This window comes from Roseovarius nubinhibens ISM (assembly GCF_000152625.1).
Lineage (GTDB): Bacteria > Pseudomonadota > Alphaproteobacteria > Rhodobacterales > Rhodobacteraceae > Roseovarius > Roseovarius nubinhibens.
On record NZ_CH724156.1, the window covers coordinates 2196687 to 2254357 of the forward strand.

General features: G+C 63.5%; 46 protein-coding genes (1 of these 46 only partly in view). 24 read left to right on the forward strand and 22 right to left on the reverse strand.

Annotated elements, in window-relative coordinates; all coding sequences use genetic code 11:
• Positions 1–184 precede the first annotated feature (184 nt).
• Both rlmN and ISM_RS10525 read left to right on the forward strand, forming a co-directional pair.
• A complete protein-coding gene (gene rlmN / locus ISM_RS10520; RefSeq protein WP_009814142.1) occupies positions 185–1372 on the forward strand; it encodes a dual-specificity RNA methyltransferase RlmN in 1188 nt (395 codons plus the stop codon).
• A 179-nt stretch (positions 1373–1551) separates the two neighbouring features.
• Positions 1552–1752, forward strand: coding sequence for a hypothetical protein (locus ISM_RS10525; RefSeq protein ID WP_009814143.1), 201 nt, complete (start codon positions 1552–1554; stop codon positions 1750–1752).
• 39 nt (positions 1753–1791) lie between these two features.
• On the opposite strand, the gene ISM_RS10530 is transcribed toward ISM_RS10525, so the two are convergent.
• Positions 1792–2616: an LOG family protein gene (locus ISM_RS10530; RefSeq protein WP_009814144.1), complete on the reverse strand. Its 825-nt coding sequence runs from the start codon at positions 2614–2616 to the stop codon at positions 1792–1794.
• Between the two features lie 81 nt (positions 2617–2697).
• Here ISM_RS10530 and ISM_RS10535 point away from each other — a divergent pair, with 81 nt between their 5' ends.
• The 7 genes from ISM_RS10535 (at position 2698) to ISM_RS10565 (ending at position 12510) form a co-directional block, all read left to right on the forward strand.
• On the forward strand, positions 2698–3618 hold the full coding sequence (locus tag ISM_RS10535; protein ID WP_009814145.1) for a threonine/serine dehydratase: 921 nt from the start codon (positions 2698–2700) through the stop codon (positions 3616–3618).
• A 55-nt stretch (positions 3619–3673) separates the two neighbouring features.
• Positions 3674–4834 (forward strand): trans-sulfuration enzyme family protein, encoded by a 1161-nt coding sequence (locus tag ISM_RS10540; RefSeq protein WP_009814146.1) that lies wholly within the window; start codon positions 3674–3676, stop codon positions 4832–4834.
• A 179-nt stretch (positions 4835–5013) separates the two neighbouring features.
• On the forward strand, positions 5014–6789 hold the full coding sequence (gene xsc / locus ISM_RS10545; protein ID WP_040618467.1) for a sulfoacetaldehyde acetyltransferase: 1776 nt from the start codon (positions 5014–5016) through the stop codon (positions 6787–6789).
• 22 nt (positions 6790–6811) lie between these two features.
• Positions 6812–7819, forward strand: coding sequence for a phosphate acetyltransferase (gene pta / locus ISM_RS10550; RefSeq protein WP_040618016.1), 1008 nt, complete (start codon positions 6812–6814; stop codon positions 7817–7819).
• A 129-nt stretch (positions 7820–7948) separates the two neighbouring features.
• A complete protein-coding gene (locus ISM_RS10555) occupies positions 7949–10774 on the forward strand; it encodes a molybdopterin oxidoreductase family protein (protein ID WP_009814149.1) in 2826 nt (941 codons plus the stop codon).
• Between the two features lie 63 nt (positions 10775–10837).
• Positions 10838–11632, forward strand: a complete 795-nt coding sequence (locus ISM_RS10560; protein ID WP_009814150.1) for a 4Fe-4S dicluster domain-containing protein — start codon at positions 10838–10840, stop codon at positions 11630–11632.
• Complete coding sequence (locus tag ISM_RS10565) at positions 11632–12510, forward strand: dimethyl sulfoxide reductase anchor subunit family protein (protein WP_009814151.1); 879 nt, start codon at positions 11632–11634, stop codon at positions 12508–12510. The genes ISM_RS10560 and ISM_RS10565 overlap by 1 nt, the downstream gene beginning before the upstream one ends.
• Here ISM_RS10565 and ISM_RS10570 read toward each other — a convergent pair.
• From ISM_RS10570 to pdxR, 9 genes are all read right to left on the reverse strand, one after another.
• The gene (locus tag ISM_RS10570) at positions 12489–13025 is read right to left on the reverse strand and encodes a GNAT family N-acetyltransferase (RefSeq protein ID WP_009814152.1); all 537 of its coding nucleotides are present in this window, start codon (positions 13023–13025) and stop codon (positions 12489–12491) included. The genes ISM_RS10565 and ISM_RS10570 overlap by 22 nt on opposite strands.
• Positions 13026–13096: 71 nt before the next feature.
• Positions 13097–14488 carry an MBL fold metallo-hydrolase gene (locus ISM_RS10575; protein ID WP_009814153.1) on the reverse strand — a complete coding sequence of 464 codons (1392 nt, stop codon included), beginning with the start codon at positions 14486–14488 and terminating at the stop codon, positions 13097–13099.
• A gap of 136 nt (positions 14489–14624) precedes the next feature.
• Positions 14625–16307 (reverse strand): 30S ribosomal protein S1, encoded by a 1683-nt coding sequence (gene rpsA, locus ISM_RS10580; protein WP_198011664.1) that lies wholly within the window; start codon positions 16305–16307, stop codon positions 14625–14627.
• Positions 16308–16553: 246 nt separating this feature from the next.
• Positions 16554–17909 carry a KAP family P-loop NTPase fold protein gene (locus ISM_RS10585; protein WP_009814155.1) on the reverse strand — a complete coding sequence of 452 codons (1356 nt, stop codon included), beginning with the start codon at positions 17907–17909 and terminating at the stop codon, positions 16554–16556.
• Positions 17910–18050: 141 nt separating this feature from the next.
• Positions 18051–18680 carry a (d)CMP kinase gene (gene cmk, locus ISM_RS10590; protein WP_009814156.1) on the reverse strand — a complete coding sequence of 210 codons (630 nt, stop codon included), beginning with the start codon at positions 18678–18680 and terminating at the stop codon, positions 18051–18053.
• Between the two features lie 50 nt (positions 18681–18730).
• Positions 18731–19147, reverse strand: coding sequence for a hypothetical protein (locus ISM_RS10595; RefSeq protein WP_009814157.1), 417 nt, complete (start codon positions 19145–19147; stop codon positions 18731–18733).
• A gap of 89 nt (positions 19148–19236) precedes the next feature.
• Complete coding sequence (locus tag ISM_RS10600; protein WP_254655678.1) at positions 19237–20058, reverse strand: DUF481 domain-containing protein; 822 nt, start codon at positions 20056–20058, stop codon at positions 19237–19239.
• A 141-nt stretch (positions 20059–20199) separates the two neighbouring features.
• Complete coding sequence (locus ISM_RS10605) at positions 20200–21126, reverse strand: LysR family transcriptional regulator (RefSeq protein WP_009814159.1); 927 nt, start codon at positions 21124–21126, stop codon at positions 20200–20202.
• Positions 21127–21226: 100 nt separating this feature from the next.
• The gene (pdxR, locus tag ISM_RS10610; RefSeq protein ID WP_009814160.1) at positions 21227–22705 is read right to left on the reverse strand and encodes a MocR-like pyridoxine biosynthesis transcription factor PdxR; all 1479 of its coding nucleotides are present in this window, start codon (positions 22703–22705) and stop codon (positions 21227–21229) included.
• 187 nt (positions 22706–22892) lie between these two features.
• On the opposite strand from pdxR, the gene ISM_RS17735 reads away from it, so the two are divergent.
• Positions 22893–24416, forward strand: a complete 1524-nt coding sequence (locus ISM_RS17735) for a Hint domain-containing protein (protein WP_009814161.1) — start codon at positions 22893–22895, stop codon at positions 24414–24416.
• Here ISM_RS17735 and ISM_RS10620 read toward each other — a convergent pair.
• Positions 24386–25594, reverse strand: a complete 1209-nt coding sequence (locus ISM_RS10620) for an aminopeptidase P family protein (RefSeq protein WP_040618018.1) — start codon at positions 25592–25594, stop codon at positions 24386–24388. The genes ISM_RS17735 and ISM_RS10620 overlap by 31 nt on opposite strands.
• Positions 25595–25763: 169 nt before the next feature.
• Between ISM_RS10620 and ISM_RS10625 the strand changes: the two genes are divergently transcribed.
• From ISM_RS10625 to ISM_RS10635, 3 genes are all read left to right on the forward strand, one after another.
• Positions 25764–26744: a P1 family peptidase gene (locus ISM_RS10625; RefSeq protein ID WP_040618470.1), complete on the forward strand. Its 981-nt coding sequence runs from the start codon at positions 25764–25766 to the stop codon at positions 26742–26744.
• 114 nt (positions 26745–26858) lie between these two features.
• Positions 26859–28331 (forward strand): NAD-dependent succinate-semialdehyde dehydrogenase, encoded by a 1473-nt coding sequence (locus ISM_RS10630; protein ID WP_040618471.1) that lies wholly within the window; start codon positions 26859–26861, stop codon positions 28329–28331.
• 216 nt (positions 28332–28547) lie between these two features.
• Positions 28548–30101, forward strand: coding sequence for an ABC transporter substrate-binding protein (locus ISM_RS10635; RefSeq protein ID WP_009814166.1), 1554 nt, complete (start codon positions 28548–28550; stop codon positions 30099–30101).
• Positions 30102–30176: 75 nt separating this feature from the next.
• On the opposite strand, the gene ISM_RS10640 is transcribed toward ISM_RS10635, so the two are convergent.
• Positions 30177–31949 (reverse strand): SLC13 family permease, encoded by a 1773-nt coding sequence (locus tag ISM_RS10640; protein ID WP_009814167.1) that lies wholly within the window; start codon positions 31947–31949, stop codon positions 30177–30179.
• 124 nt (positions 31950–32073) lie between these two features.
• Here ISM_RS10640 and ISM_RS10645 point away from each other — a divergent pair, with 124 nt between their 5' ends.
• The 3 genes from ISM_RS10645 (at position 32074) to ISM_RS10655 (ending at position 35707) form a co-directional block, all read left to right on the forward strand.
• Entirely contained in the window at positions 32074–32814 is a 741-nt protein-coding gene (locus ISM_RS10645) for a YebC/PmpR family DNA-binding transcriptional regulator (protein ID WP_009814168.1), read from the forward strand.
• A 115-nt stretch (positions 32815–32929) separates the two neighbouring features.
• Positions 32930–33541 (forward strand): HNH endonuclease, encoded by a 612-nt coding sequence (locus ISM_RS10650; RefSeq protein WP_009814169.1) that lies wholly within the window; start codon positions 32930–32932, stop codon positions 33539–33541.
• Positions 33542–34207: 666 nt separating this feature from the next.
• Entirely contained in the window at positions 34208–35707 is a 1500-nt protein-coding gene (locus ISM_RS10655; protein WP_009814171.1) for an Hsp70 family protein, read from the forward strand.
• A 111-nt stretch (positions 35708–35818) separates the two neighbouring features.
• Here the strand turns inward: ISM_RS10655 and ISM_RS10660 are convergent, their stop codons facing one another.
• From ISM_RS10660 to ISM_RS10670, 3 genes are all read right to left on the reverse strand, one after another.
• On the reverse strand, positions 35819–36349 hold the full coding sequence (locus ISM_RS10660) for a bactofilin family protein (protein WP_009814172.1): 531 nt from the start codon (positions 36347–36349) through the stop codon (positions 35819–35821).
• On the reverse strand, positions 36339–37655 hold the full coding sequence (locus ISM_RS10665; RefSeq protein ID WP_040618019.1) for a M23 family metallopeptidase: 1317 nt from the start codon (positions 37653–37655) through the stop codon (positions 36339–36341). The genes ISM_RS10660 and ISM_RS10665 overlap by 11 nt, the downstream gene beginning before the upstream one ends.
• Before the next feature lie 257 nt (positions 37656–37912).
• Positions 37913–38386: a peroxiredoxin gene (locus tag ISM_RS10670; RefSeq protein ID WP_009814174.1), complete on the reverse strand. Its 474-nt coding sequence runs from the start codon at positions 38384–38386 to the stop codon at positions 37913–37915.
• An 81-nt stretch (positions 38387–38467) separates the two neighbouring features.
• Here ISM_RS10670 and ISM_RS10675 point away from each other — a divergent pair, with 81 nt between their 5' ends.
• The 8 genes from ISM_RS10675 to uvrA all read left to right on the forward strand — a co-directional run bounded on the left by ISM_RS10675 (position 38468) and on the right by uvrA (position 51080).
• Complete coding sequence (locus ISM_RS10675; RefSeq protein WP_009814175.1) at positions 38468–41812, forward strand: YhdP family protein; 3345 nt, start codon at positions 38468–38470, stop codon at positions 41810–41812.
• Positions 41813–41858: 46 nt separating this feature from the next.
• On the forward strand, positions 41859–42905 hold the full coding sequence (queA, locus tag ISM_RS10680; protein WP_009814176.1) for a tRNA preQ1(34) S-adenosylmethionine ribosyltransferase-isomerase QueA: 1047 nt from the start codon (positions 41859–41861) through the stop codon (positions 42903–42905).
• A 102-nt stretch (positions 42906–43007) separates the two neighbouring features.
• Entirely contained in the window at positions 43008–44312 is a 1305-nt protein-coding gene (locus ISM_RS10685) for an MFS transporter (protein WP_009814177.1), read from the forward strand.
• Between the two features lie 249 nt (positions 44313–44561).
• A complete protein-coding gene (locus tag ISM_RS10690; RefSeq protein ID WP_009814178.1) occupies positions 44562–45146 on the forward strand; it encodes a DUF924 family protein in 585 nt (194 codons plus the stop codon).
• A 142-nt stretch (positions 45147–45288) separates the two neighbouring features.
• Positions 45289–46683, forward strand: coding sequence for a dihydrolipoyl dehydrogenase (gene lpdA, locus ISM_RS10695; protein WP_009814179.1), 1395 nt, complete (start codon positions 45289–45291; stop codon positions 46681–46683).
• A gap of 289 nt (positions 46684–46972) precedes the next feature.
• The gene (locus tag ISM_RS10700) at positions 46973–47401 is read left to right on the forward strand and encodes a GNAT family N-acetyltransferase (protein ID WP_009814180.1); all 429 of its coding nucleotides are present in this window, start codon (positions 46973–46975) and stop codon (positions 47399–47401) included.
• A gap of 115 nt (positions 47402–47516) precedes the next feature.
• Positions 47517–48074, forward strand: a complete 558-nt coding sequence (locus ISM_RS10705) for a class I SAM-dependent methyltransferase (protein WP_009814181.1) — start codon at positions 47517–47519, stop codon at positions 48072–48074.
• 147 nt (positions 48075–48221) lie between these two features.
• Positions 48222–51080, forward strand: a complete 2859-nt coding sequence (uvrA, locus tag ISM_RS10710; RefSeq protein WP_040618474.1) for an excinuclease ABC subunit UvrA — start codon at positions 48222–48224, stop codon at positions 51078–51080.
• Between the two features lie 74 nt (positions 51081–51154).
• Here the strand turns inward: uvrA and ISM_RS10715 are convergent, their stop codons facing one another.
• The 7 genes from ISM_RS10715 to coaD all read right to left on the reverse strand — a co-directional run.
• Positions 51155–52492 carry a hypothetical protein gene (locus tag ISM_RS10715; protein WP_009814183.1) on the reverse strand — a complete coding sequence of 446 codons (1338 nt, stop codon included), beginning with the start codon at positions 52490–52492 and terminating at the stop codon, positions 51155–51157.
• Positions 52493–52608: 116 nt separating this feature from the next.
• Entirely contained in the window at positions 52609–53481 is an 873-nt protein-coding gene (gene mmsB / locus ISM_RS10725) for a 3-hydroxyisobutyrate dehydrogenase (protein ID WP_009814184.1), read from the reverse strand.
• Positions 53478–54530, reverse strand: coding sequence for an enoyl-CoA hydratase/isomerase family protein (locus ISM_RS10730; RefSeq protein ID WP_009814185.1), 1053 nt, complete (start codon positions 54528–54530; stop codon positions 53478–53480). Before ISM_RS10730 ends, mmsB begins: the two co-directional genes overlap by 4 nt.
• The gene (locus ISM_RS10735) at positions 54527–55669 is read right to left on the reverse strand and encodes an acyl-CoA dehydrogenase family protein (protein ID WP_009814186.1); all 1143 of its coding nucleotides are present in this window, start codon (positions 55667–55669) and stop codon (positions 54527–54529) included. Before ISM_RS10735 ends, ISM_RS10730 begins: the two co-directional genes overlap by 4 nt.
• Before the next feature lie 247 nt (positions 55670–55916).
• Entirely contained in the window at positions 55917–57050 is a 1134-nt protein-coding gene (locus ISM_RS10740) for a carboxylate-amine ligase (RefSeq protein WP_009814187.1), read from the reverse strand.
• Positions 57051–57118: 68 nt separating this feature from the next.
• Entirely contained in the window at positions 57119–57484 is a 366-nt protein-coding gene (locus ISM_RS10745; RefSeq protein ID WP_040618020.1) for a hypothetical protein, read from the reverse strand.
• Between the two features lie 138 nt (positions 57485–57622).
• Positions 57623–57671, reverse strand: the 3' portion of a protein-coding gene (coaD, locus tag ISM_RS10750; RefSeq protein ID WP_009814189.1) for a pantetheine-phosphate adenylyltransferase. The gene runs 443 nt beyond the window's last position; 49 of the gene's 492 nt are visible here — the last part of the coding sequence; the start codon falls outside the window, past its right edge — the gene reads right to left on this strand; the stop codon is at positions 57623–57625.

The following is a 57671-nucleotide window of genomic DNA, read 5'->3' on the forward strand; positions in this document are numbered from 1 at the left end:
CTGCCATCTGGCGCGGGGCGAGAGCCTGCCCATCTCCTGCGGCGCGGCCCGGCGCTATGTGCAGCGATGGTTGCAAGAGGCGCAAACCCGCTAAACGCGGCGCTTGACGGCGCTGCCACGGGTTTTCTTTCACCGCGATCTGCTATAGGTGGGGCAATCCTTTGTCTCAGCCCGAGGTATCGCCATGTCCACGGACGCGCCCATCACCCAGGATGTCATGACCATTCCGCGCAAGCTGCCGGAGGGGCCGGTCAACCTTGTGGGCCTCACCCGCGACAAGATGCGCGATGTGCTCATCGCCCATGGCACCCCGGAAAAACAGGCCAAGATGCGGGTCTCGCAAATCTGGCAATGGATCTACCAATGGGGCGTGCGCGATTTCGACGCGATGACCAACCTCGCCAAGGCCTACCGCGCCGAGCTGGCCGAGAAGTTTGTCATCGAGATCCCCGAGGTCGTGTCGAAACAGGTGAGCTCGGACGGCACCCGCAAATATCTGGTGCGAATCGCCGGCGGTCACGAGGTCGAGGTGGTCTATATCCCCGAGGAAGATCGCGGCACGCTTTGCGTGAGCTCGCAGGTCGGCTGTACCCTCACCTGTTCCTTCTGCCACACCGGCACCCAGAAACTGGTGCGCAACCTGACCGCAGGCGAAATCATCGGTCAGGTGATGATGGCGCGCGATGACCTTGGCGAATGGCCCGAACAGGGCGCGCCCAAGGATGAAACCCGCCTACTGTCGAACATCGTGCTGATGGGCATGGGCGAGCCGCTCTATAATTTCGACAATGTGCGCGACGCGATGAAGATCGCCATGGACGCCGAGGGTATTCAGCTCTCGCGCCGCCGCATCACCCTCTCGACCTCTGGCGTCGTGCCGGAGATTGCCCGCACCGCGCAGGAAATCGGCTGTCAGCTGGCGATCTCCTTCCACGCCACCACCGACGAGACCCGCAACAAGCTGGTGCCGATCAACAAGCGCTGGAATATCGAGGAATTGCTGCAGGCCCTGGCGAGCTATCCCAAGGTCTCGAACTCGGAACGGATCACCTTTGAATATGTGATGCTCGACGGGGTCAACGACACCGATGACGATGCCCGCCGCCTTATCCAGATGATCAAGGATCACGCCATTCCGGCCAAGATCAACCTGATCCCCTTCAACGAATGGCCCGGCGCGCCCTACAAACGCTCGTCCAACAACCGCATCCGCGCCTTTGCCGATATCATCTACAAGGCGGGCTATGCCTCGCCGATCCGCACCCCGCGCGGCGAAGATATCATGGCGGCCTGCGGTCAGCTCAAATCCGCCACCGAACGCGCCCGCAAATCGCGCCGCGAGATCGAGGCCGAAACGCGCGGCGCGCCCTAAGCGCCCCGCGCTTTCCTTACATGGCTGTCTCGGCCCCGGGTCAGGGGCGCGTGGCCCTTTGCCATTAAGGCAGAGGGGCCGCGAAATGATCCCTTTGCCGCCACAATCCGACTGAAATCTTGCCACGCACCGGGGATAATCCGGTGTCATTCAATGGGATTAAACAAGGGCAAGAAACAATGCTGACCCAGAACAACGAGCAGTCGAAAGTCATGGAAATCGTGATGCGCGAGCGTCGCATGGCGATCTCGGATCGTGAATGGCACCACCGCCTGCGCGGCTATGGCTATGCCATCCGCGACACCGATGAGGGCCGCATTGTCGCGTCGCTTCTCAAGGGGCAGGACATCTGCGGGCTCCCGGCACATCTGCTGCACTGAATGGCCGCAGCCTTGCGCCGGGACCGGGGCGTTTAGCCCCTAGCAGGTCTCGTCATTATACCAACCGTCGATGATGCCGACGGCCTCGTCCGCCGTCTCGACAAAGCGGAACAGCTCGAGATCCTCGGCCGAAATCGTGCCCGCCTCCGACAGCGCCTCCCAGTTGATGATGGAGCGCCAAAACTTCTCGCCAAAGAGCAGGAAGGGCACCGGTGTCATCCGCGCCGTCTGAATGAGGGTGAGCGCCTCGAACAGTTCGTCCAGCGTGCCAAAGCCGCCGGGAAACACACAGATCGCCTTGGCCCGCATCAGGAAATGCATCTTGCGGATGGCGAAATAGTGAAAGTTGAAACACAGGCCCGGCGTCACATATTCGTTCGGCGCCTGTTCAAAGGGCAACACGATGTTGAGCCCGATGGAATTGCCGCCCGCATCGGCCGCCCCACGGTTGCCGGCCTCCATCACACCCGGACCGCCCCCCGTCGCCACGACGAATTCCTGACCATAGCTCTGCATGGATTTTTCCGTCATCATCCGGGCGAATTTGCGCGCCTCGTCATAGTAATGCGACAGCTCGGCCAGCGTCTTGGTACGGGCGGTTTCCTTGTGCTCGGGATCGGGAATGCGCGCCCCACCAAACAGCACCACGGTGCTCTTGATGCCGCGCTCGTTCTGGATCATCTCGGGCTTGAGCAGCTCCAGCTGAAGCCGCACCGGGCGCAGCTCGTCCCGGCACATGAAATCGGGATCGTTGAAGGCCAGCCGATAGGCTGGGGCGCGGGTTTGCGGCGTGTCGGGCACCTGTTCGGCGGTGCTCCGGTCGGAATGGGCATCGCGAAACTGGCTGTTGCGCTCGTCTTTCATCTACTCGCATCCTTCACTAGGAGTTTGGGTCCAGACCTATAGGTTTCCCGAGGACTTGGGAAGATAAAGCGAGGCAAAGACATGGATTGGAAAACGGATATCGCGGCGGCCCTGACCCGGATCGCCCCCCATGTGCGGCGCACCCCGGTGATCGAGGTGACGGGGCTCTGGGACGGCGGCCCCATCGCGCTCAAGCTCGAACAGATGCAGCACACCGGCAGCTTCAAGGCGCGCGGCGCGATCAACACGCTCCTGTCGCAGGATGTGCCACAGGCCGGGCTCGTCGCGGCCTCGGGCGGCAATCACGGCGCGGCGGTGGCTTGGGCCGCCTCGCGTCTCGGCCATCGCGCGGCGATCTTCGTTCCCGAAATGGCCGGCCCCGCCAAGATCGGGCTGATCGAGCGGCTCGGCGCCGATCTCCATGTGGTGCCCGGCGCCTATGCCAATGCGCTCGACGCGGCCCGCGCCCATGAGGCCGAGACCGGCGCGATGCAGATCCACGCCTATGACGCGCCCGCCACCGTGATGGGGCAGGGCACGCTCATGGCGGAATGGGAGGATCAGGGGCTCGATGCCGATACCGTGCTCATCGCGGTCGGCGGCGGCGGTCTCATCGGCGGCGCGATGGCCTGGCTCGACGGGCGGCGCAACATCGTGGCGGTGGAACCCGAAACCTCCTGCGCGCTCAATGCCGCACTGGCGGCGGGCGCGCCCTGCGATGTCGAGGTCTCTGGCGTGGCGGCCAATGCGCTTGGCGCGCGGCGCATCGGCGACATCTGTTTCGACCTGGCGCAGTCGACCGGTGTCAGCTCGGTACTGGTCAGCGACGCCGCCATCACCGAGGCCCAGGTGCTGCTCTGGCGCGAGCTGCGGCAATGGGTCGAACCGGCCGGGGCCACGGCGCTGGCGGCGCTTCTGTCGGGCGCCTACCGGCCCGCGCCCGGCGAACGTGTCGCGGTGCTCGTCTGCGGCGGCAATCCCGCGCCCGATCCCGCCGGTTAGGGCTTGCGCATGGCGGCGGCAGGCGTACCTTGTCGCCAACCTCAGGAGACCCCCCATGTCCGACCGTCGCAACCGTCCGCTCTCGCCCTCGACCAAGCTCGCCCAGGCCCTGCGCTATCTCGACCGCGAGACCGGCGCCATCGTGCCGCCGATCCAGCCCAGCGCCACCTATGCCCGCGACGAAGACTATGCTGTGCGGCGCAGCTACATGTACCGCCGCGATGGCAATCCGACCACCGAACAGGCCGAGGCGATCATCGCCGATCTCGAAGGGGCGGTGGATTGCATGCTGTTTTCCTCCGGCATGTCGGCCTGCATGTCGGTGATCGACACGCTCAAACCCGGCGATCACGTGGTGGTGCCCGAGGTCATGTATCACGGCGTGCTGCAGCAGTTTCAGCGCTACGCCAAACTGCACCGCCTCGAGGTGAGCTATTACCGTCCCGGCGATCTCGACGCGCTGCGCGATGCCTGCCGCAAGGGCAAGACCCGGCTGGTCTGGGTCGAAAGCCCCAACAACCCCGATTGGGACGTGACCGACATCGCCGCCGCGGCCGAACTGGCGCATGCCGCCGGGGCCAAGCTTCTGACCGATTGCACCGGCACGCCGCCCTGCGCCACGCGGGCGCTCGAACTCGGCGCGGATTTCTCGTTCCACTCGGCCACGAAATATCTCAACGGCCATTCCGACGTGACCGCTGGGGCGCTCTCGGTGCGCAACATGGACGCCTGGTGGGAAGAGATCGAAGGCCACCGCAAGCTGCAAGGCACGGTGCTGCAGAGCTTTGACGCCTTCCTGCTCATCCGCGGCATGCGCACGCTCACCCTGCGCTATGAACGCGCGACGCTCAACGCGCTGCGCATCGCCACCCATTTCGAAGGCCACCCGCAGGTGCGCAAAGTGCTCTACCCCGGGCTCGAAAGCCACCCGGACCACGACATCGCCAAACGTCAGACCCATGGCATGTACGGCGGCATGATGTCGATCATCGTCAAGGGCGACGAACAGGCGGCCATTGATGTCGCCCGATTCTGTCAGCTCTTCTACCCCGCCACCTCGCTCGGCGGGGTCGAGAGCCTGATCGAACATCGCAAGACCGTCTCGGGCGAGGGATTCAAGGTGCATCCCGCACTCCTGCGGCTGTCGATCGGGATCGAGGACGCCGATGATCTCATCGCCGATCTCGAACAGGCGCTCGACCGCGCTCTGGGCTGATTTGGACGTTTCCAGTGTAAAAAATAAAATTATTGAGACGAAAAATCTCATTTATATTTTCACTGGCTCTATGCCATTCTTGAATCTGGCCCTATGGGCTGGGCGGGCTTGTCAGTAGGTTCGGCGCAGAATTTACAGGCGCGATGCTGTTTCGCGCCAGTCAGCCTGAGGACAAACCCATGAAAATGACGACTGAAGAAGCCTTTGTGAAAACGCTGCAGATGCATGGCATCCAGCATGCGTTCGGGATCATCGGCTCGGCCATGATGCCGATCTCCGACATTTTCGGCAAAGCCGGGATCACCTTCTGGGACTGCGCCCACGAAGGGTCCGGCGGCATGATGGCCGACGGCTACACCCGCGCCACCGGCAAGATGTCGATGATGATCGCCCAGAACGGCCCCGGCATCACCAACTTCGTGACCGCCGTCAAAACCGCCTATTGGAACCACACGCCGCTGCTGCTGGTGACGCCGCAGGCCGCCAACAAGACCATGGGTCAGGGTGGCTTCCAGGAAGTCGAACAGATGGCCGCGTTCAAGGACATGGTCTGCTATCAGGAAGAGGTCCGCGACCCCACGCGCATGGCCGAAGTCCTGAACCGCGTGATCCTCAACGCCAAGCGTTACAGCGCCCCGGCACAGATCAACGTGCCGCGCGACTACTTCACCCAGGTGATCGACATCGAACTGCCGAAGATCGTCGACTTTGAACGTCCCTCGGGCGGCGAAGAGGCCCTCGACGAGGCGGCAAAACTGCTGTCGGAAGCGAAATTCCCGGTCATCCTCAACGGTGCCGGCGTGATCCTCGCAGGCGCCATCCCCGCCACCGCTGAACTGGCCGAGCGTCTCGACGCCCCGGTCTGCTGTGGCTATCAGCACAACGACGCCTTCCCCGGCTCGCACCCGCTGCACGCCGGTCCTCTCGGCTATAACGGCTCCAAGGCCGGTATGGAGCTGATCAGCAAGGCCGACGTCGTGCTGGCGCTGGGCACCCGTCTCAACCCGTTCTCGACCCTGCCGGGCTACGGCATCGACTACTGGCCCAAAGACGCGAAGATCATTCAGGTCGACGTCAAGCCCGAGCGCATCGGCCTGACCAAGCCGGTCGCCGTCGGCATCGTCGGCGACGCCAAGAAAGTCGCGAAAACCATCCTCGCCAAACTGTCGGACACCGCCGGTGACGCAGACCGCGAAGAGCGCAAGGCCACCATCGCCAAGACCAAATCGGCCTGGGCGCAAGAGCTGAGCTCGATGGACCACGAGCAGGACGATCCCGGCACCACCTGGAACGAACGTGCTCGCGGCGCGAAACCCGACTGGATGAGCCCCCGCATGGCCTGGCGTGCCATTCAGGCCGCGCTGCCGAAAGAGGCGATCATCTCCTCCGACATCGGCAACAACTGCGCCATCGGCAACGCCTACCCCTCCTTCGAGGAAGGCCGCAAATACCTGGCGCCGGGTCTCTTTGGCCCCTGTGGCTATGGTCTGCCCGCCGTTGTCGGCGCCAAGATCGGCTGCCCCGACACGCCGGTTGTGGGCTTCTCCGGTGACGGTGCCTTCGGCATCGCGGTGAACGAACTGACCGCCATCGGCCGCGGTGAATGGCCCGCCGTGACCCATGTGGTCTTCCGCAACTACCAATGGGGTGCGGAAAAGCGGAACTCGACCCTGTGGTTCGATGACAACTTCGTCGGCACCGAGCTCGACGAACAGGTCTCCTACGCTGGCATCGCCAAGGCCTGTGGCCTGAAAGGCGTCGTCGCCCGCACCATGGACGAGCTCACCGATGCGCTGGATCAGGCGATCAAGGACCAGAAGGCCGGCACCACCACGCTGATCGAGGCCATGATCAACCAGGAGCTGGGCGAGCCCTTCCGCCGCGACGCGATGAAGAAACCCGTCGCCGTGGCCGGCATCGACCCCGCCGACATGCGCGAACAGCAGGTCGACTAAGTCAAAGGGAGGAGGGCGGCGCATGCCACAGTCACCGATCCGGTTGCTTCTGGCGGCGCCGCCAGCCAATCGCGCGACCATCGCGCTGAGCGAGGGCGAAGACCCCCGCATCGTCGAAGGGGCGCTGGCGGCTCAGGCCGCCGGGGCCGCCGACATCATCCTTGTGGGTCAGGGCGACGCGGTCCGCGCCGAACTGACCCGACAGGGCGCAGAGGAGGGGCCCGGCATCGCCGTGCATGACCCCGAAACCTCTGATCTTACAGATAGTTTTGCCAAATCCTTTCACGCGCTGCGCCAGCATAAGGGCGTCGACGAGGCCGCAGCCGCCCGCGCCGTTCGTGCGCCGCTGACCTATGCCGCGATGCTGGTCCGCGAAGGCCATGCCACCGGCACCGTGGGCGGCGCCGTCGCCACCACCTCGGATGTGGTGCGCACCGCGCTGCAGGTGATCGGCAAGGCCCCCGACGCCGCCATGGTGTCGAGCTTTTTCCTCATGTACCCGCCCGAGGGCACCGAGACCGGCCGCACCATGCTCTATTCCGACTGCGGTCTGGTGATCGACCCCGCCGCCGACGAGCTGGCCGAGATCGCCGCCATGTCGGCCCGCTCTTGCCGCGCCCTGATGCGCGAAGAGCCCAAGATCGCCATGCTGTCCTTTTCCACCATGGGCAGCGCCAAACATGACCGGGTGACCAAGGTCACCGATGCGCTGGCCACGCTGCGCGCGCGCCACCCCGATCTCGAGGCCGATGGCGAGCTGCAGTTCGACGCGGCCTTCGTGCCCTCGGTGGGCACGGCCAAAGCCCCCGGCAGCGCCGTCGCCGGTCAGGCCAATGTCATGATCTTCCCCAATCTCGACGCGGGCAACATCGGCTACAAGCTGACCCAGCGGCTCGGCGGATATGCGGCCATCGGCCCGATCCTGCAGGGGCTGGCCCATCCCGCCAACGACCTGTCGCGCGGCTGCGTGGCCGAGGACGTGACCCAGATGATCGCCGTCACCGTGCTGCAATCCATGGCGGCCGGCTGACGGGAAAAGATACGGAATTTCGGGGTTTCGCAGACGATCATTCGTCAAACCCGGCAAGAATTGGAAAAATGGTTCGCGAGGGCGGGATCTCTGCCCTAACGTGACCCGGCAACAGACAGGGAATTTCGGATGACCCATCACCAGCCGCGGATCGACACCTCTCCCAAGGTCTCGGACGAGATACGCAAGACCACCTGCTACATGTGCGCCTGCCGCTGCGGCATCAACGTGCATATGCGCGAGGGCAAGGTCGCCTATATCGAGGGCAACCGCGATCACCCGGTGAACCAGGGCGTGCTCTGCGCCAAGGGCAGCGCCGGGATCATGCAGCACAACGCCCCCTCGCGGCTCCGCGCGCCGCTGAAACGGGTCGGCCCGCGCGGCTCGGGCGAGTTCGAGGAAATCAGCTGGGACGAGGCGCTCAAGATCGCGACCGACTGGCTCGCGCCGCTGCGCGAAAAAGACCCGTCCAAGCTTGCCTTCTTCACCGGCCGCGACCAGAGCCAATCTTTCACCAGCTTCTTCGCCCAGAATTTCGGCACGCCGAACTATGCCGCCCATGGCGGGTTCTGCTCGGTCAACATGGCGGCGGCGGGCATCTACACGATGGGCGGGGCCTTCTGGGAATTCGGTCAGCCCGACTGGGATCATACCAAGCTCTTCATGCTCTTCGGCGTCGCCGAAGATCACGACAGCAACCCGATCAAGATGGGCCTCGGCAAGATCAAGGCGCGCGGTGCGCGGGTCATCGGCGTCAACCCGATCCGCTCGGGCTATAACGCCATCGCCGACGATTGGGTCGGCATCACGCCGGGCACCGATGGTCTCTTCATCCTGTCGCTGATCCACGAACTCTTGCGCGCCGGCAAGATCGACCTCGACTATCTCGCCCGCTTCACCAACGCGCCGGTGCTGATCAACGGCGCGGAAGGCCCCGAGAAGGGCCTCTTCCTGCGCGACGAGGATGGCAAGCCGCTGGTCATCGACCGCAAGACCGGCAAGCCCGCCGCCTTTGACCAAATGGGCGTGCGCCCCGATCTCGGCGCCAGCTATGAAAAGGACGGTGTCACCCATATCACCGTCATGCAGATGCTGGCCGAACGCTATATGGACCCGCAATATAGCCCCGAGGCCGTCGCCGAAACCTGCGGCATCACCGCCGCCAAGATCCGCACCATCGCCGCCGAAATCGCCCGCGTCGCCTTTGACGAGGCCTTCGAGCTCGACCATGAATGGACGGATTTCCGTGGCGAGACCCACAAGACGATGACCGGCCGCCCGGTGAGCTTTCACGCCATGCGCGGCATCTCGGCCCATTCCAACGGCTTCCAGACCTGCCGCTCGCTGCACCTGCTGCAGATCCTCCTCGGCACGGTCGAAGTGCCCGGCGGCTTCCGCTTCAAACCACCCTATCCGAAACCGGTGCGCGCCCACCCCGCGCCCCATTGCGGCGTGACCCCGGGCAAGCCGCTCGACGGGCCGCATCTAGGCTATGTCCAGGGCCCCGACGATCTCTGCCTCAAAGAGGACGGAAGCCCGGCCCGCATCGACAAGGCCTACACCTGGGAAAACCCGATGTCGGCCCATGGGCTCATGCATATGGTGATCTCCAACGCCCATGCGGGCGATCCCTACAAGATCGACACGCTCTTCATGTACATGGCCAACATGTCGTGGAACTCGTCGATGAATGTGGGCGGCGTGCAAAAGATGCTCACCGACAAGGACGAGAGCGGCGACTATGTCATCCCGCGCATCATCTATTCCGATGCCTATAGCAGCGAAATGGTCGCCTATGCCGACCTGATCCTGCCCGACACCACCTATCTCGAGCGCCACGATTGCATCAGCCTGCTCGACCGGCCGATCTGCGAGGCCGACGCGGCGGCGGATGCGATCCGCTGGCCCGTGGTCGAACCCGACCGCGACGTGCGCGGCTTTCAATCGGCGCTCTGCGATCTCGGCGCGCGGCTCGGCCTGCCGGGCTTTGTCAATGAGGACGGTACCCAGAAATACGCCGATTACGCCGATTACATCACCAACCATCAGCGCAAGCCGGGCATCGGCCCGCTCGCCGGTTGGCGCGGCGAGGATGGCGAGAGCCACGGTCGCGGCGCCCCCAATTCCGACCAGATCGACCGCTATATCGAAAACGGCGGCTTCTTCGTGAACCACATCCCCGAGGGCGCGAATTACTACAAACCGTGGAACGCCGCCTATCAGGACTGGGCGGTCGGCATGGGCCTCTATGACAGCCCGCAGCCCTATCTCTTTGAGCTCTACGTCGAGACGATGCAGAAATTCCGCCTCGCCGCCGATGGTCATGGCGAGCGTCAGCCGCCCGAACATCTGCGCGACCGCATCCGCCGCACGCTCGACCCGATGCCGGTCTGGTACGCGCCCTTCGAGGATGACGTCGTCGACACCGAGGAATTCCCGGTGCACGCCCTGACCCAGCGGCCGATGGCCATGTATCACAGCTGGGGCAGCCAGAACGCCTGGCTGCGCCAGATCCACGGCCACAACCCGCTCTATGTGCCGACCAAGATCTGGCAGGCCAACGGCTTTGCCGAGGGCGATTGGGCCGAGGTCACCTCGGCCCATGGCAAGATCACCGTGCCGGTGGCCCATATGGCGGCGCTTAATGAAAACACCGTCTGGACCTGGAACGCCATCGGCAAGCGCAAGGGCGCCTGGGCGCTCGACAAGGACGCGCCGGAGGCCACCAAGGGCTTCTTGCTCAACCATCTGATCCACGAATTGCTGCCGCCCAAGGGCGACGGGCTGCGCTGGGCCAATTCCGACCCGGTCACCGGTCAGGCCGCCTGGTTCGATCTGCGCGTGAAAATCACCCGCGCCGATCCGCCCCCGGCCGAAAGCCAACCGAGCCAGCCGCCGATCAAATCGCCGGTGGGGCAGGGCCCGGACGAGCTGCGCTGGGAGGTGGGCAAATGATCACAGCCCAGCTCTCTCGCGCCCCCTTGTCCCCTGCAACCTCTCTCATGGAGGCCTGACCCGATGACCACGCTCCCCAGCAAAACCGAAAAGAAGCTCGGCCTCGTGATCGATCTCGACACCTGCGTCGGCTGCCATGCCTGCGTCGTGTCCTGCAAGGGCTGGAACACCCAGAACTACGGCGCGCCGCTCTCGGATCAGGAGCCCTATGGCGCGGATCCCTCGGGCACCTTCCTCAACCGCGTCCACAGCTACGAGGTCCAGCCTCTGGCCGACAGCGCCAAGGTCCAGCCCGCCGCCCAGCTCATCCATTTCCCGAAATCCTGCCTCCATTGCGAAGACGCGCCCTGCGTCACCGTCTGCCCCACCGGGGCGAGCTACAAGCGCACCGAGGACGGTATCGTTTTGGTCAATGAAAGCGACTGTATCGGCTGCGGCCTCTGCGCCTGGGCCTGCCCCTATGGCGCGCGCGAGCTTGATCAGGCCGAAGGGGTGATGAAGAAATGCACCCTCTGCGTCGACCGCATCTATAACGACAACCTGCCCGAGGTGGACCGCGTCCCCGCCTGCGTGCGCACCTGTCCCGCCGGGGCCCGCCATTTCGGCGATCTCGGCGATCCCGACAGCGATGTGAGCCGCCTCGTCGCCGACCGTGGCGGCATGGATCTGATGCCCGAACAGGGCACCAAACCCGTCAACAAATACCTGCCGCCGCGCCCCAAGGACCAGATGGACCGCAGCGCCGAGGCGACCCAGGGCGAGGGCGACATCGACGTGCTCGCCCCCTTCCTCGCCCCCGTCGCCGAAGAGCCCAAGGGCTTTCTCGGCTGGCTTGACCGTACACTGGAGAAGATCTGATGCATCCGGCCCCTTCCGTCATCGTATTCACCACCCTGTCGGGCCTGGGTTTCGGCCTGCTGTTCTGGCTCGGTCTCGGCCTGCCTGCCGTCACCGGTTGGACCGCCTTTGCCTTCTTCGCCATCGCCTATCTTCTGGCGGTGGGCGGGCTCATGGCCTCGACCTTTCACCTTGGCCGCCCCGAACGCGCGCTCAAGGCCTTCACCCAATGGCGCAGCTCCTGGCTTTCCCGTGAAGGCTGGGCCTCGGTCGCGACATTGCTGGTCATGGCGCTGTTTGGCGCAGGGCTGGTCTTTGCCGATGCCTCTTGGCAGCCGCTCGGCCTGCTCGGCGCGGCTCTGGCGCTCGCCACGGTTTTCGCCACCTCGATGATCTACGCCCAGCTGCGCACCGTGCCGCGCTGGAAAACCCCGCTGACCCCGGCGCTCTACCTGTCGATCTCGCTGGCCGGCGGCGCGCTGCTGGCGGGGCAGGTGGCCATGGCGCTGGTGCTCTTGCCGGTCGCGGCGGTGATGCAGGTGCTGTGGTGGGCGCGCGGCGACCGGGCGCTCTCCGAGAGCGGCACCAATCTCGCCACAGCCACCGGGCTTGGCTCAATCGGCGCGGTCCGCGCGTTCGAGCCGCCGCACACCGGCACCAATTATCTCCTGCGGGAATTCGTCCATGAGGTGGGCCGCAAACATGCCCAGAAACTGCGCATCCTGTCGCTCGTCCTCGGCTATGCGCTGCCCGTCGTGCTGCTGCTGTTGCCCTTCACCCATGTCTTCGCCCTCGTCGCGGTGCTGAGCCATCTGGCAGGCGTCGCCGCCTCGCGCTGGCTTTTCTTCGCCGAGGCCGAACATGTGGTCGGGCTCTACTACGGCAAACGCGCCGCCTGATCTGCCGCCCGGTCCTCGGGCGTCAGCCACAAGTGATAATCCACCTGCACGAGGCATTGCCCAAAGACCTCGGCAGGTGGATGCACCACCCCCTGAAACCCCCGCGCATGATAGAGACGACAGGCCGCGCCATGCCGGGTGAAGGTCGACACGCAAATCTGCGCATAGCCATGGCCCCGCGCCGCACTGATCGCCTGGTCGAGCATCCGCCGCCCGACACCGCGCCCGCGCCACGCCTCATCGAGATAAAAGAGCCTGATCCGCGCGCTCTCGTCGCTCTCACGACAGAGAAAGAGCGTACCGACCGGCTGCCCCGCCGCTTCGGCGATGAGAAAGGCCACACGGCCCCCCGTCCGCTGCGCCTCGATCCGCGCCAGACTGGCATCGAGCGCCGCGTCGAACCCCGCGTCAAACCCCTCGACCTCGCGGTACTGGCGCAGGTTCACGCGCCGCACCCATGCCCTGTCCGCAGGCGCATAGGGGCGAAAGCCTATGTCGATGATATCCCCAAGCATTCGGCCATTGTGGCAGCCGCTCCCCAACCGGGCAAGCCTATCAATGGGTTAGAGCGCGCGCCCCCATCGGCCTAGTCCGGGCAGACGACCTCGTAACCGGCGGCGGTCCAGGCTTTCCAACTGCCCGGCACGTTGCGCAGAGTGTCGAACCCATGCGCCGCCAGAAGGCTCGACGCGATGCTGGCCCGAAAGCCGCTGGCGCAATAGGTGGCATAGGTCTGCGACCTGTCGAGATCCGCCATCGCCTCGCGCAGCTTGCCCAGAAACGCATGCTCCGCGCCGGGGATGTGGCCACCCTGCCATTCCTCACCCTTGCGCACATCGAGCGGCGTCACGCTATCCCCGGCGGCCTTGAGGTCATGCACCGTGATCTGCGGGATCTGCCGCATCTCGCGACCCTCCTCGCGCCACGCGCCCATGCCCCCGGCAAGATAGCCGCCGAACTTGGTGAACCCCACGCGCCACAAGAGGGTGAGCACCTCATCCACATCGCCATCCGTCTCGGTCACCAGATAGATCGGCTCTTCGGGATCGAGCAGCCAACCGGCCCAGACCGACATCTCTGGCTGCCCCGCGATATTGAGCGCCCCGGCGATATGGCCACTGCCAAAGCCGAGCATATCGCGGGTATCGAGCAATTGCCCCCCGCCCATCGCTTCGGCGAATGTCTCCGGCACCAGCGCCGGAATGCGCGGCAGATTGCCCAGCACCTCGGGGCCCGTCGCGTTCACCTTCTTGAGCCTTGGATAATGCGTGGGCACCGGCGGCGCGTCCTGCTCCATCGTCTCGCGAAACGCCTCGAACTCGGTGATCTGCGCATAGGGGTTATGCGCCCGCTCATAGCCCACCGTGGTCGACATCCGGTCGCCAATATCCGGCCCACAGGCCGAGCCCGCCGCATGGCAGGGATAGATGATCACCCCATCATCGAGCGCCATGTAGATCTCTTGCACCGTATCAAACAGCTGCCGGGTGAGCTCTTCCGTCTGCTCCTCCCCCAGAAGATCAGGCCGCCCCACGGAATCGACAAAGAAACTGTCGCCCGACAGCACGCCCCAAGGCTCCTCCGTGTCACCCTCGTAGAGAAAGAACGACACATGCTCGGGCGTATGCCCCGGCGTGTGCCGCGTCTCGATCCGCAGATCGCCAAAACGGAACGCATCGCCATCGCGCAGGGCCGTATGGTCGAACGCATATTCCGCCCCGCCCTCGACACTGACGCAAAGCGCAGGCGCCCCGCCCAGCCGCGCCACCAGCTCGCGCGCGCCGCTCATGAAATCGGCATGAATATGGGTCTCGAACACATGGGTGATCGACAGCCCGTATTTGCGCGCCGTCTCGAGGTAAATCTCGACATCGGGGGTGGGGTCGACCACGGCGGCGGTGCCCGTGGCATCATCGCCAAGGAGGTAGGAACATTCCGCCACCCCATCGGCCAGTATCTGTTCGAACCGAACGGTCATCTGCGTCTCCTTCTCTCTTGCGAGAAGAAACCAGAGGCCCCGCCGCTTTGTTCCGAGGCACGCCAACCACCCGCGCCATAAAAAAACGGCCCCGCCAATCAGGCGGGGCCGCTCCAATCTTGCCAAGGAGAGACGTTTACTCGTCGCCGCCCTTCAGGGCTGCGCCAAGGATATCGCCCAGCGAGGCGCCCGAGTCGGACGAACCATACTGTTCCACGGCTTCTTTCTCTTCCGCGATTTCACGCGCTTTGATCGACAGGCCGAGGCGACGGGTCTTGCTGTCCACGTTGGTCACGCGCACATCGACCTTGTTGCCAACCGAGAAACGCTCGGGGCGCTGTTCGGCACGGTCACGGCTGAGGTCCGAACGGCGGATGAAGGATTTCATGCCTTCATATTCCACCTCGATACCGCCATCTTCGATCGCGGTGACTTCAACGGTGATGATCGAGCCGCGCTTCACGCCGCCAACGGCTTCGGCGAACTTGTCACCGCCAACCGCTTTGATCGAGAGCGAGATACGCTCTTTCTCGACGTCGACTTCCGACACGACCGCGTGGACCATGTCGCCCTTGCGGTAGTTCTGGATGGCGTCTTCGCCACGCTCGTCCCAGCTGAGGTCGGAGAGGTGAACCATGCCGTCGATGTCGCCGTCGAGACCGACGAAGAGACCGAATTCGGTGATGTTCTTGACTTCGCCTTCGACTTCGGTGCCCTCGGGATGGGTCTCTGCAAAGACTTCCCACGGGTTGCGCTGGGTCTGCTTGAGGCCAAGGCTGACACGACGCTTGGCGGCGTCGATTTCCAGAACCATGACTTCAACCTCTTGCGAGGTGGAGACGATCTTGCCGGGGTGCACGTTCTTCTTGGTCCAGGACATTTCCGAGACGTGAACGAGACCTTCGACACCGGGCTCGAGCTCAACAAACGCACCGTAATCGGTGATGTTGGTGACGCGGCCAGTGTGGACCGAGCTGAGCGGGTACTTGGCGCCAACCAGATCCCACGGATCGTCCTGCAGCTGCTTCATGCCGAGGCTGATACGGTGGGTTTCCTTGTTGATCTTGATGACCTGAACCTTGACGGTTTCGCCGATCGCCAGGATCTCGCTCGGGTGGTTCACGCGACGCCATGCCATGTCGGTGACATGGAGCAGACCGTCAACACCGCCGAGGTCAACGAAGGCACCGTATTCGGTGATGTTCTTGACCACACCATCGACGGCCTGACCTTCGGTGAGGTTGCCGATGACTTCGGCGCGCTGTTCGGCACGCGATTCTTCGAGGATCGCACGGCGCGACACAACGATGTTGCCACGACGACGGTCCATTTTCAGGATCTGGAAGGGCTGCTTCAGACCCATGAGCGGGCCGGCGTCGCGCACGGGGCGGACGTCAACCTGGCTGCCGGGCAGGAAGGCCACGGCGCCGCCGAGATCCACGGTAAAGCCGCCTTTGACACGACCAAAGATCGCACCATCAACGCGGAGCTCGTCCGCATAGGCTTTTTCCAGACGATCCCAGGCTTCTTCGCGGCGGGCCATCTCACGGCTGATGACAGCTTCGCCACGGGCGTTTTCGGCCGCGCGGAGAAAGACTTCAACCTCGTCGCCAACGGCGATTTCGGGCGTCTCACCGGGATTTGCGAATTCTTTAAGATCAACGCGGCCTTCCATTTTGTAGCCGACGTCGATGATGGCTTGGCCCGCTTCGACTGCGATGACCTTGCCTTTGACAACAGACCCTTCTTCGGGTGTGTCCATTTCGAAGCTTTCGTTCAGGAGGGCTTCGAATTCCTCCATCGATGTGTTTTGAGCCATGTGGTCTCAGGTTCCTTTACAAGCGTTTTTTCGGGCCGAGCGGTTGTCTCCGCCGGTCTTGAGGGTTTCGTTGGTCAGACGGTCCGGACACTGCCGATGCGCAGGCCGAGGCCGGGGCGCAAAAGGCAAAACAAAGAGGGCCGGAATGTCCGACCCTGCTCGATCTCAGTGTTGTCCAGCGTTACCCGCCTTATCGACAGGGGCGGCTAATAGTCCATTTCCGCCTTGATGGCAAGGCGCGTTTGGCTATTTCGCCTCCGTGGCGATCAACGCGTGAGTGGCTTTCAGTACCTTTTCGTGGCGTGGGATGTAGATGGGACCCAAACCGCTAATGACCTGCGCCAATGGAAGCCATGTTGGCCCCCGCGGAGGGGAGGGCATTTGGTAAATGTCTGGATCGAGATTTTGCAAGTCCAGGCAATCCTCTCGGATGAAATTATCGCGCTTACTTTGCTCGTGGTGAGAGGAATAATTGTCAATTTCCTTAAGTTCCTCTGCCTTTTCGGTAGTTAACCTAGAGCGGGGAAGTAGATCACTGCTTACCTCGCCGAGAACGTCCCGAAACGCGAGGAAAACCAACAAAGGCCGATCCAAAGGCAACCTTGGATAGCACCGTAACGCCAGCTCGACACGGTCCAGGACGCGTTTCACCTGACGAAAGGTCAGGTTTGACTGACTGACGATCTCACCGGCCAGCTCCGCCGCCGCCCCTGCCGAAAACGCGCGCTTGTTCCCCAAAGGTGTTCCCACATCCAACTGTTCAAGCGCCAGCGCCTTTGTCGCTGCTTTGCGAGCTTCGGGCGTAGCCGTCAGGGCCAGACGCAGATCAACAAACTTGTCGAGATACCGTTCGCCAGCCGCCGATTGCCCGAACCTGTGCGCGGCGAGGTTTTCCAAATACTCCGCGTTGACGAAGAGGCAAAAGACGAAGTTGGAATGCCCGAACACCATCTTGAGGGCTTCCAGCATCGCGATGGCATATTCCGGGTGACAGCGGTCCAGCTCATCTATGAGGACGACGACCCGATCATGTGGCTTGCCCTCGGTCAGGGCCTTGCGCAGCACCTCGAGCTGTTGTGGCAGCTCGGTTTTCCGCACCTTTTCGGTGGCCAGTTGTGTGCTGATCAATTGGCCCGCAAGCTTCGACATGCCGTCGCCAGCTTCTTTCACAAGCTCTTCGAGAATGCTCGCCCCTTCGACCTGATCAAGGGCGGTTTTTTCAAACTCCTTGAGCAATGCAGCGGCACCACTTCGTAGCGCGAACTCCACCGCACCCCGCGAGGCTATGCGTCCGTATTTCGCGACCACTGCAATCGCTTTTTCTAGGTTGGGCTTCTCCTTGGTGTTCAATCTCTCGGCCAAGGCCCCCATGAAGGTGATCACCGGATCGCCCGAATGGTCCGACAGTTGCGCATCCAGCTCGATAACCACTTCGTCATTGGCTTCCAGCTGCTTGGCCCATGCCTTTCGGAAGAAGGTCTTGCCATGGCCGAACCCGGCTTCGATCGAGATCACCTTGCCTGCGTCAATCGTGGAAATGAGGTTGGTGAAGGACGCACCGGTTTCTTCGAAATTCAAAAGGTCATCTTGCCAGAATGACATGGCTGAAATCTCCTCAGATAAAATATCTGGGACGAGTTGAAAGCGAGAAGGGGAGAGGGATCAACCTCAATTTTCCGCACTGTCGCTTTGCTGTCGTGTAACCGACGCAATACCGACGTGCCATTTTCGGACCACTACGGCTCAGCCCTTGGCGGCGATCCGGCGCTCGGTTTCGGCGATGGCGGCGGCCACGGCCTCGTCGATGCTCATCCGTGACGTGTCGAGCTCGACCGCATCCGCCGCGGGTTTGAGCGGCGCCGTGGCCCGGGCGCTGTCGCGCGCATCGCGGCTTCTGAGGTCGGCGGCCACCTCGTCGAGCGTGACCTCATGCCCCTTGTTTACAAGCTCATTATGCCGTCGCTGCGCCCGGATTTCATCCGAGGCGGTGACATAGAGTTTCACATCCGCATCGGGGCAGATCACCGTTCCGATGTCGCGCCCGTCGAGCACCGCGCCGCCCGACCGGCGGGCAAAGGCGCGCTGAAAATCGACCAGCGCCGCGCGCACTTCAGGCAGCGCCGCCACCCGGCTCGCCGCCTGCGCCACATCCGGGGTCCGCAGCAGATCATCCTGCTCCAAATCCTTTGCTTTCAAGGTCTTGGCCGCCTCAACCGGGTCCGTCCCGTCCAGCGTCCGAAGCCCCGTCGCCCGGTACAGCAGCCCGGTATCGAGATGGGTAAAGCCGAAATGCGCCGCCAGGGCACGGGCAACAGTGCCTTTTCCGGCGGCGGCGGGGCCATCAATGGCAACGGTGAAAGCGCGGTTTGTCATGCGCCTTGGGTAAAGCAGAGCGCCCGCTGGCTCAAGCGGGAATGCCCGGCTCAGCCCTGCAGTTTGACGCCCCGTCCGGCGATCATGCCAAGCTCGGTACAGGCGCGCAGCACCATGTGATAGCTCTGCCGGATCAACGGCTTGGACGGCACTTCGGTGTCCGGCCAGGGCAGGAATATCGTCCGGTCAATCGTGCCAATATGTTGAATTTCATGCAGCATTTCGGCCGCATCCTCGAGCCGGTCCAGCCGCAACAGCACGAGGTTGCCGCGCATCCAGGGCAGGGTGGGGATCGACAGAATCCGCTCGAACACCGCATCGGCGGAGGGGCAGACCCCTGCGACGACAAGCTGCGGCCCGGCGCTGGCCCCGGTAAGCCGGTGACCGATCACGAGGTTCGTCGATGTGATGGTAAGCGGGTCTATCTGCCCGACTGGTTGCCGCAATCCGTGGGATTGATCATGCATCGTCCCGGTCCTTTCTTCGCAAAGAAGGCTAGGGTCCGAGGGCGGCGCACCGCCCCCGGGAATATGTCTCAGCCTGTGTCAGGCCTGGCTTAGAAGCCGTAGACCAGCGACACGCCGAACGAGTTGTCGGTGTCTTCGAGGCCGGGCAGCGGATCGCTGTCCCACTCGGTGCGGTACGAGAAACGCGCCGACAGCTTGTTCGAGACCTTGACGTTCAGGCCCGCGTCGTTGGTCACGAAAGTATCGTTGTCCGAGAACAGGACGTCGGTATCCATCGAGAACGACATGGTGTCGGTCAGCGAGTAGAAGTAACGCGAGGACACGATGCCCGCGACTTCGGTGGTGTCGTTGCCGAGCTGATCCTCGACGTAACGCACGCCGGGACCGGCTTGCAGACGCCAGCTGGCCTGCGGGGTGTTGATCACGCGGACACCGGGACCGAAGCCAAGGAAGGCGTCGACTTTGTTGGTGTCGAACTTGTCGTAACGGGCCGAGGCCAGACCGAACAGATACACGTCTTTCGAGATGTAACGGTTCACGTCATAGGTACCGTAGTATTCTTCCTCGTCACGGGTGCCGTTGGTTTCCGAGAACTCGGCCGCGAAACCAAAGGTGTGGTTCCAGGGACCGCTGCCATAACGGAGACGGCCAGCGATATCGAGGTCCGCGGTGTCGGTGTTGCCCGAGGTGGTCGAGAAACCAGCGGCAACGCTACCGGACCAACCTTGTGCATATTGGTTGTCGTAACGGTCGCGACGGTCCGCCTGGGTCAGCTCGTCATTCACATCTTCTTGAATGTCGTCGATGCGATCATCGAGGCTGTCAACGCCAGTCAGCGCACCCTGTGCATGCAGCGGTGCTGCCATCATCAGAGCCAGAGCGGAAACGGCAAGTGCATTGCGTTTTTGCATGGGGTAATCCTTTCACAATCGTACAGGCTCGACCCGAAAGGCCGAGAGCATTTCTGCTGGAATGCGAGATAGGCGGGGGGCATGGATGAGAGAAATTGAATCCACTCACCGATGTCCCGAGTTTTTCTCATCACAAGACAACTATCCAGCGTTTCCAAGGGTTTCGCTGTTTCGACTAGGCGAGATCATGCGCAAATCCTGCAAAACTTCCCCCTCCATCTGGGAGAGTTGTGACTGAACTGCAACAAGTGAGGCGAGCGCCCGACCGTGAATGTCCTCGTCAATGTCGTCCCGCCAGACCGACCAGATGGGAAATGGGAATCGGGGGGCGTCCGGCACGAGGTGCAGGCTGCCATCGTCGAGATAGGGCTTGATATAGCGCGCCGGCAGATAGGCCGCCTTGCCGCGCCCGCGCACATACTCCGCCGACATCGCGCCAAGCGACAGGCTCAGCCCCGGCTGCCCAAGCTCCGGCAGCTCGAGCCGATGCGCCTGCACGAACTCCGGCCCCCAGTCGACAAAGACGTAATCCTCGCCAAGCTCGCCCATCTCCGCCGGTCGCGCCGAGGCCAGCACAAGCGTCTCATCGGCGAGCTTATGGGCCGACAACCCGGCCCGCAGCTGCGGCGTATAGGTGAGAGCGACCTGAATCTGCCCCTCGGTGAGATAGCGGATCAACCGGTCCGGCATGCCAAGCTCGGCGCGGATGTTGAGCGCCGGCATCGTCTCTTGCAACGCATCGAGCCAGCGAAACCCGAGCCGCGGCCAGAGCGAATAATGCGCCCCGATGGTCAGCGATTTGGTATAGCCATCGGGCAGGCCGACATGCTGCCGCGCCTCCTCCCATATCTTGATGAGCGATAGCGCGTAGCGTTCGAACTCGCGCCCCGCCTGTGTCATCTCCGCCCCGGATTTCGACCGGGTGAACAGAGGTTTGCCAAGAGAATCCTCCAGCCGCTGTATCCGCAGGCTGACCGCCGATTGCGTCACAAAGAGACGCTCGCTCGCATTGATGAAGGATCCGGTGGACGCGACCTCGAGAAAGGTCCGCAAAAGCAGATTGTCCATGTGTCTTACCCATAATAATTACTCATCACTCGGGTAAGATTTATTCTTGGAAGCGCCGGTTGTTAGGGGAAAACGCGGCTCCGCACCTCACCGCCGCGCCTTAAGTGGCGCCGGGGCTTGCCGCCTGCCGCAACTGCCGGGCCAGGATGGCGATGCCATCGCGGATGCGCTCCGACGGGATCGAGGAATAGGCGAGCCGGTAATAGTTGCTCGGCGGGTCGGGGCGGTGAAAGAACGGCTTGCCCGGCTCGATGAGCACCCCTTGCTGGCGCAGGCTCGCGTCGAGCTCGGCGGTATCGACCCCTTCGGGCGCCCGCATCCAGATCGACGAGCCGCCGAAAATCCCCGTTCCCTCGATGTCGAGCCCATGCTGCGTCAGCGCCTCGACCATATGCGACCGACGCCGCGCATAGACCTGACCGGTGCGCCGGATGAGCGCATCGTAATGGCCCAGCGACAGGAAATAGGCCGCCGTGCGCTGCATATGTCCCGGCGGGTGGCGCAGCACCGAGGTCCGCAGCGCCCGCGCCTCGCGAATAAAGGGACGCGGCCCGACCATATAGCCAAGCCGCAGACCCGGAAAAATGGATTTGGAGAAACTGCCCACATAGATCACCCGCCCATCCTGATCGAGCGATTTGAGCGCCGGCGACGGCGCCCGCAAAAAGGACATCTCGAACTCGTAATCATCCTCAACGATGAGCGCATCCATGTCCCGCGCCTTGGCCAAAAGGGCATTGCGCCGCTCGAGCGGCATGGTCGCATTGGTCGGTGACTGGTGGCTCGGCGTGGTGAAAATCACATCCGCCCGGTCCGGCAGCGCCTCTGGCGGAAGCCCGTCACTGTCCACCGGCACCGCCGTCAGGTGACAGCGCGACTGCATGAGAATATCGCGCAGCGCGTGGAAACACGGGTCTTCGATCACCGCCGTGCGGCGCTGGGTCAACAGCACCTGCGCCGTGAGCCAGAGCGCGTTCTGCGCCCCCATGGTCACGAGGATCTCATCCGGCTCCGCCAGAATGCCGCGCCGGGGCAGGGTGTGGCGCAGGATGAACTCGACCAGCTTGGGATCGTCCTGATCATAGTAATCCGAGGTCAGCGCCCGGAAATCCTTTTGCCCTAGCGCGCGCAGCGCGCAATGCCGCCAATTGGCATGGTCAAAGAGCTTGGGGTCGGTCTGCCCATAGATGAACGGATAGGGGAAGGCGGCCCAGTTCTGCGGCTTTTCCGGCGTCGCCCCACCGGTATAGCGCCGGCCCAGCGCCCGCGACCAGTCGATCCCGTCCTGCCGCGCCTGCCGCAGCGGGAAATCCGGCGGCTCGGGCGCGTTGTCAGAGACGAAAAACCCCGATCGGTCCCGTGAAGTCAGGTAATCATTGGCCTGCAATTCCGTATAGGCCAGCGTCACGGTGATCCGGCTCACCCCGAGATGCGCCGCCAGCTTGCGCGACGAGGGCAGCTTTTCGCCCTTGTTGAACCGGCCCGATAGAATGCCTTCGGCGATCATCTGCTGAATGCGCGCCTGAAGCGTCCCTTCGCCATCGGGGGAGAGAAAGAATGTCTCGACCGGTATTGCCATAGATGCCGTTTAAACTGGACTTATAGAGATGGCAATCTGGCTGTGTCGTGTGAAGCACGCATTTGGCTGGACTCTGGAGAATGGAGAGCCAAACTTTGAAAAAGTTGTTCACGGAGTTAAACATAATCATCTCCCGGGAAATATGTGTGGGAGAAGTGTAAACAAATTGTACGAGTAGGGCTTTATTATGGCTTTTGGTGAGGCAGGCACCCTTGTTGCCAATTCCCCGACGGCAAACACGCCGATCACGGTTACACTGACCGACCCACTGACCAATCCGGTTTTCGCTTTTACGGCCACCCAGAATGGCTCCGATCCCTTTGTTCTGCGCGTTATCGACGAAACGCTCGATGCCGATGGCAATACCACGGCCTTCACCTTCATCATCGAAGAATGGGAATATAGCAACGGCGGGCACGAGACCAACGAGACGATCAACTGGCTCGCCATTGAGGAAGGGGTGCATACCTTGCCTGACGGACGGATCGTTGAGGCGGGGACGACGTCAGCCAACCACACCGACAGTGCGGTATCGCTCACGGGCGGGTTCACAGCGCCGCCGGTGGTGCTGACCTCGGTCATGTCCAACAATGACACGACAACGGTCGACAGCGATCCCCACGCCATCACCGCAAGCGGCTTCAACCTCCGGCTGCAAGAAGAAGAAGGGCAGAACGGCAGCCATTTGCAGGAGAGTGTCGGCTGGATCGCCATTCAGCCGGGCGGCTCTGCCTCCAGCGGCACGGCCAATTCCTTTACCGGTGTGGACGAAATCCCCGATACCTTGCCATTGGGCGATACATTTACCAATCCCGTCGTGCTGGGCGAAACCCAAACGTTGAATGGCCTGGATCCCGCGAGTGTGGTCATGTCAAACCCGACCAACTCCAATGTCCAGATGCATATTCAGGAGGAACAATCGGCGAATGCGGAAACCGACCACCTGAACGAAACCGTCGGCGTGGTGGCCTTTGAGAATGGGAAGATCCATTGCCTCGTGGCGGGCTGTTCGGTCAGCACACCGACAGGGGCGCGGCAGGTCGAAACGCTCCGCGAGGGGGATGAGGTCTCGCTGTGGCACGGCGGTCAAGCGATCTTGCGCAAGGTGCTGCACCGCAGGCTGAGTGCGGAGGCTCTGGCGCAAGACGCAAAGCTGGTGCCCGTGAAGATTGAGACCGGCGCGCTGGGGCAGGGGCTCCCGGAACGCGATCTTCTGGTCTCGCCCCAGCATCGCATGATGATCTCGTCACCCGTGGTTCAACGCATGTTCGACACCGACGAAATTCTCCTCCCGGCCCATCGGTTGGTCGGTCTGCCGGGGATCTCCTCGCTGGCGGAAGGCGTGGCCGAGATGCCGGAGATAACCTATTATCATCTGGTCCTGGACCGGCATGAGATCATCCTCGCCGAAGGTGCCCCGACCGAGAGCTTTTACCCCGGACCGCAAGCGCTCAGCTCTCTGAGCCGCGACCAGCGCGAAGAGTTCATCGCGCTCTTCCCCTGTCTCGCCCAAGGTATCCTGCCCTATCCTCCGGCCCGCCCGGTGCCCGAAGCGCGCCGCCAAAAGGCCCTCATCCGGCGTCTGGCCAAGAACCGCCAGTCGGCACTGGCGGCTCTCTCTCCTCGTCTTCGTCACCGGCAGGCCAAACCATGGCCCGCGCTTTTCGTCCCAAAGCCGGGTCAGCGGATAATATTGAACTCCGGCCCATAGGGGTAGCCGGTGATATTCTCGTTGCCGTCCTCGGTGATCACCAGAATATCATGCTCGCGGTAGCCGCCCGCCCCGGGCTGATCCGCCCCAAGGGTGAGCATCGGCTCCATCGAGATCACCATCCCCGGCTCGAGCACCGTGTCGATATCCTCGCGCAGCTCGAGCCCCGCCTCGCGCCCGTAATAGTGCGACAGCACGCCAAAGCTGTGACCATAGCCAAAGGTCCGGTATTGCAGCAGATCACGCTCCTCGAAAAACGCGTTGATCTGATGCGTCACCTCGGCACAGCTCACCCCGGGTTTGAGCAGCGACATGCCATATTCATGCGCCGCCACATTGGCCTCCCAGATCTTGCGCGAGGCGTCATCGACCTCGCCCACGAACATCGTCCGCTCGAGCGCCACATAATAGCCCGACACCATCGGAAAGGCATTGAGGCTGAGGATATCCTCCTGTTCGAGAACCCGCCCCGTCACCGGGTTATGCGCGCCATCGGTGTTGATCCCCGACTGAAACCAGACCCAGCTGTCGCGATATTCCGCATCGGGAAAGACCTTGGCAATCTCGCGCTCCATCGCATCTCGCCCGGCGATGGCCACCTCGATCTCGCTTGTGCCCACGCGCACCGCATCCTTGATCGCATAGCCGCCGACATCGGCGATGGCCGTGCATTTGCGGATGAGCGCGATCTCGGCCGGTGATTTCTGCATCCGCTGCCGCATCGTGCGCTCCGCCACATCGAGCGTCGCCGCAGGCCGCAGAAAATCCTCGAGCTTGTCGCGCTGCACCAGCGTCAGGTGATCGCCCTCATAGCCGACGACCGCGCCTTCGCCCGCCACCGACCGCACCGCGCGCCAGTAATTGTCGCGCTGCCAATCGGTATAGGTGATGTTGTCGCAAAACGACCGCCGCCACGGCTGGCCCGCGTCGATCCCGGCCGAAATCGTCACACAGTCGCTCTCGGTCACGACGAGCCCATAGGGCCGCCCGAAGGCGCAATAGAGAAACCCGGAATAATAGGCGATATTGTGCATCGAGGTGAGCACGACCGCGCCGATGCCCGCCTCCTCCATGATGGCGCGCAGCCCCTTGATACGCGCTTCATATTCTTCCACGGCAAAGGGCAGGGGTGCCTTTTGCCCGTTGTGGAACCGGTACATTTCAGGACGTGCAGTCATAGTGACCCTCCTAAGACAGAAGGTCCCGGCGTTCAGGACTGATTGGGATAAGGCCTTGCGGAGCGACGCCATCGCCCCATGCCCGGATGCTATGTTGCCCATCGCGCGGATTCTGGCAAGATGGTTTGCGACAGGGGGCAAAAATTTCCATGACCATCATTCCATGACCATCCGACCGGGACCGCGCAACGCCATCACCGATGTCGCCGGGCTGCGCGTCGGACAGGCACAGGACGACCGGATCAAGACCGGGGTGAGCGTACTTTTGGGCGATCGGCCCTTCACCGCCGGGGTGCATGTCATGGGCGGTGCACCCGGCACCCGCGAAACCGATCTGCTCGCCCCCGACAAGCTCGTCGAAGAGGTCGATGCGCTGGTGCTCTCCGGCGGCTCGGCCTTCGGGCTCGACGCGGCCTCGGGCGTGGCCGACGGGCTGCGCGCCATGGGGCGGGGCTTTGCCGTCGGCGATCAGCGGGTGCCGATTGTCCCCGGCGCGATCCTCTTTGACCTGCTCAATGGCGGCGACAAAAATTGGACCGACAACCCCTATAAGGCGTTGGGGCAGGCGGCGCTCGCGGCGGCCTCGCAGGACGTGGCGCTGGGCAGCCATGGCGCAGGCACCGGGGCCACCACCGCCAATCTCAAGGGCGGGCTCGGCACCGCCTCGCTTGTCCTGCCCTCGGGCCATACGGTCGGCGCGCTGGTCGCGGTCAACGCGCTGGGCTCTGTGGTGATGGGCGAAGGGCCGGAATTCTGGGCCGCGCCGTGGGAACTCGACGCAGAATTTGGCGGGTGCGGCGCGGGCACGCCGGACCTCTGGCCCGCCACCAAGCTCGGCCAGCATGAAAGCACCACCATCGCCATCGTCGCCACCGACGCGGCCCTGACCCAGGCCCAGGCGACCCGCATGGCCATCGCCGCCCATGACGGCTTTGCCCGCGCCATCGTGCCCGCGCATACGCCGATGGACGGCGATCTGGTCTTTGCCGCCGCGACCGGGGCGCGGCCCGTTGCGGGCGCGGCCGATCTTCTCGCGCTGGGCCATGCCGGGGCGATCACCATGGCCCGCGCCATCGCCCGCGCCATCCATGCCGCCACCGCCGCCCCCGGCGACACCCTGCCCACATGGCAGGCACGTTTCGGCAAATAGCCACCCGCGCCGCATTTGCCCCGCCGAGCGCCGCATTCTTGCAAGGGTCTTGCACTGGACAAGCCGCCTGCAACCTGATTTGGCTGTGCGGGAAGATTTTTACGGGAGAAAATGATGACTGACACGAACCTGAAATCGCTTCTGAAGGACCCCTCGCTTCTGGCTGAGAAATCCTATGTGAACGGCGAATGGATTGACGGCGAAGGCGGCACGTTCGACGTGACCAACCCGGCCCGTGGCGATGTCATCGCGCAAGTCACCGACCTGAGCCGCGCGCAAGTCTCCAAAGCCATCGACGCCGCTGTCACCGCCCAGAAAGACTGGGCGAGCTGGACCGGCAAGGAACGCGCCGCCGTGCTGCGCAAATGGTTCGACCTGATGATGGAAAACGCCGACGATCTGGCCACCATCCTCACCGCCGAACAGGGCAAGCCGCTGGCCGAGGCCAAGGGCGAGATCGCCTATGGCGCCTCCTTCTTCGAGTTTTTCGGCGAAGAGGCCAAACGCATCTACGGCGAAACCATCCCCGGCCATCAGCGCGACAAGCGGATCACCGTGATCAAACAGCCGATCGGCGTCGCCGCCTCGATCACGCCCTGGAACTTCCCCAACGCGATGATCACCCGCAAGGCCGCCCCGGCGCTCGCCGCGGGCTGTGCCTTTGTCGGCCGCCCGGCGGCGGAAACCCCGCTCTCGGCCACCGCCATGGCAGTGCTGGCCGAACGGGCCGGCGTGCCCGCGGGCGTGTTCAACATCGTGACCTCCTCGCGCTCGAGCGAGATCGGCAAGGAATTTTGCGAAAACCCCGGCATTCGCAAACTGACCTTCACCGGCTCCACCGAAGTGGGCCGCATCCTGCTCCGTCAGGCTGCCGATCAGGTGATGAAATGCTCGATGGAACTGGGCGGCAACGCGCCCTTCATCGTGTTTGACGATGCCGATCTCGACGCCGCGGTCGAAGGCGCGATCATGTGCAAATTCCGCAACAACGGCCAGACCTGCGTCTGCGCCAACCGGATCTATGTGCAGTCCGGTGTCTATGACGCCTTCTCCAAGAAACTCGCCGAGGCGGTCAGCAAGCTCAAGATCGGCGACGGTCTCGACGACGGCACGCAGCTCGGCCCGCTGATCAACTCGGACGCCATCACCAAGGTTCAGGAACATGTGGCCGACGCCAAGTCGAAAGGCGCCGAGGTCATCCTCGGCGGCGGCGAGCCGATGGAGGGCGAAGGCTACTTCCTGCCGCCGACCATCATCACCGGCGCGACCCAGGACATGGCTGTCGCCACCGACGAGACCTTTGGCCCGCTGGCGCCGCTGTTCAAATTCGACGATGTGGACGATGTGATCGCCATGGCCAATGACACGATCTTCGGTCTGGCGAGCTATTTCTACGCCAAGGATCTGAGCCGCGTCTACAAAGTGGCCGAGGCGCTCGAATATGGCATCGTTGGCGTCAACACCGGCATCATCTCGACCGAGGTCGCGCCCTTTGGCGGGGTCAAGCAATCGGGCCTTGGCCGCGAAGGCAGCCATCACGGCATCGAGGATTATCTCGAGATGAAATATATTTGCATGTCGGTGTGACCGACGCGCTGCCGTCGTAATACCGACGCGATACCGACCCTCCGCACGCCCGGCTTTTTGGCCGGGCGTGTCGCGTTTCGGCGGTCTCTCGCGCGCGGTCACAGACCCGTATCATTTGATGGCTAGACCTTACCCCGCGTCAGCGCCATGGTGGCGCCGAAGTCCGGGGCAGGGCCCTGTTGCGTGCCACCCCCGTAGCCAGTGAGGAGACCCATCATGACACATCTGTTCCAAACCCCGTCCCGCCGCAGCGTGCTGGCCGGCGGTGCCGCCCTCGGCCTCGCCACGATGACTGGCCTGCCCGGTCTCGCCCAGACCCCGAAACGCGGCGGCTCGATCCGTATCGCGATGGCCGAAGGCTCGAGCCAGGACACGCTAAACCCTTGGACTTACACCGATATCTATATGCTCTCGGTGGGGCTCGCGACCCATTCCACCCTGACCGAGATCGCCGCCGACGGCAGCCTCGTGGGCGATGCCGCGCTGAGCTGGGAAGGCTCCAACGGCGCCAAAACCTGGACCTTCAAACTGCGCCCCGAAGTGAGTTTTTCCGATGGCCGCAAACTCACCGCCGATGATGTCATCGCCTCGATCAAATACCACGCCGGCGAAGACAGCGGATCGAGCATGCGCTCCACCGCCGAAACCATCGCCGACTACCGCAAGGACGGCGACGACACGGTGATCTTCGAACTGATCGGCCCCAACGCCGATTTCCCGTATCTCATGGCCGATTACCACTTCCTCATGCTCCCCCTCGAGGACGGCCAAGTGAACTGGCGCGACTATATCGGCACCGGCGGCTATGTGCTCACCGACCACGATCCCGGCGTCCGCACCCTGCTCACCCGCCGCGACGATTACTGGAAGTCTGACCGCGCCTGGTTCGATGAGATCGAGATCCTCTATGTCGGCGACGTTTCGGCCCGCACCAACGCGCTCCAAACTGGCGAGATGGACATCATCAGCCGCGTCGATCTCAAGACGATCAACCTGCTGGAAAGAATGCCGAATATCAACGTGGTCGAGGCCACGGGCTTCCTGCATTACACCTTCCCGATGAACACCACCGCAGCACCTTTCGACAACAAGGACCTGCGGCTCGCGCTGAAATACGGCATCAACCGCGAGGCCATGGTGCAGACCATCCTCAACGGGCGCGGCGCCATCGGCAATGATCACCCGATCGCCCCCAAGATGCCCTATCACGACGGCTCCATCGAACAGCGCGCCTATGACCCCGACAAGGCCAAGTTCCACCTGAAAAAGGCGGGCTACGACAGCATCGACATCTCCTGTTCGGCGGCCGACGCGGCCTTTTCCGGCGCGGTCGATGCCACGGTGCTCTACAAGGAACATCTCGCCCCTGCCGGCATCAACCTGACTGTCGACCGCCGCCCGAGCGATGGCTATTGGTCGGATGTCTGGATGAAGAAACCCTTCCTCGCCTCCTATTGGGGCGGCCGCCCGACCTGCGACTGGATGTTCAGCACCGGCTACGCGGCCGACGCCAAATGGAACGACACATTCTGGCAAAATGACCGGTTCAACGAGCTGCTGATCAAGGCCCGGGGCGAGCTCGACGAGGCTCTGCGCGCCGAGATGTATGGCGAAATGCAGCGCCTCGTGCGCGACGATGGCGGCGCGCTGGTCTGGGGGTTTGGCAACTATATCTTCGCCACCACCAACAAGATCGCCCATGGTCCCGAGGTCGCCTCGAACTGGGAGCTCGACGGCGGCCGCTGGGCCGAACGCTGGTGGGTTGCCTGATCGCTCAGGCCTCTTTCTGGTCAAAAATACCCCGGCCGGACCTCTCCACGAGGGACCGGCCGGGCCAAGGTCGCGCTAGAGCGGCCACACCACGAGGATCGCCGGGATCGACACTGCGATGACGATCACTTCAAGCGGCAGCCCCATCCGCCAGTAATCGCCAAAACGATAGCCGCCGGGGCCGAGGATGAGCGTGTTGTTCTTATGCCCGATGGGCGTGAGAAAGGCCGAGGAGGCCGCAATCGCCACCGCCATCAGGAACGGGTCGGGCGACACGTCGAGCGCCTGCGCCATCTGGATGCCCACAGGGGCCGCGACAATCGTCGTCGCCGTGTTGTTGAGCACATCCGACAGGCTCATCGTCACCACCATCAGCACCGTCAGAATGGCCCAGGCCGGCAGCCCCGCGGTGAGACTGATCAGCCCGCCAGAAATGAGCTCGGTCCCTCCCGAGGTCTCGAGCGCCGCGCCGAGCGGGATCATCGAGCCGAGCAGCACCACCACCGGCCATTCGATATGATCATAGAGCTCCTTGATCGGCACGATCCCGGTGAGCACATAGGCCACCACCACGAGGCCCAGCGCGATGGGCAGGTAGATGAGGCCAAAGCTCGCAGCCGCCACCGCCCCGGCAAAGAGCCCGATGGCGAGCCAGGTCTTGCTGTTTTGGGTCACGGCAAGCCCGCGATCGGCCAGCGGCAGCGCCCCCAGCCAATTGGCCACATCGCCGCCGCGATCCTTGGGCACAAGAATAAGAAGGATATCGCCCGCCTCGATCGGCGTGCGCCGCATATGCGAGGTGATCTTGCGCCCCTGACGGGAAATCCCCATCAAAACAGAGCGTTGCCGCCAATGGAGGCCAAGGCTGAGGGCGCTCTTGCCGATGATATGGGCGTTTTGCGGCACCACCAGTTCCACCACGTCGAGCCCTTCGCCCGCCGCCTGCAGCATCTCTTCGCGGTCCGCGTCGGAAAAGGCGAGGTTGAGCGCGGTGCGAAACTCGTCCAGCGCCTCTGGCACCGCCTCGAGCACCAGCGTATCGCCCGCCCGCAACACCGCGTTGCGGGCCCGCCCATAGAGCCGCTTGCCCTCGCGCACGATGCCCAGAAGCGCCACATCGGATTTATGCGCCGTCTCATCCAGCTCGCCAAGCCGCTGCCCGATGAGCTTGCTGTCCTCCGGCACGGTCAGCTCGGCCACATATTGCGCGATGTCCGAGGCGTCGAGCGTGGCGTCGTCCCGCGAGGGGATCAGCCGCCAGCCGATCAGCGCCACAAAGGCCAGACCGGCCAGCGCCGCCACCGCGCCCACCGGGGCGAAATCGAACATGGCAAAGGGCGCGCCGAGGCTTTCTTCGCGAATGGCCGCGATGATGATATTGGGCGGCGTCCCGATGAGCGTCACCATGCCGCCAAGGATCGTGGCAAAGCTCAGCGGCATGAGCGACAGCCCCGGTGAGCGCCCGGCCTTGCGCGCTGTCTGCACATCGACCGGCATCAAGAGCGCAAGCGCTGCGACGTTGTTCATAAAGGCCGACAGCACCCCGCCAACCCCGCCCATCAGCGCGATATGGGCGCCCAAGCTGCGCGAGCTGTCGACAAGCGTCCGGGTGATGAGAAACACCGCCCCCGACCGCATCAGACCGGCCGAGACCACCAGCACCAGCGCCACGATGATGGTCGCCGGATGGCCAAAGCCCGCGAAGACGCCATCGACCGGCACCACCCCGAGCACCACCCCCGCCATAAGCGCGGTGAAAGCCACGAGATCATAACGCCAGCGCCCCCAGAGCAAGAGCGCGAAAACGGCGGCGAAAAGCGAGAAGAGAATGATCTGGTCAGCGGTCATGATCGAGTCCTTGAGGGCTCTGCCGAGCCAAGCGGAAAGCGCGTGAAAACGCAACCGGCTTGCGGCCCTTGGCCCGGGTGATCTATATGGGGCGAAATTGCATCAATGTCACCGGAGTCTTCTCATGGCAGGCCATTCCAAATGGGCCAACATCCAGCACCGCAAGGGGCGTCAGGATGCGGCCCGGTCCAAACTGTTCTCGAAGCTGGCCAAGGAGATCACCGTGGCCGCCAAGATGGGCGACCCGGACCCCGAGAAAAACCCGCGGCTGCGGCTCGCGGTGAAAGAGGCCAAGTCGAGCTCGGTTCCCAAGGATGTCATTGAACGCGCTATCAAAAAAGCGATTGGTGGCGAGGCCGAGGATTACGAGGAAATCCGCTATGAGGGCTATGGGCCCAATGGCGTGGCGGTGATCGTCGAAGCGATGACCGACAACCGCAATCGCACCGCGAGCAATGTCCGCTCGACCTTCTCCAAGAACGGCGGTAACCTTGGCGAGACCGGTAGCGTCGGCTTCATGTTCGAGCGCAAGGGCGAGATCAGCTATGCCGCCGAGATCGGCGATGCCGACACGGTGATGATGGCCGCGATCGAGGCCGGTGCCGAGGATGTCGAAAGTTCGGAAGACGGCCATATCATCTGGTGCGCGGATACCGACCTCAACGAGGTGGCGGGCGCGCTCGAAGGTGAGCTGGGCGAAAGTGACTCGACCAAGCTGGTGTGGAAACCCACCACCACGACCGAGATGGATCTCGACGGGATGCAGAAGCTGATGAAGCTCATCGAGGCGCTTGAAGATGACGATGACGTGCAGCGCGTCACCGCCAATTTCGAAGCCTCCGACGAGGTGATGGAGCAACTCTGAACGGCGTCGCCGTTCCGTCATCACCCCGTCACATGCCTGTCATTTGATCCCGGTATCCGGTGGGTGCATCTGGTGTCTTGCCAGATCGCAAACACCGGATATAGTTACCCTATACATGGGGATCAGGATCATGACCGTGATGGAGCGCAGCGATTTCAGAACCGAGTTTGTCCGAAGTCCGGGCGCGCTCCGGGATCATCCGGCGCTGGTGCTGAATGCCGATTACCGACCGCTGAGCTACTATCCCTTGTCGCTCTGGTCCTGGCAGGAGGCGATCAAGGCGGCCTGGCTCGACAGGGTGGATATCGTCGCCGAATATGACCATTGGGTCCGGTCCCCGAGCACCGAGATCAGGATCCCGTCGGTCATCGTTCTCAAGGATTATGTACAACCTCAAAAGCGCGTGGCCTTCACGCGCTTTAATCTTTTTTTACGGGACGAATTCCGCTGTCAGTACTGTGGCACCAAGGGCGATCTGACCTTCGATCACGTGGTGCCGCGGGCGGCGGGGGGGATCACCAGCTGGGAAAATGTGGTCGCCGCCTGTTCGCCCTGCAACCTGCGCAAAGGGTCGAAAAGCCTGCGCCGGGCGGGCATGTCGCTGCGCAAGCCGCCGCGGGCGCCGGCCTCGGATGAGCTGCGCAACACGGGCCGGAAATTCCCGCCGAACCACCTGCATGAGAGCTGGCTCGACTTCCTTTATTGGGATGCAGAGCTCGAGGCGTGATTCGGGGTGTTAACCCGTTGAAATTGTAAGAAAACGAACATTCGGTAACGCGTCGGCATCACGTCGGTATCGCGACAGTATGGATGTTGGGAAATGGCCCGATTGGCCAAGGTAAACGCCCCGTACGCAACGGTTTTTTAACATCTCGACCGTACGGTGGGGTCAGAGTTCAGTCATGCAAGGAGACACCACAACCCCGCCATTTGGCGCAGAAGCTTTCGACCCGGTGACGCAGCACCCCCTCCGGGTTCAGAATGAAAAAACTGCGGCAGCTGAACTTGCGCGCGCGCACCGCCATCGCGCCGGGAGGCAGCTGACCGAGCCAGAAATCGACCTCGGATTGGGATCAGAGGGCGACCGTAGCGGAGTGACCACCGGGGCGGCGTGTGGTTTGGTAGATTATTACGATGCGGTCGTTTGACCGAGGGGCCTTTGGGGCTCCTGCGCGGATGAGCGGTTCAAGATGCTCGGCTCATGATGCGCGATTCAAGATGCTTGGCTTAGGGTCCCCGATGCGCGGTTAAAGACCCTCGGTGCGCGGCCTAAGGCCCCCGGCTCAAGCGGGGGCTTTGGACCGGTGGCCGTTGGTTGACCTTTGCCTTGGTTGACCTTTGCGCTGTGCTTGCCTAGACGCGGCCTTTCGCGTGGTGCAGTGGAGGGCGGCAGATGGGGCAGGCGGCAGAAGGATCGACAGGCGTGACGGCGACTGCGCCGGTCGCAGCGACGGCGTCCGGCACAGCAATTGGCGCGGCGTCGGCGGCGGGTGCGGCGAAAGTGGTAGGCGCAGCGACGGCGGCAGACGCAACGACGGCGGCAGGCGAAGCGAAGGTGGCAGACGCAGTGACGGTGAGCGCGACGACGGTGGCAGGCGCTGCGACGACGGCGAGCGCCGCGACGTCAGAGAGTGCGGCGACGGCGACGGGCGCGGCGGGGCCGGTGCTTGGGGTCGATTTCGGCACGTCCAACTCGGCGGCGGGCTATCTGGTCGAGGGCCAGCCGCGGTTGATCGAGATGGCGCCGGGGGAGGTGACCTTGCCGAGCACGTTCTTTTTCGACTTTGAGAGCCGCGAGACGCTCTTGGGCGAGCCTGCCAATCAGGCGTTGCTCAATGGGGATGAGGGGCGGTTCATGCGGGCGCTCAAACGGGTGCTTGGCACGCCGCTCATGCATGAGAAGCGCCAGCTTCTGAACCGGCAGGTGACATTTGTCGAGATCATCGGAGGCTTTCTGGCCGAGATCAAAGCGCGGGCCGAGCGGGAGACGGGGCTGCGGTTCGACGCGGTGCTGTCGGGGCGGCCGGTGGTGTTTCACGGGGTGGATGACCCGCGCGAGGCGCAGGCCGAGGCGGATCTGCGTGCCTGTTACGAGGCGGCGGGGTTTGCCCAGGTGCAGTTCATGGCCGAGCCGGAGGCGGCGGCGATTGCCAGCGGCGCGCTGGAGCGGGCGGGCGAGACCGGGCTTATCGTCGATATCGGCGGCGGCACTTCGGATTTCTCGGTGTTCCGCACCGGGGAAACTGGCGTCGAGATTCTGGCCAATCACGGGGTGCGGATCGGCGGCACGGATTTCGACCGCAGCCTGAGCATCGACCATGTGATGCCGCTCTTGGGGCGGGGCAGCCAGCTGCGCAAAGTGCTGGGCGACGAGACCACGCCGATGCCGCAGCAGATCTTCAACGATCTGGCGACATGGGAGAAAATCCCGTTTCTCTATACGCCGTCGAACCGGCGGGCCGTGCAGGACATGCAGCGGCTGGCCTGCGCGCCGGACCGGCTGGCGCGGCTCTTGGCGGTGCTCGAGGATGAGCTGGGCCATGATCTGGCCTTTGCGGTGGAGCGCGGCAAGATCGCGGCCAATGCAGGGGCGGGCGACGCGCGGATCGATCTCGGCATTCTCGAGCGCGGGCTCGATGCCGGGCTGCCACCCGAGGCGCTGGCGCAGAGCCTCGCGCCGCATGGCCAGGCGCTGCACCGTGGGGTGACGGAAACACTGGCGCTGGCCGGGCGGCGCGCGGATGAGATCGAGCGGGTGATCTATGTCGGCGGCTCGAGCCTGATGAATGTGGTGCCACAGGTGATGCGGGCGCTGATGCCCGGGGCCGACCATGTCTATCGCGACGTGTTCACCGCCGTCACCGATGGGCTGGCCATCGCGGCGGGGCGGTAAGTCACGAATGATAGGCCATGAAAAAGGCGCCGCTGCCGGGGGCAGGGCGCCTGATGTCTTGAGCGCGGCAAGCGGGCCGCGGGGTGCTGCGCCCCGCGGGGCGAGCCTCGGTCAGTGACCGGCGGGTGTCGCGGGGGCGGCGGCGGCGGCCGGAGCCTGACCCGACTTGGGCTTGCCGTTGAGCGGGTCGTCCTGACGCTGCACGGAGCCTTCGAAATGGGCGCCCGATTCGATCGCGATGGTCTTGTGGATGATGTCGCCTTCGACCCGTGCGGTCGAGGTCAGGCGGACCTTGAGGCCGCGCACGCGGCCGACGATACGGCCGTTGATCACCACGTCATCGGCGATCACTTCGCCCTTGATGGTGGCGCCTTCGCCGATGGTCAGCAGATGGGCGCGAATGTCGCCTTCCACGGTGCCTTCGACCTGAATGTCGCCGGTGGTCTTGAGGTTGCCCGAGACGTGCAGATCGGAGGACAGCACCGATGCGGGCGGTTTCGCCTTGGGCGCGGAAGCCTTGAATTCGCTCGGCGCGGCCTGCGGTGCGGCGGGTTTCGCCATGTCGGGGCCCTTGTCGGTCTTGGGCGCCGAAGAATCGGCAGGTTTCGGGCTCGGGTCGTTGATTTTGCTCTTAGAAAACATCTCGTGCAGCCTTGATGTAGATCATGGGGTTGATGGGCTTGCCGCCAACGCGGACTTCGTAGTGTAGGTGGGTCCCGGTCGAACGTCCAGTGTTACCCATAGCAGCAATCTTCTGCCCGCGCGATACCCTTTGCCCCATGGTCACAAAGAGCTTGGAGTTGTGGGCATAGCGGGTTTCGATGCCGAAATCATGTTGGATTTTAACCAGTCGTCCATAGCCCGATTGCCAGCCGGCATGGGTCACGACCCCGTCGGCGGTAGAGTGGATCGGCGTGCCATGGGCGGCGGCGAAATCGGTGCCGTTGTGCATCCGGCCCCAGCGCATCCCGAAGCCCGAGGTGAAGCGGAACGAGCCTTTGACGGGGACGTCGAAGGGCGCGCGCTGGGCGGCGAGGCGGTAGAGGTTGAGCCGGTCGAGCTGATTGAGGATCGCATTGGCGCGGTCGGCGTCGGGCGAGGGCGCGCCGCCGCTGGTGGAGAGCGACAGGGGCGTCAGCGGGCCGCCCTGGCCGGAATAGCCTTTGCGCACCGTGTTGAGCAGCGAGTCGGTGTTGAGACCGGCCTTGCGGAACATCTTGTCGAGCGGTTCGACGGAGATGGTCATCGCGTCCTCAAGCCGGCTGAAGATCTGGTCGTTCTGGTCCTGCAGCAGGCGCATTTCATAGGCCATATCCTCGGCCATCTGGAGCGCGTCCTTGGCGTCGGCGATCACCTGGTCACGCTCGGCGGCGGTGTCGGCGAGGGCGGCGGCCACGAAATCGAGCGCCTGCGTCTGGTCGCCGTCCGTGCTGGCAAGCTGGGTCGGGTTCTGGCCATCGGCGGCCTCGGTGAGCTGGGCCACCTGATCGCGGGCGCTGTCGCGTTCCTTCATGGTGCGGCGCAGCGTCGCCTGGATCACGTCGATGCCTTTTTCCATCTCGCGGCGGCGGGTTTCCGAGGTCAACAATTCGGATTGCATGATCGAGACCTGGGCCAGCACGGCGTTGAACCGTTCCTGCGCCTCGCGGGCCTCTTTGGCGCGCATGTCGCGTTCGGAGGAGAGCGTGTTGAGCCGTTCTTCGTAGATCCGCTGATCGCGTTTCGCCTGTTCGCGGAAATTGCCCGAGCCGATGCTGTCCATCAGCAGGATCGCGGTGGCGATGATCGTCCAGGAGATGACCAGCGACGCCCCCGAGAAGGCGAGAAGCTGGGACCCCGGTTTCAGCCGGATGAACCGCGTGTCGGTGTCCGAGCGCAGAAAGATCCTGCGTTCGGGGAAATACCTCTCGAGGAGGGTGTGAAGCCGGATTGCCAAACGTGTCCGCAAAAACTCGTCCTTATCTTGTCCTTCCCATGCGCGCCTGTTTCTCGGGGTGACGGGCTGCGCCGGGATTGCTTAGCCGCTCGGGTAGCCTCTGGGCAAGAAATTTGCCAGCCTTGGGCCCCTGAGCCTGGGCCAAACACCGCCTAATGGCGAAATATTGCCGATGAGCAACGGTTTGCCGCCTGCTTTGCATGTGACGGGCGAAGCAGGCGGCGGCGGCCCTTTGGCGGTGTTGGCGCGGGGCTGCGCCGTCGCGCGGCTCAGAGAACCCGTGCGGCGTCGAGCACCTCTTGGGCGTGACCGGCGACCTTGACCTTGGGCCAGACGCGGGCCACCCGGCCATTGCCATCGAGCAGGAATGTGCTGCGCACGATGCCCATGAAAGTTTTCCCATACATCTTTTTTTCCTGCCAGACGCCGTAGCGTTCGCAAGTGTCACCGGCCTCGTCCGACAGGAGCGGCAGGCGCAGCTCTTTCTTGGCGACAAAGCGGTCATGGCTGGCCACGCTGTCCTTGGAGATGCCGAAGACCCGCACCCCGGCGGCGGCAAAGGCGTCGGCCAGCGCCGAGAACTCGGTCGCCTCGGTGGTGCAACCGGGGGTCATGTCGCGGGGGTAGAAGAAGAGCACGACTGGGCTTGGCCGCTGGTCGCTCAGCCGAATTTCATCGCCACCGTCGCGGGGTAGTGTAAAATCCGGGGCGATGTCGCCGATCACGAGACTGTTTTCGGGCATGTTTGATCCTCCTTGTTGCGGGGCCACTTGTCCGATTGTGACTTTCAAATTAGGGCGCATGGGGCAAGACTGAAAGCACCGATGACAGATCAGGACACCGCCACGCCAGAGCCCAAGGACCGGCCGCCCCGCCAAAGGCGTCGCCGCAGGATCGGGCTGTGGTCGATGATCAGCGTCGCGGTGCTGATGCTGGCGGCGGCGGGGGTGATGCTGTCGCTGATGGGCACGCCGGTCACGGTGCCGGATTGGCTGCGCGTCAAGGTGGTCGAGCGGCTCAACCGCGATGCCGGGCCGGTGCGCATCGATCTCGGCCGGGCGGTGGTGATGGTCGAAGAGGGCTGGACCCCGCGGCTGCGGCTGCATGATGTGCGGTTCAGCCATCGCGACAGCGGCGCGCCGATTGCGGCGGTGTCGCGGGTGAGCGGCGTGCTGGCGATGGAGCCGTTGCTGCGCGGCGAGCTGCGTCCCAAGCGGGTGCGGCTTGGCGGCGCGCATCTGTCGCTGCGCCGCGACGAGGACGGGGCGATTGACCTCGCGCTTGGCGGCGCGCGGGCGGTGGCGATTGCCGAGGTGGTGGCCTCGATCGACATGGCGTTGCAGACCCCGGCGCTCAGCCAGTTGACGGATGTCAGCGCCGACAATGTCACGCTGCGCTATGAGGATGCGCGGGCGGGGCGGGCGTGGAATGTCGATGGCGGGCGGATCGGGCTCAGCCGCGAGGGCGATGCGCTGCGGCTGCGCGGCGATTTCTCGCTCTTGGGGGCGCGGGATTACGCGACCAATCTCGAGCTCGGCTTTTCCAGCCGCATTGGCGAGAGCGCCGCGCAGCTGTCCATTCTGGTGGAGGATATGCCCGCCGATGAGATTGCCGGGCAATCGCCCGCGCTGGCGTGGCTCGGGGCGCTGGAGGCGCCGATTTCCGGGGCGCTGCGGGTGGCGGTGGACAAGGTCGGCGGGCTTGGCCCGCTCGATGCGAGCCTGCATATCGGGCAGGGCGTTCTCAAACCCAATGACGCGGTCAAGCCGGTGGGGTTTTCCTCGGCGCGGGCCTATTTCACCTATACGCCGCAGAGCCAGACCATCCGGTTTACCGAGCTCAGCCTCGACAGCAAATGGGGGCGGTTGCGGGCCGAGGGGCAGGCGCTCTTGGTGGGCGCCGAGAGCGGCTGGCCCACCGAGCTGCAATCGCAGATCCGGCTGCGCGATATCGTGGTCAACCCGGCGGGCTATTACCCCGAGCCGATCGCGCTCGATGGGGTGAATGCGACGATGCGGCTCAAGCTCGATCCGTTCGAGCTGTCGCTGGGCGAGCTGGTGCTGCGCGATCTCGGGCAGCGGCTGGTGATGCGCGGCACGCTGAGCGCGGTCGAGGCGGGTTGGGACGTGGTGCTCGATGGCGAGATGGACGGGCTCAGCCATGAGCGGCTGTTGCAGCTCTGGCCCGAGGCGGTCAAGGAAAACACCCGCCGCTGGGTCGCCGAGAATGTGAGCGCCGGTGAGCTGAGCGATATTCAGCTGGCGGTGCGGCTGCATCCGGATGCGCCGCCGGGGGTCCATCTCAACTTTGCCTATAGCGGGTTGCAGACGCAATTCGTGAAGGGGATGCCGCCCATCGAGGAGGCGTCGGGCATGGCGTCGCTTTATGGTGACCGCTTTGCCATTGCCGCCGATGCCGGGTTTGTCACGGCGGCGCAGGGCGGCAAGATCGACATTGCGGGCACCAGTTTCATCGTGCCGGATGTGACCATCGAACGCGGCCCGGCGCTGGCCAAGCTCAAGCTCGACAGTTCGATCACGGCGGCGCTGTCGCTGCTCGATTCCGAGCCTTTGCATCTTTTGCAGAAGGCCGAGCAGTCGGTTGATCTGGCCGAAGGGCGGGCGCAGCTCGAGGGGCAGCTCGATTTCCTGTTGAAGAAGAAGCTCGCGCCCGAGGATATCGTCTATGCGATGCGCGGGCATCTGCATGATGTCCATAGCGATACGCTCGTCGAGGGGCGGGAGTTGCGGGCCGAGACGCTCGATCTGGCGGCCGATCCCGATGGGATCGCGGTGAGCGGGCAGGCGCGGCTCGGTCAGGTGGCGGTCAATGGCACATGGCGCAGCGCCTTTGGCGAGGAGGCGGGCGGCAGAAGTCAGGTCAGCGGCAAGATCACCCTGTCGCAGGATTTCGTCGAAGAGTTCGGCATTGATCTGCCTGCGGGCAGTGTCAGCGGCCAGTCGCAGGCCGATCTCAGCCTGAGCCTCAACAAGAATAAGGGCGGCAGTTTCTCGATTGCGTCAAACCTGCAGGGGCTTGGGCTGCGGCTCGATCAGCTGAGCTGGGTCAAGCCGGCGGGGACCGGCGGCAGCCTGCGGATCGAGGGCCAGCTTGGCACGCCGCCGCGGATCGACGTGATCGCGCTCGAGGCGGCGGGGCTGTCGGCGCGGGGCAAGATCAGCCTGCGCCCGGATGGCCAGTTGCAGCGGGCGGATTTCGCGCAGGTGCGGCTTGGCAATTGGCTCAACGCGCCGGTGTCGCTGGTGGGGCGTGGCGCGGGGGCGACGCCGGAGGTGCAGGTGACCGGCGGCACGGTCGATCTGCGGCAGACCTCGCTCAGCTCCGGGCCGGGCAGTGCCAGCCGCAAGGGCGCGCCGGTGACGCTGCGGCTCGACCGGTTGACGATTTCGGAAGGCATCGCGCTGGCGCCGTTCAACGCCAATCTCAACACCTCGGGCGGCACCAGCGGGCAGTTTTCGGGCCGCGTCAATGGTGGCGCGCAGGTGAGCGGGACGATCATTCCGGAGAAGGGGCGCAGCGCCTTTCGCATCGTGTCGAACAATGCGGGCGGGGTTCTTGGCTCGGCGGGGTTGCTGAAACAGGCGCGGGGCGGGTCGATGGAGCTTATCCTGCGGCCGGCGCCGCAGGCGGGAACCTATAATGGGCGGCTCGATGCGTCGAATGTCTGGCTTACCGATGCGCCGGCGATGGCGGCGCTGTTGAGCTCGCTCAGCGTGGTCGGGCTGGTGGAGCAGATGTCCGGCAATGGCATCCATTTCGGCGAGGTGGCCGCCGATTTCAGCCTCAGCCCCGATCTGCTCACCCTCTACAAGAGCCGGGCGGTGGGCGCGTCCATGGGGATCACCATGGATGGCTATTACCATATGAACAATTCGCAGATGGACATGCAGGGGGTGATCTCGCCGCTCTATCTGGTGAACGGGATCGGCGGCATTCTGACCCGCAAGGGCGAGGGGCTTATCGGGTTCAACTACAAGCTCAAGGGGTCGGCCGCGCAGCCCAATGTGCGGATTTTGCCGCTCACCATCTTCACACCCGGCATGTTTCGCAACATATTCCGCCGCGCGCCGCCCGGGGTCGAACGGGCCGCGGACCGCGAAGAGCGCAAGGCGAAAAATCCCGATCTCAGCTCGAACCGCGACCGCTAGGGTCGGGCGGATTTCGGGCGATACAAATGCAAGACAAGGCAAGAGCATGAAACTCAGCGATTTCGATTTCGATCTGCCCGAGGAGCTTATCGCGACGCGGCCGGTGCGGCCGCGACCGGCGGCGCGGCTTCTGGTGGCGGAGGGCGCGGCGATCCGGGATGCGCATGTGCGCGATCTCGGGCAATGGCTGCGGCCGGGCGACCGGTTGGTGCTCAACGATACCAAGGTGATCCCGGCGCGGCTCAGCGGGCTGCGGCATCGCGAGGGCTCGGAGGCGGGGGCGCGGATCGAGGTGACGCTGTTGGAGCCGGACGGGCAGGGGCAATGGGGGGCGCTCATCAAGCCGCTCAAGAAGCTGCGCGAGGGCGAGGTGGTCGCGTTCGCCGCCGGTCTCAGCGCGACGCTCGTCGCCAAATCCGAGGGGCAGGGGCTGTTGCGGTTCAACCTCGAGGGCGACGATTTCGACGCGGCGCTGGCCGAGGCGGGGGCGATGCCGCTGCCGCCCTATATTGCCGCGAAACGGCCTGCGGATGCGCAGGATCACGAGGATTACCAGACGGTCTTTGCCCGCAACAAGGGGGCGGTGGCCGCGCCGACGGCGTCGCTGCATTTCGACGAGGCGCTGCTCGCGGCGCTGCGCGGGCAGGGGGTCGAGATGACCCATGTCACGCTGCATGTGGGGGCGGGAACGTTTCTGCCGGTCAAGGTCGAGGATGTGACCACCCATAAGATGCATGCCGAATGGGGCGAGGTGAGCGAAAAGGCCGCCGCCGAGATCGCCGCCACCCGGGCCGCGGGCGGGCGGATCATCCCGGTCGGCACCACCGCGCTGCGGCTCATCGAGACGGCGTCGCGGGAAACGGGCGAGATCGCGCCGTGGCAGGGCGAGACGGATATTTTCATCTACCCCGGCTTCACCTTTCGCGCGACCGATGCGCTGATGACCAACTTTCACCTGCCGAAATCAACGCTGATGATGCTCGTCTCGGCGCTCATGGGCAAGGACCGGATGGCGCGGGTCTATGAGCACGCAATCGCCGAAAAATACCGGTTTTTTTCCTATGGGGATGCTTCGCTCTTGATACCGGAGTGAATCGCTGCGACGGGCGGCGTATCAAGGGGCTGTTGAGTCGTTTCCGTCGGCGCGGTTAGGCTGGGGCAGGTTCATAGTGACCAAAACCGAGAAGGCGAGCGAATGATTGACGTGCTGAGAAGCGCCTGGGCGCTGTTGCTGGGAATGATGCTGTTGCAGGTTGGCAATGGCATGCAGGGCACGTTGCTGGGTATTCGCGGCGACATCGAGGGATTCTCCACCATGGAGATGTCTCTGGTCATGTCCGGCTATTTCGTGGGCTTCCTTTTCGGGTCGCGCATGGCGCCTGAAATGATCCGCCGTGTCGGCCATGTGCGGGTCTTTGCGGCGCTCGGCTCGCTCATCTCGGCGGTGATGGTCATGTATCCGGTGCTGCCCGATCCGATTGCCTGGGGCATCGGGCGGATCATCATCGGCTTTTGTTTCTCGGGGGTCTATGTGACCGCCGAAAGCTGGCTCAACAATGCGGCCAACAATGAGAACCGGGGCAAGGCGCTGTCGCTCTACATGATCATGCAGATGGTCGGCATCGTGAGCGCGCAGGGTCTGTTGGTGCTGGGCGAGCCGAGCGGGTTCATCCTCTTCATCATCCCCTCGGTGCTCGTCTCCATCGCCTTTGCGCCGATTCTTCTGTCGGTGAGCCCGACGCCCGCCTTTGACACCACAAAACCGCTCAGCCTGCGGCAGATCATGAAAATCTCGCCGCTGGGCTGTGTCGGCATGTTCCTGTTGGGCGGGGTCTTCTCGGCCCAGTTCGGCATGGCGCCGGTCTATGGCGCCGAAGCGGGGCTCAGCGTGGCGCAGATCTCGATCTTTGTGTCGTGCTTTTTCGTCTCGGCGATGCTGGTGCAATATCCGGTGGGCTGGCTGTCGGACCGGATGGACCGGCGCATGGTGATCCTTGTCGGCGCGCTCATCATCGGGATCGGCGCAACGATCGGCATGTTCCTTGGCAGCATTTTCGTGATGCTCTGTGTCGCGGCGCTGCTGATTGGCGGGCTGTCGAACCCTCTCTATTCGCTGCTCATCGCCTATACGAATGACTTTCTCGAACATGACGACATGGCCGCCGCGGCCGGTGGGATGGTGTTCATCAACGGGCTTGGCGCGGTGGCGGGGCCGGTGATCACCGGCTGGATCATGGGCTATTTCGGGGCCTGGGGGTTCTTCATGTTCATCGCGGTGCTCGGCTATGCCATCGCGATTTACGCCGCCTATCGGATGACGCAGCGGGCGCTGCCCAGCTCGCATGAGACCGACAGCTATGCGGTGGTCTATCCCTCGGCCTCGCCGATGGCGGTCGAAATGGCGCAGGAATGGGCCATCGACGAAGCGCTGGCGGAAGAGGAAGAAGAGGCCGCGGCGCGGGCCGAAGCCATGGTGCAGGCGGCGCGCGAGAAAAACTGATCAAGTTTCGCGGAGTTCCGTGATTTTCAAGGCCGGGCCTGCCATGCGGAGACGTATGGCGGGCCCGTTTGCGTTTTGCGCCAATGGGGCAAGGGGAAGGGGCTGCGACACTATCGGAAAGTGGTTGCGGTAACGCGAGCGCAAACGTGAGCGTTTTGACGCAAATGTAGGAAAGTTTGACTATTATTCCCCCTTTAATCCGGGCAGAATTTTACAAATCTGTTGCATGGATGAAAAAGGAGCAGATCCATGACATCGCCCGAAGACGTGCTGAAGTTCTGGTTGGATGACGTCGGCCCCGAAGGCTGGTACGCGGTCTCAGACGAGCTGGATCAGGAGATCCGGGATCGGTTCGGTGCCGCATGGGAGGCGGCGCGGGATGGGGCCTATGGGCTCTGGCTCACCTATCCCAGCGGCACGTTGGCCTATCTGATCCTGATGGATCAGTTTCCGCGCAACATGTTCCGCGGCACGGGCGAGGCCTTTGCCACCGACCGTGAGGCGCTGGCGGCGGCCAAGGCGGCGATCGGGCGCAAATGGGATCTGCGCATCGACGAACCGGCGCGGCAGTTCTTTTACCTGCCCTTGATGCATTCCGAGAATCTCTGCGATCAGGAACGCTGTATCCGGATGATCTGTGAGCGGCTCGACGAGACCGGGGCGGGCAACCTTCTGCATGCGCGGGCGCATCGCGAGGTGATCCGCAAATTCGGCCGCTTCCCCTATCGCAATGATGCGCTCGACCGGGCCACGACCCTGCCGGAACAGGCCTATCTCAAGGCCGGGGCCTATGGCGAAACGGTGCGCCAATTGCAAAGCGCCGACGCGGCCTAAGGGGCGCGGGCGCGGCGAAAGCCAACTAAAAGACGGGTATCCATGGACCGGGGGCGGCGTTATGCTGCCCCTGTGGGCTGTCGCGTTGCGGTGTCTCGCAAGATAGTTTAATATCAAACTATATCTCAGGCAGGAGGGCCGTATGGCGTCGCAAAGCTTTGACTTGATTGTAATTGGGGCCGGTCCCGGCGGGTATGTAGCGGCCATTCGCGGGGCGCAGCTTGGCCTCAAGGTGGCCGTGGTCGAACGCGAACATATGGGCGGTATCTGCCTCAACTGGGGCTGTATTCCGACCAAGGCGCTGCTGCGCTCGTCGGAAGTGTTCCACCTGATGCACCGGGCCAAGGAGTTCGGGCTCAGCGCCGAAAAGATCGATTATGACATCGACGCGGTGGTCAAACGCTCGCGTGGGGTGGCCAAGCAGCTCAGCGGTGGGGTGGCGCATCTTCTCAAGAAGAACAAGGTGACCGCCATCATGGGCGAGGCGACGATCCCCGCCAAGGGCAAGGTCACGGTCAAGACCGAGAAGGGCAGCGAAGAGCTCACGGCGAAGCATATCGTGCTCGCCACCGGGGCGCGGGCGCGGGAATTGCCGGGGCTCGAGGCCGATGGCGATCTGGTCTGGACCTATAAACACGCGCTGATGCCGCCTCGGATGCCCAAGAAGCTCTTGGTCATCGGGTCGGGGGCGATCGGCATTGAGTTTGCCAGTTTCTACAACACGCTTGGTGCCGATACGACGGTGGTCGAGGTGATGGATCGGGTGCTTCCGGTCGAGGATGCCGAGATCAGCGCCTTTGCCAAGAAGCAGTTCGAGAAACAGGGCATGACGATCATGGAGAAATCCACCGTCAAGAAGCTCGACCGGGCCAAGGGCAAGGTCACCGCCCATATCGAGCGCGGCGGCAAGACCGAGACGCTCGAATTTGATACGGTGATTTCGGCGGTGGGGATTGTCGGCAATACCGAGGGGCTGGGGCTCGAGGCGCTCGGCGTCGAGGTGGACCGGACCCATGTGGTCGTCGATGAATATTGCCGCACCAAGGTCGAGGGGCTATATGCGATTGGCGACATCGCCGGGGCGCCGTGGCTGGCCCATAAGGCGAGCCATGAGGGCGTCATGGTGGCCGAGCTGATTGCCGGGGGACATCCGCATCCGGTCCGCCCCGAGAGCATCGCGGGCTGTACCTATTGCCATCCGCAGGTGGCGAGCGTCGGCCTCACCGAGGCCAAGGCCAAGGAAGCGGGCTATGACATCAAGGTCGGGCGCTTCCCGTTCATCGGCAATGGCAAGGCCATCGCGCTTGGCGAGCCGGAGGGCATGGTCAAAACCGTGTTCGACGCCAAGACCGGCGAGCTGCTGGGCGCGCATATGGTGGGCGCCGAAGTGACCGAGCTCATCCAGGGCTATGTGGTGGGGCGGCAGCTCGAGACCACGGAAGAAGACCTGATGAACACGGTCTTCCCGCATCCGACGCTCAGCGAGATGATGCATGAGAGCGTGCTCGACGCCTATGGCCGGGCGATCCATTTCTGAGCTGGCGATAGTCGGACAGGACCAATCGGGGGAGCGTGACCTTTCGGGGACACGCTCTTCTTGTTTCAGGCTGTGTCACCAGCTCTCTTGTCTTGTCTGATGGCGCCGGTCTAGGCAGGTCGGGACAGAGATGGAGAGTTGATGTCCCGCGTTTGATTTCGGCAGGCTGACTGCCGAAGACTGCAAGACGTACCGCGAACTCCCGTGCCATGGGCGCGACGGAGGCGCATGATCTGTGGAAATCCATTCTTATAGAGCCCCGTAGGGGCAAACGAAGGAGGCTCTGACAGTGATCAGGCCTTTCAAGGCGGCCGATCGTGAGATCGTGCTGAACATTTGGCGTGACAGTTCGGCTGTGGCGCATCCCTTTCTCGGCCAGGACATCATGGAAAAGGCCGAAACGATGATCCGGGACACATTGCTTGATCTCGCCGAGATCTGGGTGATCGAAGCCGACGGCAGACCTGCCGGCTTTGTCGCGCTGTTGGGCAATGAGGTCGGCGGGTTGTTCCTGCATCCTGATGCCATGGGGCGCGGTTTGGGCCGGGCGTTGATGGATCACGCCGTATCGCTCAAGGGGGCTGTGACCCTGGAGGTGTTTCGCGACAATCACATCGGGCGCAAGTTCTACGCTCGATATGGTTTCAAAGCGCGAGGGGAGAGCCTCGATGCGTTCTCTGGCCATCAGGTGATCCGTTTGGATTACACGCCAGGTTGATCAGCGATCCATTGCAAAAGGTTGTTCCCGGTGCGCCGGGAACAACCAGCATCCGTGCAGCCTTTCCCTCGGCCCTGCAATCTGGAAAGATGCGCCAAAACAAGGGAGGGCAGGGATGCCGAGCATTAACCGCGTCGTGATGCAGCGGACCTCGCGCAAGTGGCTCGAAGAGCTGCCTTTGCACGACATGGATGCGGCGGAAATCTCGGGCAAGACCGGGCGGCGGTTTGAATTTCGCAGCTACAAGCGGTTTCGGTTCCCCCGGTATGACATCTGCGATCAGCCCTTTTTCAGTTCGGAAGGCGAGGTGCGGACATTCGACATCATCCTCGCCAATCAGGTCTGGGAGCATCTCGACCGGCCCTATGCGGCGACGCGCCATGTGCGCGAGATGCTGCGGCCCGGCGGCTATTTCTGGCTCGCCGTGCCGTTCTTCATCCCCTTTCACGAGGCGCCGATTGATTGCAGCCGGTGGAGCGCGCGGGGGCTGCGCAACCTGCTCATCGAGGTGGGGTTTCACCCCGACAAGATCCGCGCCGAGCAATGGGGCAACCGGCAGGCGGCGCTGCGCAATTTCGAGACGCCCTGGCCGCCCGGCTATGATGCCGAGACGGATGATCTCGAAAACGATCCCGAGTTCCCGATCTGCGCCTGGGCGCTGGCGCAAAAGTGACGCGCGCGCGGGCGAGGTGCCAAAGCGAGATGCGTCCTGCTGACAAAAAGTGACGGTAATCCACGGCGTTCACAGTTTGTTCAGCCTTGGGGGTTGGCGTTGTCGTGTCGCGGCTCTATCTAGGGCGGGTGTATTCCGGGGGTGATGATGGCCGAGCAGACACATATCGAGGTGCGCGGGGCGCGCGAACATAACCTCAAGAATATCGATGTGAACATTCCGCGCAACGAGCTGGTGGTGATCACCGGGCTGTCGGGCTCGGGGAAATCGAGCCTCGCCTTCGACACGATCTATGCCGAGGGGCAGCGCCGCTATGTCGAGAGCCTCAGCGCCTATGCGCGGCAATTCCTCGACATGATGCAAAAGCCCGATGTGGATCACATCAGCGGCCTCAGCCCGGCGATTTCCATCGAGCAAAAGACCACCTCGAAAAACCCGCGCTCGACCGTTGGTACGGTGACCGAGATCTATGACTATATGCGGCTGCTCTTTGCCCGCGCGGGCACGCCCTATAGCCCCGCCACCGGCAAGCCCATCGAGGCGCAACAGGTGCAGGATATGGTCGACCGGGTGATGTCGCTGGAGGAGGGCACGCGGGCCTTTTTGCTGGCCCCGATCGTGCGCGACCGCAAGGGCGAGTATCGCAAGGAATTTCTCGAACTGCGCAAGCAGGGGTTTCAGCGGGTCAAGGTCAATGGCGCGTTTCACGAGCTTGATGAGCCGCCGACGCTCGACAAGAAATTCCGTCATGACATTGATGTGGTGGTGGACCGGATCGTGGTGCGCGAGGGGATGGAGACGCGGCTCGCCGACAGTTTCCGCACCGCTCTTGACCTCGCGGACGGGATTGCCGTGCTCGAGACCGCGCCCAAGGTGGGCGAGCCGGAGCGCATCACCTTCAGCGAGAATTTCGCCTGTCCGGTGAGCGGCTTTACCATTCCCGAGATCGAGCCGCGGCTGTTTTCGTTTAACGCGCCCTTTGGCGCCTGTCCCGAGTGTGACGGGCTTGGCATGGAGCTGTTCTTCGACGAGCGGCTGGTGGTGCCGGATCAGAACCTCAAGGTCTATGACGGGGCGCTGGCACCGTGGCGCAAGGGCAAATCGCCCTATTTCCTGCAGACCATCGAGGCCATCGCCAAACATTACGAGTTCGACCCGCAGACCAAGTGGAAAGACCTGCCCGCCCATGTGAAACAGGTGTTTCTCTATGGGTCGGGCGATGAGGAAATCCCCTTTCGCTATGACGAGGGCGGCCGGGTCTATCAGGTCACCCGCAGCTTTGAGGGGGTCATTCCCAACATGGAGCGGCGCTATCGCGAGACCGACAGCAACTGGGTCCGCGAAGAGTTCGAACGCTATCAGAACAACCGCCCCTGCGGCACCTGCGACGGCTATCGCCTTCGCGAAGAGGCGCTGGCGGTCAAGATCGCCGGGCTGCATGTGGGGCAGGTGGTCAACATGTCGATCCGCGAGGCGTTCGAGTGGTGCGAGACCGTGCCCGAGAGCCTCAGCGCCCAGAAGAACGAGATCGCGCGCGCCATTCTCAAGGAGATCCGCGAGCGGCTCGGCTTTCTCAACAACGTCGGCCTCGAATATCTGACGCTGTCGCGCAATGCCGGCACGCTGTCGGGCGGCGAGAGCCAGCGCATCCGTCTGGCGAGCCAGATCGGCTCGGGTCTGACCGGGGTGCTCTATGTGCTCGACGAGCCGAGCATCGGGCTGCATCAGCGCGACAACGGGCGGCTTCTCACCACGCTCAAGAACCTGCGCGATCAGGGCAATACGGTGATCGTGGTGGAACATGACGAAGAGGCGATCCGCGAGGCGGATTACGTTTTCGACATCGGTCCCGGTGCGGGCGTGCATGGCGGCCAGGTGGTCAGCCATGGCAAGCCCGAGGTGGTGGCGGCGGATGAAAATTCGGTCACCGGGCAATATCTGTCGGGCCAGCGCGAGATTGCCGTGCCCGGCGAGCGTCGTCCCGGCAATGGCAAGGCGATCAAGGTGGTGAACGCCACCGGCAACAACCTGCAAGGGGTGACGGCGGAGTTCCCGCTTGGCCGGTTTGTCTGTGTCACCGGCGTGTCGGGGGGCGGCAAATCCACCCTCACCATCGAGACCCTGTTCAAGACCGCGTCGATGCGGCTCAACGGAGCGCGGCAGACGCCGGCACCTTGCGAGACGATCAAGGGGCTCGAACATCTCGACAAGGTGATCGACATCGACCAGCGGCCCATCGGGCGCACGCCCCGGTCGAACCCGGCCACCTATACCGGGGCCTTCACGCCGATCCGCGACTGGTTTGCCGGGCTGCCCGAGGCCAAGGCGCGCGGCTACAAGCCGGGGCGGTTTTCCTTCAACGTGAAGGGCGGCCGCTGTGAGGCCTGTCAGGGCGACGGGGTCATCAAGATCGAGATGCATTTCCTGCCCGATGTTTATGTCACCTGCGAGACCTGCAACGGCGCGCGCTATAACCGCGAGACGCTTGAGATCCGGTTCAAGGGCAAGTCGATTGCCGATGTTCTCGACATGACGGTCGAGGATGCGCAGGAGTTCTTTAAGGCGGTGCCGTCGATCCGTGAGAAGATGGATGCGCTGATGCGCGTGGGGCTTGGCTATATCAAGGTCGGGCAGCAGGCGACGACCCTTTCGGGGGGCGAGGCGCAGCGGGTCAAGCTGTCGAAAGAGCTGGCCCGGCGGTCGACGGGGCGGACGCTCTATATCCTCGATGAGCCGACCACGGGGCTGCATTTCGAGGATGTGCGCAAGCTCTTGGAAGTGCTGCATGAATTGGTCGAGCAGGGCAATACGGTGGTGGTGATCGAGCACAATCTCGATGTGATCAAGACCGCCGATTGGCTGTTGGATATTGGCCCCGAGGGCGGCGATGGCGGTGGCGAGATCGTCGCGACCGGCACGCCCGAGGATGTGGCCGACGCGCCGCGCAGCCACACCGGGCGCTATCTCAAGGAGATCCTCGCCGGGCGCAAGATCGCGGCGGAATAGGGCGCGGGCCATCAGGCGGACAGCAAAAGGGGCGGCACCGGGCCGCCCCTTTCATGTTGTGGGATCGCGGTGGATTACAGCGCGGCGCGGGCGATGCGCAGGAGTTGCAGCATCTCATAGGCGCTGTCTTCGACCATCAGCACCTCGCCATTGACCACGGCGTAATTATAGCCATCGGCCAGTTCCGGCAGCGCGTAGGTCTGCACCAGTTCGGCCTGGGTCAGGGCGGCGGCGGGCGAGACATAGGTCGTGTCCTTGAGCTCGACCGTATGGGCCAGCTCGTTCACCTCGATCAACGCCAGATAGTCGGCATCGGTCAGGAGCACCGGCAGACCGTCGATCAGCGCGTATTTCTGACCTTCGGGGGCCGGGTCGAGATCGTAGATCGTGGCGATCCGATCCGAGCTTAGCAGCAGGTCGATCTCGGCATCGGTGGCGACGGCGACATCGCCGGTGCTGGCACTGGCATCGCTGTCGACCGCGACAAAGGCGGTGCGGCGCTCTTCGAGCAGATCTTCGAGCCGGTCGCTGTCATAGCTCACCCATTCCTCATAGGTGACGCCCTGTTTGGCGAGCCCCGGCGGCACGCAGGCCGGTGTCTTGTTCATCAGGCCCGGCGGGCAGTTGCGATAGGTGATGATCTCGGCCACATCGGCGTTTTCGATGGTCACCGGCTCGGTCATGAGTTGCAGCGACGTGCGTTCGATCACCTCGACCATGTTGCGATCCTGCGGCGCCTTGGCATCCATCAGGGCCTGCACGAGTTTCTCGCGCTCTTCGGCCGAACGTTCGATATCGGCCTTGAACATCGCCATATGGCGTTCGCGGGCCGCGTCATCGGTCTCTTTCAGAGCTTTTTCGAGATCTTTCTCGAGCTCTTTTTCGACCTTCTTCAGGTCTTTATCGAGAGATTTCTCAGCCTTTTCAGCGGCTTTGGCCTCTTGCTCGGCACGTTTTTCGGCGTGTTTCGCAGCCTTTTCAGTGGCTTTCTCGACCTTGTCGTCGAGCTTTTCGGCGCGTTTTTCCGCCTTGTCGGCGGATTTCTCTGCGGCTTTCTCGGCGCGGTCCTCGGCCTTGTCGAGCTCTTTCTCGGCCTTATCCAGCGACTTGTCTGCCTGTTTCTCGGCGCGGTCGGCGGCCTTGTCGGCGCGTTTCTCAGCCTTGTCTGCGGCCTTGTCTGAGGCTTTCTCGGCCTGCTTTTCAGCTTTCTCAGCGGCCTTTTCGGCGTCCTTGGCGGCCTTTTCGGCGGCTTTTTCGACCTCTTTGATCTCGTCCTTGACGCGGATCACCTGGGCGCTGTCAAACCCGGTGGTCAGGGCCTCGACGGAGGTGGCTGTGGGGCTGCCTGTGGCCAGCGCGCCGGTGGCCGCACCTGCGGCGATGAGGGTGATGGCTGTTAGGGGATGTTTCATGGGATCTCCTCTCCTTTGGCTTTCACCCCGAATATCGGGATGGGGCTCGTGAGCCTCTGGGGGGTCCAACGTGACCCCCCGTGCCGATGTTCCAAGAGAAAAGATCGGGTCGGCAATCAGCCGCGTTTGCGCGCCTCGAACCGGGGCAGCATGGCCGAGAAATCGCGCCCCAAACCGTCTTCGCCTTCGACGAATTGGGCATAGAGATCGCGTGCCGCCTGACCCATGGGCGTGTCGGCATCGGCCTCTTCGGCGGCTTGTTGGGCGAGGCGGAGATCCTTGAGCATCAGCTCGGCGGCGAAACCGGGTTTATAGCCATTGTCGGCGGGGCTTTGCGGGCCGACGCCGGGGGCCGGGCAATAGGCGTTGATCGACCAGCTATAGCCCGAGGAGGTCGAGACCACGTCGAACATTGCCTGCCGGTCGAGGCCGAGCTTGTCGGCCAGCGCGAAGGCCTCGCAGGTGGCGATCATGGTGACGCCGAGGATCATGTTGTTGCAGATCTTGGCAGCCTGGCCATTGCCCGAGGGGCCGCAATGCACGGCCTTTTGGCCCATGATGTCAAAGAGCGGTTTGGCCGTGGCAAAGCCCGCGTCATCGCCGCCGACCATGAAGGTCAGCGTGCCGCCCGAAGCGCCGCCGATGCCACCCGAAACGGGCGCGTCGAGCGCCGAGAGACCGGCCTTTTGCGCGTCTTCGGCCACGGCGCGGGCGCTGGCCACATCGACGGTGGAACAGTCGAGAAACACCGCGCCCTTGGACATGGCGGGGATGATTTCGGCGGCGACTTTGCGCAGGATGTCGCCATTGGGCAGCATGGTGATCACCACCTCGGCCCCGGTCGCGGCCTCGGCCCCGCTGGCGGCGAGGGTGACGCCCTCGATCGCGACATTGGCCATGTCAAAGCCGGTCACCTCATGGCCTGCCTTGGCCAGGTTGGCGGCCATCGGCCCGCCCATATTGCCCAAACCGATAAATCCGATCTTCATGACATGTCACCTTTCGTGTCAAATGTGAGCTTGTCCGCACCGAGCGGCAAAAGCATCTGTGTGGCGGCCATCTGGGGCGGCGCGTCTAGGGAATGCTGCCAGTTGGGGCTGCGGTCCTTGTCGATCACGGCGGCGCGGATGCCTTCGAGAAAATCGCTCTTGTCCTGCGCGCGATGGGTAAAGCGGTATTCCAGCTCGAGCGCGCGGCGGATGTCGGCGGCGGGGCCACGCAGCCGGTGGATCATTTCCACCGTGGCGGCCATCGAGAGCGGCGAGTTGCGGGCCAGCGACCTGAGCGTGTCGGCGGCGAAATCGCCGAGATCAGCCCGCAGGGCGTTGAGAATGTCGAGCAGCGTCTCGCCCGAGAAAAACCCATCAATCGCAGGCTGTTGCGCGGCAAGCGGTGCGTCGGGGGCGGGCAGGGCGGCGGCCAGTAGCGGCGCGGTGTCGCCGCATTGGCAAAGCGCGTCGATGAGCGCGGGCCAATTGGCTTCGGGGATGTAGTGATCGGCAAAACCCGCAAAAAGCGCGTCGCCCGGTCCCATGCGGGCCCCGGTGCAGCCGAGATATTCGCCAAGCCGCCCCGGCGCGCGGGCCAGCAGCAGCGAGCCGCCCACGTCGGGGACGAGGCCGATGCCGCATTCGGGCATGGAAATGCGCGAGCTGTCGCCCACCACGCGATGCGAGCCGTGGCAGGAAATGCCGACGCCGCCGCCCATGGTGAACCCTTGCATGAAGGCGACGTAAGGCTTTGGATATTCAGCGATTTTCGCGTTGAGACGGTATTCGTCGCGCCAGAAATTCTGGCCATAGGCGACGTCGCCGGCGCGGCCACGGCTGTAGAGTTCCTGGATGTCGCCGCCGGCGCAGAAGGCCTTGTCGCCCTCGGCGTCGATGATCACCAGCGCGACGTTGTCGTCGTCAGTCCAGGCGTCGAGCGCGTCCTCGATGGCGAGGCACATCTCGTAGCTCAGCGCGTTGAGCGCCTTGGGCCGGGTCAGGGTGATGCGCCCGGCGCGGCCTTCGATGCGGATGGAGAGATCGCTCATCGTTCGGCCAGAAGGTTGCGGGCGACGATCAAGCGCATGATTTCATTGGTGCCTTCGAGGATTTCATGGACCCGCAGATCGCGCACCAGCTTCTCGATCCCGTAGTCGGCGAGATAGCCATAGCCGCCATGCAATTGCAGGCATTGGTTGACGATATGCGAGCCGGTTTCGGTCACGAATTTCTTGGCCATGGCGCAGAATTTCGTGGCGTCGGGGGCACCGGTGTCGAGCTTCCACGCGGCGTGGCGGAGGAAGGTGCGGGCGGCTTGCAATTCGATCTCGAGATCGGCGAGGCGGAATTGCAGGGCCTGGAATTGGTCGATGGATTTGCCGAAGGCGCGGCGTTCGGACATGTATTGCAGCGTCAGGTTCATCGCGGTCTGTGCGGCCCCCAGAGAACAGGCCGAGATGTTCAGGCGGCCGCCGTCAAGCCCTTGCATCGCATAGGAAAATCCGCGCCCCTCTTCGCCCACGAGATTGCCTGCGGGGACGGTGCAATCGTCGAACTGGACCTGCGCCGTGGGCTGGCTGCGCCAGCCCATCTTGTCCTCGAGAGCGCCGAAGGAGAGGCCGGGGGTGCCGTCTTCGACGAGCAGCGTGGAGATGCCTTTCGGGCTGTCATCGCCGGTGCGGCACATGACGACATAGGCGTCGGAATAGCCGCCGCCGGAGATGAAGGCCTTGGTGCCGTTGAGCCGGTAGCCTTGATCGGTCTTTTCGGCGCGGGTTTTGAGGGCGGCGGCGTCGGAGCCGGAGCCGGGTTCGGTCAGGCAGTAGGAGAGCACTTTCTCCATCGCCAGCACCTCGGGCATGACCCGCGATTTGAGGGCGTCGCTGCCGAAGGTGTCGATCATCTTGGCGCACATGTTGTGGATCGAGAGAAACGCGGCGACAGAGGGGCAAGCCATTGACAAAGCTTCGAAAACCAGCGTCGCATCGAGGCGCGACAGGCCCGAGCCGCCGCTGTCTTCGCTGACATAGAGACCGCCGAAACCGAGCTCGCCGATCTGCGGCCAGAGCTCTTTGGGGATGGTGCCTTGGGCCTCCCAGTCGCGGGCGTGGGGCGCGATATTGTCCTGCGCAAACGCCTGCGCCATATCGAAGATGGCGGTCTGTTCTTCTGTCAGTGCGAAATCCATGGCAGCCCCTCCCAAGGCGGTGCGATTTGAATTGAACGCGTGTTTAATTACAAAAATTTGCAGAACTATTGCAAGCGCCCTCGGCGGCGGTGGGGTGGTGAAAACGTCACATCGGTATCACGTCGGTAAAACGACGGTAACACGACAGTGCAGGAATCAAGGGGTCAGCGCGGCCTAAGGGCAGGCCAAAGGCCGGGCCAAGGACGGGCCAGAGACGGCCCGAAATCCCCGGTGAAAGATCTTCGCGTCAGAGGTCTTCGTGAAACTCGTTGATGAGATGCTGCACCACGGCGTTGAGCGCCATGTCGTGATCGCCGGTCCGCTCATGGGCCTCGGCATAGGCGGCGCGTTGGCGACCCGAGCTGCCGCCCGAGGCGGCCATGTCACGGGCGACGGCCACTTCGCGCAGCGAGTTGAAATGTCCCGCGTCGGCGGCGATGAGTTCGAGGATCTCGTCGACGAGGATCGGGAAATCGACGATCTCGCCCCGGCCAAAATCAATGAGCCCGCGTTCGGGGCCATAGCGCTGTGCCCGCCAGCGGTTTTCCGACAGCAGGAACGTGTCATAGATGCGCCAGCGCTGATTATGGGTGGCGAGCCGCCAGAGCATCCGGCTCAGCGCCTGAGTGAGGGCGGCGAGGGTGAGCGCATGTTCCATCCGGGGCTGTACGTCGCAGATGCGCGATTCGAGCGTCGGGAATTTCGACGAGGGGCGCAGATCCCACCAGATTTTCGAACTGTCCTCGATCACCCCGAGATCGACGAGGGTCGAGACCGAGCGTTCAAATTCCGAAAAGCTCTCCATCCTTGGCGGCAGGCCGGTGCGCGGCAGGTTGTCGAAGACCGAGAGCCGATAGCAGGCGAGCCCGGTGTCCTGACCCTGCCAGAAGGGCGAAGAACAGCTCAGCGCCAGAAGATGCGGCAGGAAATAGCTCAGCTGGTTCATCAGGTCGGTGCGCCGGTCGGGATCGTTGATGCCGACATGGACATGCATGCCGCAGATCAGCATGCGCCGCACCACCGCCGCCAGATCGGTCTTGAGCGTGTTGTAGCGGTCGCGGTCGGTGTTCTTTTGATCGCGCCAGTCCGAGAACGGATGGCAGGAGGCGGCGATCGGCGCAAGATTGTGCTTGGCCGCCTGCCGGGCGACGCAGGCGCGCAGGTGGCGCAGATCCTCGCGGGCCTCGGCCACGGTGGCGCAGACCTTGGTGCCGATTTCGATCTGGCAATTCATGAATTCCGGGCTGACCTGCTCCTGCAGCTCGACCTGACAGGCCTCGAAGAGCTCTGGCGGGCCTTCGGCCAGGGCAAAGCTATCGAGATCGACGAGAAGATACTCTTCTTCGATGCCGATGGTGAAATCGGGTTCAGCTATGGCCATTACACACCTCACACGTCAGTTTTCTTAAGAAATAGCGTGATGGCGGCTTTGCCAAGAAAATTCGTACCTCAGCCGCGATGGCGGATCACCACCACGCCAAAAAGGGCCATGGCGGCCAAGGTGATGAACGAGCCGAGAATGGCCAGCCCGTGATGGCCGCCGGCGATCGTATAGGCGGTGCCTGCCACCATGGTCACCACCCCGATCAGCGAGAGCCAGTAATGCGCCCGGCAGTAGAAGCCCAAGGCGCTCTCGGGGACGCAATGGTAGAAAAGGCCGAAGATCAGGAAGAGCACCCCGCCCACCAGATTGAGATGGGCGTGAGAGGGCATCTGGCTATGGTCGCCGACCATGCCCATCTGAATGCCCCAGAGCATGCCGAAGAGCAAAAATCCGATTCCGGTGAGTAGAAAACGCAATGCGATACGCGACATGGCCTGTCCCCCCAAAGACGCGAACATTCGAGATGCCCCGACCGGGGGCGGTTGCGACACATCACAATCACCACTTGCCAAGGCGCAGCCTAGCAGGTTTTGGCCCAAAAAGGGAGAAATTTGTGCGTTTGGGGCGGGTTAGCCGAGTTTCTCGCGCAGCGCCGCATTGACCGGGGGGGTCACGAAT

Coding starts and splice junctions, on each gene's coding strand:
- rlmN (WP_009814142.1), top strand. CDS start 185: ATGTCCACGGACGCGCCCATCACCCAGGATGTCATGACCATTCCGCGC.
- ISM_RS10525 (WP_009814143.1), top strand. CDS start 1,552: ATGCTGACCCAGAACAACGAGCAGTCGAAAGTCATGGAAATCGTGATG.
- ISM_RS10530 (WP_009814144.1), bottom strand. CDS start 2,616: ATGAAAGACGAGCGCAACAGCCAGTTTCGCGATGCCCATTCCGACCGG.
- ISM_RS10535 (WP_009814145.1), top strand. CDS start 2,698: ATGGATTGGAAAACGGATATCGCGGCGGCCCTGACCCGGATCGCCCCC.
- ISM_RS10540 (WP_009814146.1), top strand. CDS start 3,674: ATGTCCGACCGTCGCAACCGTCCGCTCTCGCCCTCGACCAAGCTCGCC.
- xsc (WP_040618467.1), top strand. CDS start 5,014: ATGAAAATGACGACTGAAGAAGCCTTTGTGAAAACGCTGCAGATGCAT.
- pta (WP_040618016.1), top strand. CDS start 6,812: ATGCCACAGTCACCGATCCGGTTGCTTCTGGCGGCGCCGCCAGCCAAT.
- ISM_RS10555 (WP_009814149.1), top strand. CDS start 7,949: ATGACCCATCACCAGCCGCGGATCGACACCTCTCCCAAGGTCTCGGAC.
- ISM_RS10560 (WP_009814150.1), top strand. CDS start 10,838: ATGACCACGCTCCCCAGCAAAACCGAAAAGAAGCTCGGCCTCGTGATC.
- ISM_RS10565 (WP_009814151.1), top strand. CDS start 11,632: ATGCATCCGGCCCCTTCCGTCATCGTATTCACCACCCTGTCGGGCCTG.
- ISM_RS10570 (WP_009814152.1), bottom strand. CDS start 13,025: ATGCTTGGGGATATCATCGACATAGGCTTTCGCCCCTATGCGCCTGCG.
- ISM_RS10575 (WP_009814153.1), bottom strand. CDS start 14,488: ATGACCGTTCGGTTCGAACAGATACTGGCCGATGGGGTGGCGGAATGT.
- rpsA (WP_198011664.1), bottom strand. CDS start 16,307: ATGGCTCAAAACACATCGATGGAGGAATTCGAAGCCCTCCTGAACGAA.
- ISM_RS10585 (WP_009814155.1), bottom strand. CDS start 17,909: ATGTCATTCTGGCAAGATGACCTTTTGAATTTCGAAGAAACCGGTGCG.
- cmk (WP_009814156.1), bottom strand. CDS start 18,680: ATGACAAACCGCGCTTTCACCGTTGCCATTGATGGCCCCGCCGCCGCC.
- ISM_RS10595 (WP_009814157.1), bottom strand. CDS start 19,147: ATGCATGATCAATCCCACGGATTGCGGCAACCAGTCGGGCAGATAGAC.
- ISM_RS10600 (WP_254655678.1), bottom strand. CDS start 20,058: ATGCAAAAACGCAATGCACTTGCCGTTTCCGCTCTGGCTCTGATGATG.
- ISM_RS10605 (WP_009814159.1), bottom strand. CDS start 21,126: ATGGACAATCTGCTTTTGCGGACCTTTCTCGAGGTCGCGTCCACCGGA.
- pdxR (WP_009814160.1), bottom strand. CDS start 22,705: ATGGCAATACCGGTCGAGACATTCTTTCTCTCCCCCGATGGCGAAGGG.
- ISM_RS17735 (WP_009814161.1), top strand. CDS start 22,893: ATGGCTTTTGGTGAGGCAGGCACCCTTGTTGCCAATTCCCCGACGGCA.
- ISM_RS10620 (WP_040618018.1), bottom strand. CDS start 25,594: ATGACTGCACGTCCTGAAATGTACCGGTTCCACAACGGGCAAAAGGCA.
- ISM_RS10630 (WP_040618471.1), top strand. CDS start 26,859: ATGACTGACACGAACCTGAAATCGCTTCTGAAGGACCCCTCGCTTCTG.
- ISM_RS10635 (WP_009814166.1), top strand. CDS start 28,548: ATGACACATCTGTTCCAAACCCCGTCCCGCCGCAGCGTGCTGGCCGGC.
- ISM_RS10640 (WP_009814167.1), bottom strand. CDS start 31,949: ATGACCGCTGACCAGATCATTCTCTTCTCGCTTTTCGCCGCCGTTTTC.
- ISM_RS10645 (WP_009814168.1), top strand. CDS start 32,074: ATGGCAGGCCATTCCAAATGGGCCAACATCCAGCACCGCAAGGGGCGT.
- ISM_RS10650 (WP_009814169.1), top strand. CDS start 32,930: ATGGGGATCAGGATCATGACCGTGATGGAGCGCAGCGATTTCAGAACC.
- ISM_RS10655 (WP_009814171.1), top strand. CDS start 34,208: ATGGGGCAGGCGGCAGAAGGATCGACAGGCGTGACGGCGACTGCGCCG.
- ISM_RS10660 (WP_009814172.1), bottom strand. CDS start 36,349: ATGTTTTCTAAGAGCAAAATCAACGACCCGAGCCCGAAACCTGCCGAT.
- ISM_RS10670 (WP_009814174.1), bottom strand. CDS start 38,386: ATGCCCGAAAACAGTCTCGTGATCGGCGACATCGCCCCGGATTTTACA.
- ISM_RS10675 (WP_009814175.1), top strand. CDS start 38,468: ATGACAGATCAGGACACCGCCACGCCAGAGCCCAAGGACCGGCCGCCC.
- queA (WP_009814176.1), top strand. CDS start 41,859: ATGAAACTCAGCGATTTCGATTTCGATCTGCCCGAGGAGCTTATCGCG.
- ISM_RS10685 (WP_009814177.1), top strand. CDS start 43,008: ATGATTGACGTGCTGAGAAGCGCCTGGGCGCTGTTGCTGGGAATGATG.
- ISM_RS10690 (WP_009814178.1), top strand. CDS start 44,562: ATGACATCGCCCGAAGACGTGCTGAAGTTCTGGTTGGATGACGTCGGC.
- lpdA (WP_009814179.1), top strand. CDS start 45,289: ATGGCGTCGCAAAGCTTTGACTTGATTGTAATTGGGGCCGGTCCCGGC.
- ISM_RS10705 (WP_009814181.1), top strand. CDS start 47,517: ATGCCGAGCATTAACCGCGTCGTGATGCAGCGGACCTCGCGCAAGTGG.
- uvrA (WP_040618474.1), top strand. CDS start 48,222: ATGGCCGAGCAGACACATATCGAGGTGCGCGGGGCGCGCGAACATAAC.
- ISM_RS10715 (WP_009814183.1), bottom strand. CDS start 52,492: ATGAAACATCCCCTAACAGCCATCACCCTCATCGCCGCAGGTGCGGCC.
- mmsB (WP_009814184.1), bottom strand. CDS start 53,481: ATGAAGATCGGATTTATCGGTTTGGGCAATATGGGCGGGCCGATGGCC.
- ISM_RS10730 (WP_009814185.1), bottom strand. CDS start 54,530: ATGAGCGATCTCTCCATCCGCATCGAAGGCCGCGCCGGGCGCATCACC.
- ISM_RS10735 (WP_009814186.1), bottom strand. CDS start 55,669: ATGGATTTCGCACTGACAGAAGAACAGACCGCCATCTTCGATATGGCG.
- ISM_RS10740 (WP_009814187.1), bottom strand. CDS start 57,050: ATGGCCATAGCTGAACCCGATTTCACCATCGGCATCGAAGAAGAGTAT.
- ISM_RS10745 (WP_040618020.1), bottom strand. CDS start 57,484: ATGTCGCGTATCGCATTGCGTTTTCTACTCACCGGAATCGGATTTTTG.